This window comes from Enterobacter cloacae complex sp. P47BA, from assembly GCF_014930485.1.
Classification (GTDB): domain Bacteria; phylum Pseudomonadota; class Gammaproteobacteria; order Enterobacterales; family Enterobacteriaceae; genus Enterobacter; species Enterobacter bugandensis.
This window is the reverse complement of sequence record NZ_JADBRF010000026.1, coordinates 1-53,447: the sequence shown is the minus strand read 5'-3', so window position 1 is coordinate 53,447 and position 53,447 is coordinate 1. Positions and strand designations below refer to the sequence as shown.

General features: G+C 56.7%; 47 protein-coding genes and 1 tRNA gene. 22 read left to right on the top strand and 26 right to left on the bottom strand.

Annotated features, from left to right (window positions below):
* Together IM299_RS23015 and IM299_RS21195 are read left to right on the top strand one after the other, a co-directional pair.
* The coding region (locus IM299_RS23015; RefSeq protein WP_227013206.1) for a hypothetical protein at nt 1-207 on the top strand (207 nt) is incomplete at its 5' end.
* A 74-nt stretch (nt 208-281) separates the two neighbouring features.
* On the top strand, nt 282-1,538 hold the full coding sequence (locus IM299_RS21195) for a nucleoside permease (protein WP_193358063.1): 1,257 nt from the start codon (nt 282-284) through the stop codon (nt 1,536-1,538).
* 90 nt (nt 1,539-1,628) lie between these two features.
* On the opposite strand, the gene citG is transcribed toward IM299_RS21195, so the two are convergent.
* The 8 genes from citG to IM299_RS21155 are packed head-to-tail and all read right to left on the bottom strand — an operon-like array spanning nt 1,629 to nt 8,937.
* Nucleotides 1,629-2,432, bottom strand: a complete 804-nt coding sequence (citG, locus tag IM299_RS21190) for a triphosphoribosyl-dephospho-CoA synthase CitG (protein WP_193358062.1) — start codon at nt 2,430-2,432, stop codon at nt 1,629-1,631.
* Complete coding sequence (gene citX / locus IM299_RS21185) at nt 2,410-2,949, bottom strand: citrate lyase holo-[acyl-carrier protein] synthase (protein WP_193358061.1); 540 nt, start codon at nt 2,947-2,949, stop codon at nt 2,410-2,412. The genes citG and citX overlap by 23 nt, the downstream gene beginning before the upstream one ends.
* Nucleotides 2,946-4,469: a citrate lyase subunit alpha gene (gene citF, locus IM299_RS21180; protein WP_193358064.1), complete on the bottom strand. Its 1,524-nt coding sequence runs from the start codon at nt 4,467-4,469 to the stop codon at nt 2,946-2,948. Before citF ends, citX begins: the two co-directional genes overlap by 4 nt.
* Before the next feature lie 10 nt (nt 4,470-4,479).
* The gene (citE, locus tag IM299_RS21175; RefSeq protein ID WP_041908314.1) at nt 4,480-5,355 is read right to left on the bottom strand and encodes a citrate (pro-3S)-lyase subunit beta; all 876 of its coding nucleotides are present in this window, start codon (nt 5,353-5,355) and stop codon (nt 4,480-4,482) included.
* The gene (gene citD, locus IM299_RS21170; protein WP_193358060.1) at nt 5,352-5,645 is read right to left on the bottom strand and encodes a citrate lyase acyl carrier protein; all 294 of its coding nucleotides are present in this window, start codon (nt 5,643-5,645) and stop codon (nt 5,352-5,354) included. Before citD ends, citE begins: the two co-directional genes overlap by 4 nt.
* A 16-nt stretch (nt 5,646-5,661) precedes the next feature.
* Entirely contained in the window at nt 5,662-6,684 is a 1,023-nt protein-coding gene (citC, locus tag IM299_RS21165) for a [citrate (pro-3S)-lyase] ligase (RefSeq protein ID WP_193358059.1), read from the bottom strand.
* Nucleotides 6,685-6,694: 10 nt separating this feature from the next.
* Nucleotides 6,695-7,558 (bottom strand): fumarylacetoacetate hydrolase family protein, encoded by an 864-nt coding sequence (locus tag IM299_RS21160; RefSeq protein ID WP_048957278.1) that lies wholly within the window; start codon nt 7,556-7,558, stop codon nt 6,695-6,697.
* Between the two features lie 17 nt (nt 7,559-7,575).
* Nucleotides 7,576-8,937 (bottom strand): 2-hydroxycarboxylate transporter family protein, encoded by a 1,362-nt coding sequence (locus tag IM299_RS21155; protein WP_045630637.1) that lies wholly within the window; start codon nt 8,935-8,937, stop codon nt 7,576-7,578.
* 345 nt (nt 8,938-9,282) lie between these two features.
* Here IM299_RS21155 and IM299_RS21150 point away from each other — a divergent pair, with 345 nt between their 5' ends.
* Both IM299_RS21150 and IM299_RS21145 read left to right on the top strand, forming a co-directional pair.
* Nucleotides 9,283-10,908: a sensor histidine kinase gene (locus IM299_RS21150; RefSeq protein ID WP_193358058.1), complete on the top strand. Its 1,626-nt coding sequence runs from the start codon at nt 9,283-9,285 to the stop codon at nt 10,906-10,908.
* Entirely contained in the window at nt 10,898-11,590 is a 693-nt protein-coding gene (locus IM299_RS21145; RefSeq protein ID WP_047364560.1) for a response regulator, read from the top strand. The genes IM299_RS21150 and IM299_RS21145 overlap by 11 nt, the downstream gene beginning before the upstream one ends.
* 44 nt (nt 11,591-11,634) lie before the next feature.
* On the opposite strand, the gene IM299_RS21140 is transcribed toward IM299_RS21145, so the two are convergent.
* The gene (locus tag IM299_RS21140; RefSeq protein ID WP_193358057.1) at nt 11,635-13,773 is read right to left on the bottom strand and encodes an ornithine decarboxylase; all 2,139 of its coding nucleotides are present in this window, start codon (nt 13,771-13,773) and stop codon (nt 11,635-11,637) included.
* Nucleotides 13,774-13,954: 181 nt separating this feature from the next.
* Between IM299_RS21140 and IM299_RS21135 the strand changes: the two genes are divergently transcribed.
* The 3 genes from IM299_RS21135 (at nt 13,955) to IM299_RS21125 (ending at nt 16,178) form a co-directional block, all read left to right on the top strand.
* Nucleotides 13,955-14,668, top strand: a complete 714-nt coding sequence (locus IM299_RS21135; RefSeq protein ID WP_028014391.1) for a DUF554 domain-containing protein — start codon at nt 13,955-13,957, stop codon at nt 14,666-14,668.
* Between the two features lie 95 nt (nt 14,669-14,763).
* Nucleotides 14,764-14,839 (top strand) — tRNA-Phe (locus tag IM299_RS21130).
* Nucleotides 14,840-15,359: 520 nt separating this feature from the next.
* Nucleotides 15,360-16,178, top strand: a complete 819-nt coding sequence (locus IM299_RS21125) for a DUF4225 domain-containing protein (protein WP_193358056.1) — start codon at nt 15,360-15,362, stop codon at nt 16,176-16,178.
* Here IM299_RS21125 and IM299_RS21120 read toward each other — a convergent pair.
* The 3 genes from IM299_RS21120 to IM299_RS21110 all read right to left on the bottom strand — a co-directional run bounded on the left by IM299_RS21120 (nt 16,156) and on the right by IM299_RS21110 (nt 19,300).
* Nucleotides 16,156-16,482: a hypothetical protein gene (locus IM299_RS21120; RefSeq protein ID WP_045630641.1), complete on the bottom strand. Its 327-nt coding sequence runs from the start codon at nt 16,480-16,482 to the stop codon at nt 16,156-16,158. The genes IM299_RS21125 and IM299_RS21120 overlap by 23 nt on opposite strands.
* A 401-nt stretch (nt 16,483-16,883) precedes the next feature.
* The gene (locus tag IM299_RS21115) at nt 16,884-18,671 is read right to left on the bottom strand and encodes a hybrid sensor histidine kinase/response regulator (RefSeq protein ID WP_193358055.1); all 1,788 of its coding nucleotides are present in this window, start codon (nt 18,669-18,671) and stop codon (nt 16,884-16,886) included.
* Nucleotides 18,668-19,300, bottom strand: a complete 633-nt coding sequence (locus tag IM299_RS21110) for a response regulator transcription factor (RefSeq protein WP_048957273.1) — start codon at nt 19,298-19,300, stop codon at nt 18,668-18,670. Before IM299_RS21110 ends, IM299_RS21115 begins: the two co-directional genes overlap by 4 nt.
* A 175-nt stretch (nt 19,301-19,475) precedes the next feature.
* Here IM299_RS21110 and IM299_RS21105 point away from each other — a divergent pair, with 175 nt between their 5' ends.
* Both IM299_RS21105 and IM299_RS21100 read left to right on the top strand, forming a co-directional pair.
* On the top strand, nt 19,476-19,790 hold the full coding sequence (locus IM299_RS21105; protein WP_028014394.1) for a lipoprotein: 315 nt from the start codon (nt 19,476-19,478) through the stop codon (nt 19,788-19,790).
* Nucleotides 19,791-19,904: 114 nt separating this feature from the next.
* Complete coding sequence (locus IM299_RS21100) at nt 19,905-22,937, top strand: autotransporter domain-containing protein (protein WP_049004522.1); 3,033 nt, start codon at nt 19,905-19,907, stop codon at nt 22,935-22,937.
* Nucleotides 22,938-22,998: 61 nt separating this feature from the next.
* Here IM299_RS21100 and IM299_RS21095 read toward each other — a convergent pair whose 3' ends face one another.
* Nucleotides 22,999-23,526: a helix-turn-helix domain-containing protein gene (locus IM299_RS21095; protein WP_048957271.1), complete on the bottom strand. Its 528-nt coding sequence runs from the start codon at nt 23,524-23,526 to the stop codon at nt 22,999-23,001.
* A gap of 673 nt (nt 23,527-24,199) precedes the next feature.
* Here IM299_RS21095 and pgaA point away from each other — a divergent pair.
* From pgaA to pgaD, 4 genes are read left to right on the top strand one after another with little or no spacing between them, the layout of a single operon-like run.
* Nucleotides 24,200-26,638, top strand: coding sequence for a poly-beta-1,6 N-acetyl-D-glucosamine export porin PgaA (pgaA, locus tag IM299_RS21090; RefSeq protein WP_193358054.1), 2,439 nt, complete (start codon nt 24,200-24,202; stop codon nt 26,636-26,638).
* Between the two features lie 8 nt (nt 26,639-26,646).
* Nucleotides 26,647-28,584 (top strand): poly-beta-1,6-N-acetyl-D-glucosamine N-deacetylase PgaB, encoded by a 1,938-nt coding sequence (pgaB, locus tag IM299_RS21085; protein WP_193358053.1) that lies wholly within the window; start codon nt 26,647-26,649, stop codon nt 28,582-28,584.
* On the top strand, nt 28,577-29,908 hold the full coding sequence (gene pgaC / locus IM299_RS21080; RefSeq protein WP_028014399.1) for a poly-beta-1,6-N-acetyl-D-glucosamine synthase: 1,332 nt from the start codon (nt 28,577-28,579) through the stop codon (nt 29,906-29,908). Before pgaB ends, pgaC begins: the two co-directional genes overlap by 8 nt.
* Nucleotides 29,905-30,339 (top strand): poly-beta-1,6-N-acetyl-D-glucosamine biosynthesis protein PgaD, encoded by a 435-nt coding sequence (pgaD, locus tag IM299_RS21075; protein WP_045260787.1) that lies wholly within the window; start codon nt 29,905-29,907, stop codon nt 30,337-30,339. Before pgaC ends, pgaD begins: the two co-directional genes overlap by 4 nt.
* 54 nt (nt 30,340-30,393) lie before the next feature.
* Here the strand turns inward: pgaD and gss are convergent, their stop codons facing one another.
* From gss to IM299_RS21045, 6 genes are all read right to left on the bottom strand, one after another.
* A complete protein-coding gene (gss, locus tag IM299_RS21070; RefSeq protein ID WP_193358052.1) occupies nt 30,394-32,256 on the bottom strand; it encodes a bifunctional glutathionylspermidine amidase/synthase in 1,863 nt (620 codons plus the stop codon).
* Nucleotides 32,257-32,372: 116 nt separating this feature from the next.
* Entirely contained in the window at nt 32,373-33,344 is a 972-nt protein-coding gene (locus tag IM299_RS21065) for an ABC transporter ATP-binding protein (RefSeq protein WP_193358051.1), read from the bottom strand.
* Nucleotides 33,341-34,315, bottom strand: a complete 975-nt coding sequence (locus tag IM299_RS21060) for an ABC transporter ATP-binding protein (protein ID WP_028014403.1) — start codon at nt 34,313-34,315, stop codon at nt 33,341-33,343. Before IM299_RS21060 ends, IM299_RS21065 begins: the two co-directional genes overlap by 4 nt.
* Nucleotides 34,308-35,153, bottom strand: coding sequence for an ABC transporter permease (locus IM299_RS21055; protein ID WP_023294546.1), 846 nt, complete (start codon nt 35,151-35,153; stop codon nt 34,308-34,310). The genes IM299_RS21060 and IM299_RS21055 overlap by 8 nt, the downstream gene beginning before the upstream one ends.
* A gap of 5 nt (nt 35,154-35,158) precedes the next feature.
* Nucleotides 35,159-36,112, bottom strand: a complete 954-nt coding sequence (locus IM299_RS21050) for an ABC transporter permease (RefSeq protein WP_028014405.1) — start codon at nt 36,110-36,112, stop codon at nt 35,159-35,161.
* A gap of 44 nt (nt 36,113-36,156) precedes the next feature.
* Complete coding sequence (locus IM299_RS21045; protein WP_193358050.1) at nt 36,157-37,746, bottom strand: ABC transporter substrate-binding protein; 1,590 nt, start codon at nt 37,744-37,746, stop codon at nt 36,157-36,159.
* A gap of 245 nt (nt 37,747-37,991) precedes the next feature.
* On the opposite strand from IM299_RS21045, the gene yghU reads away from it, so the two are divergent.
* Nucleotides 37,992-38,858, top strand: coding sequence for a glutathione-dependent disulfide-bond oxidoreductase (yghU, locus tag IM299_RS21040; RefSeq protein ID WP_028014407.1), 867 nt, complete (start codon nt 37,992-37,994; stop codon nt 38,856-38,858).
* 158 nt (nt 38,859-39,016) lie between these two features.
* A complete protein-coding gene (locus tag IM299_RS21035; protein WP_193358049.1) occupies nt 39,017-39,349 on the top strand; it encodes a glycine zipper domain-containing protein in 333 nt (110 codons plus the stop codon).
* Between the two features lie 49 nt (nt 39,350-39,398).
* Here the strand turns inward: IM299_RS21035 and IM299_RS21030 are convergent, their stop codons facing one another.
* A complete protein-coding gene (locus IM299_RS21030) occupies nt 39,399-40,946 on the bottom strand; it encodes a methyl-accepting chemotaxis protein (RefSeq protein ID WP_048957265.1) in 1,548 nt (515 codons plus the stop codon).
* Between the two features lie 220 nt (nt 40,947-41,166).
* On the opposite strand from IM299_RS21030, the gene IM299_RS21025 reads away from it, so the two are divergent.
* Entirely contained in the window at nt 41,167-42,207 is a 1,041-nt protein-coding gene (locus IM299_RS21025; RefSeq protein WP_193358048.1) for an aldo/keto reductase, read from the top strand.
* A 76-nt stretch (nt 42,208-42,283) separates the two neighbouring features.
* On the opposite strand, the gene IM299_RS21020 is transcribed toward IM299_RS21025, so the two are convergent.
* Nucleotides 42,284-42,772, bottom strand: coding sequence for a TIGR00645 family protein (locus IM299_RS21020; protein WP_003862473.1), 489 nt, complete (start codon nt 42,770-42,772; stop codon nt 42,284-42,286).
* 81 nt (nt 42,773-42,853) lie between these two features.
* On the bottom strand, nt 42,854-43,357 hold the full coding sequence (locus IM299_RS21015; RefSeq protein ID WP_041908140.1) for an ESA_00282 family adhesion-associated protein: 504 nt from the start codon (nt 43,355-43,357) through the stop codon (nt 42,854-42,856).
* Nucleotides 43,358-43,460: 103 nt separating this feature from the next.
* Between IM299_RS21015 and IM299_RS21010 the strand changes: the two genes are divergently transcribed.
* Nucleotides 43,461-43,865, top strand: coding sequence for a hypothetical protein (locus IM299_RS21010; protein WP_041908138.1), 405 nt, complete (start codon nt 43,461-43,463; stop codon nt 43,863-43,865).
* Between the two features lies 1 nt (nt 43,866).
* Nucleotides 43,867-44,316, top strand: a complete 450-nt coding sequence (locus IM299_RS21005) for a hypothetical protein (protein WP_041908137.1) — start codon at nt 43,867-43,869, stop codon at nt 44,314-44,316.
* A gap of 42 nt (nt 44,317-44,358) precedes the next feature.
* Here the strand turns inward: IM299_RS21005 and exbD are convergent, their stop codons facing one another.
* Both exbD and exbB read right to left on the bottom strand, forming a co-directional pair.
* Nucleotides 44,359-44,784: a TonB system transport protein ExbD gene (gene exbD / locus IM299_RS21000; protein ID WP_032643392.1), complete on the bottom strand. Its 426-nt coding sequence runs from the start codon at nt 44,782-44,784 to the stop codon at nt 44,359-44,361.
* Nucleotides 44,785-44,788: 4 nt separating this feature from the next.
* Entirely contained in the window at nt 44,789-45,520 is a 732-nt protein-coding gene (exbB, locus tag IM299_RS20995; protein ID WP_028014417.1) for a tol-pal system-associated acyl-CoA thioesterase, read from the bottom strand.
* 251 nt (nt 45,521-45,771) lie between these two features.
* Between exbB and metC the strand changes: the two genes are divergently transcribed.
* Nucleotides 45,772-46,959: a cystathionine beta-lyase gene (gene metC, locus IM299_RS20990; protein WP_193358047.1), complete on the top strand. Its 1,188-nt coding sequence runs from the start codon at nt 45,772-45,774 to the stop codon at nt 46,957-46,959.
* 143 nt (nt 46,960-47,102) lie between these two features.
* Nucleotides 47,103-47,762 carry a DedA family general envelope maintenance protein YghB gene (gene yghB, locus IM299_RS20985; RefSeq protein ID WP_028014419.1) on the top strand — a complete coding sequence of 220 codons (660 nt, stop codon included), beginning with the start codon at nt 47,103-47,105 and terminating at the stop codon, nt 47,760-47,762.
* A gap of 45 nt (nt 47,763-47,807) precedes the next feature.
* On the opposite strand, the gene IM299_RS20980 is transcribed toward yghB, so the two are convergent.
* Nucleotides 47,808-48,707 (bottom strand): AraC family transcriptional regulator, encoded by a 900-nt coding sequence (locus tag IM299_RS20980; protein ID WP_041908133.1) that lies wholly within the window; start codon nt 48,705-48,707, stop codon nt 47,808-47,810.
* A gap of 195 nt (nt 48,708-48,902) precedes the next feature.
* Here IM299_RS20980 and yqhD point away from each other — a divergent pair, with 195 nt between their 5' ends.
* On the top strand, nt 48,903-50,066 hold the full coding sequence (yqhD, locus tag IM299_RS20975) for an alcohol dehydrogenase (protein ID WP_193358046.1): 1,164 nt from the start codon (nt 48,903-48,905) through the stop codon (nt 50,064-50,066).
* 105 nt (nt 50,067-50,171) lie between these two features.
* The gene (gene dkgA / locus IM299_RS20970; protein WP_021242117.1) at nt 50,172-50,999 is read left to right on the top strand and encodes a 2,5-didehydrogluconate reductase DkgA; all 828 of its coding nucleotides are present in this window, start codon (nt 50,172-50,174) and stop codon (nt 50,997-50,999) included.
* Between the two features lie 91 nt (nt 51,000-51,090).
* Here the strand turns inward: dkgA and IM299_RS20965 are convergent, their stop codons facing one another.
* Complete coding sequence (locus tag IM299_RS20965) at nt 51,091-53,265, bottom strand: YgiQ family radical SAM protein (protein WP_048957261.1); 2,175 nt, start codon at nt 53,263-53,265, stop codon at nt 51,091-51,093.
* Nucleotides 53,266-53,447: the final 182 nt, after the last annotated feature.

Here is a 53,447-nt window from a genome sequence, read left to right as displayed (position 1 = left end):
TTAGCGCAACCAGTAGATCACACTTCATCGTGCTTTTCATTTTTCTGGGGAACCCTCAGCCCTGTGGGAGAGGGTCAGGGTGAGGGCATCAGGCCGCACCTATCCTCCACCCATACGAAAATGTTATTTGCATCACAATCCAAACTGCAAATTAATGTGGATTGCATTTTTTTGCGGGAGGTAACAAAACATATCGTTGCCAACTGATAGAATTGCATCAAATAACAACCCTGAATGTTCCTATAACAACATATCTCCCGCTCACTTGTGAGGAAAGTAACATGAACCTTAAGCTGCAGCTTAAAATCTTGTCGTTTCTGCAGTTCTGCCTGTGGGGTAGCTGGCTGACTACACTCGGCTCCTATATGTTTGTGACGCTCAAGTTTGATGGTGCGTCAATCGGTGCCGTCTACAGCTCGCTGGGTATTGCGGCTGTTTTCATGCCAACGCTGCTCGGTATCGTGGCGGATAAATGGTTAAGTGCGAAATGGCTGTATATGCTTTGCCATCTGGTGGGTGCGGGGACGCTGTTTATGGCGGCCGAAGTGACCACGCCGGGGGCGATGTTTATGGTGATCCTGCTTAACTCGCTGGCGTATATGCCAACGCTTGGGTTGATCAACTCCATCTCCTACTACCGCCTGAAATCTGCCGGCCTGGATATCGTCACCGACTTCCCGCCAATCCGTATCTGGGGCACCATCGGCTTTATCATGGCGATGTGGGGCGTGAGCTTCGCGGGCTTCGAGCTGAGCCACATGCAGCTGTATATTGGTGCTGCGCTCTCCGTACTGCTGGCGCTGTTCACCCTGACGCTGCCAACCATTCCGATATCTAACCAGCAGAAAAACCAGAGCTGGAGCACCATGCTTGGCCTGGACGCCTTCGCGCTGTTCAAAAACAAGCGCATGGCGATCTTCTTTATCTTCTCCATGCTGCTGGGCGCGGAGCTGCAAATCACCAACATGTTCGGCAACACCTTCCTGCACAGCTTCGATAACGATCCGCTGTTTGCCGGGAGCTTTATCGTTGAGCACGCGTCGGTGATGATGTCCATCTCGCAGATCTCCGAGACGCTGTTCATCCTGACCATCCCGTTCTTCCTGAGCCGCTACGGCATCAAAAACGTCATGCTGATCAGTATCGCCGCGTGGATGCTGCGCTTCGGCCTGTTCGCCTACGGCGACCCGAGCGCGTTCGGCACCGTGCTGCTGGTGCTGTCGATGATTGTTTACGGCTGCGCCTTCGACTTCTTCAACATTTCAGGTTCGGTGTTTGTGGAAAAAGAGGTGAAGCCTGAAATCCGCGCCAGCGCGCAGGGCATGTTCCTGATGATGACCAACGGCTTCGGCTGTATTCTGGGCGGCGTGGTGAGCGGTAAAGTGGTTGAGATGTACACCACCAACGGTATCACCGACTGGCAGCCCGTGTGGCTGATCTTCGCGGCGTATTCGCTGGTGCTGTTCTTCGCGTTCCTCGCGCTGTTCAAGTACAAGCACGTTCGCACAGCGCACGGTACACAGCCCATTGCGCATTAATCCTTGATGTCTTTTGCCCGGTGGCGGCTTCGCCTTACCGGGCCTACAAAAGCACGGAGAGTAGGTCGGGTAAGCGTTAGCGCCACCCGGCTATTTTATTGCAGAGAGCACCCACCCCACCGACAGCAAATCCGCGCTGCCGCCCGGACTCAGGTTTCGTTCAATCAGTGCCTTATCCATCTTAAGCAACGCCTCGCGATCCCAGCCGTTAGCCAGCAGTTCCCGCGCATAGCTCTGAACGTAGCGCAGCCCCTGAATGCCGCCACGTGACACGAGATTACTGTCCTGATTGACCGCCATCAGGCGCAACAGCAGGTCGTGAAGCGACTGTCCGTTCCACTGCCCCAGCGCCTTACGCACCGTCGCAAAGCCGCTCTCCGCCTCGCCTCGCGCCCCGGTTAAGCCGTACTGCTGAAACTGCCGCTCGCCCGCCGTCGCCTGCCCGCTGCGCGCGATCAGCTCCCGCGACACCAGCCCGCTACAGATGTTACTCACCTCACAACAGAGGCTGCTGGCGGAGATATTTTTCACACGCCCGGCAGCGAAGCACAGCAGGCCGAGAGCAAAAATCCCACCCTTATGCGTGTTCACGCCGTTCGTCGCGGCGTACATCGCCTGCTCGCAGGCCAGCCCCATCGGGCGGAGAAGCCGCAGCTGTGCGTCAGCGGGTTTATCCGCATGCACGTTACCGAGTTCAGCAAAGCGCGAAAACCACGGCGTGATTGCCGCGATGCTACGGACAAACAGCGCGTGGTCCATATCGCGATGGGAACCGTTGTTAAGCTTGTCCACCAGCCCAGGCTTGGGCGTCAGCTCCAGCTCCTGCCACAGCGCCGCTTCGGCAAGCCCGGGCACGTCAACCGGGCGCGGTTTAGTCGCGAGCAAACCAGTCATCGATCGTCTTCTCCACGCGGGAAACAACCTGCTCAACGGGATGGCGCCGCGAACGGGAGCAGGCATGCGCGGGCTCGTCGCAGATCAGACAGCGCCGGAGATTCTCTCTCAGCGACTGACGCCCGACGTGGCCGTGCTGAGGGCAGATCACGTCCAGATCCCACAGCCTGCCGAGCGGGTGCGTCTGCTCCAGTTCCGCGCAGTGCGCTTTGATTTCCGCCGCCGGATGGGCGACGCACCATAAAGCTTCCGGTCCGGTGGGCAGCCACAGCACCTGGCGGTCCAGCACCTGCCAGCGGTTCTCCCACAGCAGCTGGTCGCACATCTGGAGCGCCACGCCCATGGTGTTGCGATAGCGCAGGCTGTCCTTGATTTCCCCTGGCGTGACCAGCGTGAGGGAGATCACCGGCTGTTTATAGTGCTCAAGCATGTCAGCCTGACGGGCTGCGCGACGCTCTTTCGCCGCCAGCAGTTCTTCCAGGCTGACACCCGCCCGCACGGGTGTCGCTAAAATCATACTGACTCCTTCACCTGTCGTACGGTGTCGATCACGCTGCCGTCGCGGTAGCGGATCACCCCGACGATTTTGTCGGTAAATTCAATCGGTTTCGGTACGCCGGTCAGGGAAATCGCCCGCTCATAGAGCGCGCTGATGTCCACTACCTTCAACCCGGCCTCCAGCAGCCGCTCGCGGATCTCCGGGCGCGCCGGGTTGACCGCGATGCCGTGATCGGTAACCAGCACGTCGATGCTTTCGCCCGGCGTGAGGCGCGTGGTCACCCGCTTCACGACGGTGGGGATGCGGCTGCGCAGCAGCGGCGCGACCACGATGGTCAGGTTGGCTGCCGCCGCCACGTCGCAGTGCCCGCCGGATGCGCCACGCATCACGCCGTCGGAGCCGGTGATGACGTTGACGTTGAAATCAACGTCAATTTCCAGGGCGCTGAGGATCACCACGTCGAGCTGGTCGCAGCTTGCCGCCTTGCTGCCGGGGTTGGCGTAGACGTTGGTGGAGATCTCTACGTGGTTCGGGTTGCGCGCCAGCGAAGCCGCCGCCTGGCCGTCAAAGCACTGGGTGTCGAGCAGCTTTTCGATAAGCCCCTTCTCGTGCAGATCTACCAGGCTGCCGGTGATACCGCCGAGCGCAAAGCGCGCCTTTACGCCGCTGCGCTCCATCTTCTCTTCCATAAAGCGGGTGCAGGCGGTGGCCGCCGCGCCGGAGCCGGTCTGCATCGAGAAGCCCGGCTTGAAGTAGCCGGAGTGTTCAATCACGTCCGCCGCATAGCGGGCGATCATCAGCTCGCGCGGGTTGCTGGTGACGCGCGCCGCGCCGACGCTGATTTTTGCCGGGTCGCCCACGCTCTCCACCTGCACGATGTAATCCACCTGGTCCTGTACCAGGCTGGCGGGCATATTCGGGAACGGCACCAGCTCTTCGGTCAGCAGCACCACCTTGCGGGCAAAGTGCGCGTCCACCATCGCGTAGCCGAGCGAGCCGCAGCACGATTTACCGTGCGTGCCGTTAGCGTTGCCAAACGCATCGCTGCACGGCACGCCGAGAAACGCCACGTCGATATTCAGCTCGCCGTCCTGGAGCAGCTTCACTCGCCCACCGTGGGAGTGAATGTGTACCGGCTCGTCCATCAGCCCGTGGGAGATGGCGTCCGCCAGCCTGCCGCGCATGCCCGAGGTGTAAATCCGGGTGATGACGCCGCTTTCAATATGCTCTATTAGCGCATCGTTGCAGGTCATCAGCGAGCTGGAGGCCAGCGTCAGGTTTTTGAAGCCCATCCGCGCCAGCAGCGCCACGACGGTGTTAATCACCCGGTCGCCTTCGCGAAACGCATGGTGGAAGGAGATGGTCATCCCGTCCCGCAGGCCACTGCGCGCTACGGCTTCTTCAAGGGAGGCACAGAGCTTGCGGTTGTGCTTCGCGTCACTGTCCGCCAGCCAGGGCGTCGCGCTGTGGGCGGTATCAAAGGGCTTCAGGTCCCGCAGATGGGGGAAGTTTACGTGGAGAAGTTCTGTCTGATTCATCATCTCATCCTTACCGACGCACGCCGGAAGCCGCCGCGCGCTCCAGCACCACCTGCGCGTGGTTAATAATTGGTGCATCCACCATTTTGCCGTTGAGCGACACCACGCCCAGGCCGTTACGCTCGCCCTCTTCTGCCGCTTCAATCACCCTTTTGGCGTGATCCACCTCTTCCTGCGTCGGGGCGTAGGCGTTGTGCAGCAGGTCAATCTGGCGCGGGTTAATCAGCGATTTGCCGTTAAAGCCCATCTTGCGGATCAGATCGACCTCGCGGAGGAACCCGGCCTCGTCGTTAACGTCTGACCACACCACATCGAAGGCGTCGATGCCCGCGGCGCGAGCGGCGTGCAGCACGGCGCAGCGGGCATAGAACAGCTCGGTGCCGTCGCCGCGCTCGGTCTGCATGTCCATCACGTAGTCAAAGGCGGCCAGCGCGATGCCGATGAGGCGCGGGGAGCTGCGGGCAATCGCCACGGCATTGATGACGCCAATGGCCGACTCAATCGCCGCCATCACGCGGGTGGAGCCGACCTCGCGGCCGCACTCGCGTTCAATGCGCTCAAGATGGCCTTCCAGCTCGTAGACGTCGTCCGGGGTGTCGGTTTTTGGCAGGCGGATCACGTCCACACCCGCGCGCACGGCGGCTTCCAGATCCAGCAGGCCAAACGGGGTGCTGAGCGGGTTAATGCGCACCACGGTTTCGATATCCTGATACATCGGGTGCTGTAGCGCGTGGAATACCAGCAGGCGCGCGGTGTCCTTCTCACGCAGGGCGACGGCGTCCTCAAGGTCAAACATGATGGAGTCGGGGCGGTAGATAAACGCGGTGGAAAGCATGGCGGCGTTGGCGCCCGGCAGGAACAGCATACTGCGGCGGAGTTTACTCATTTCAGCGCCTCCCAGTTGATGGCCTGTTCATCGGCGGCACGCATCAGCGCGCTTTGCAGGCGGGCGCGAATAACACAGTCCAGCGCCCCTTTGTCTTCAATAATGATGAGCCCCTGGCGCACGTTCATGGCGCGCAGCGTGTCGTTGACCACCTGACGAATTTGCTCGCCAAACTGCTTAATCACTACACTGTGGATGACAATCTCCAGCTCGCCGTGAGCGGGGGCGATTTTCACCATCAGGTCGCTGGACTCCTGCGTTCCGGCCAGCGCCTCCCTTACAATATTCATGATAATTTCCTGATAGTTATGCGACTTCCGCACTCGCACGATAGTGTGTTTCGAGATGCGCGAAGGTGGAGTCCGGGACGATCTCCCGGATCCGGGAAAACTGCTGTGTCTTGAGTAAACGGCGCACTTCGGACGCCGAAATGGCGTTGCCGGTGGCCTTGATGCGCGGCATTTCCACCACCTCGATATGCGAGGCCAGCAGGTCATGCAGCGTCTGGTTGTACTGGCGGGTGATGTCGCAAAAAGGCTCCGAGCCGATGAAGCGGTGCGTGATGCCGAGCGCCGGGGCGATGAAGTCCCGGAAGATCAGCACGTCGATCTCGCTCCACGCCTGCTGCACTTTTCCGGTCTCCTTCAGGAAGTAGGCCGGGAAGGTGGCGCGGGAGATGATGTACTGCGAGCCTTCATGCACCACCACGTTCGGCAGATGGGCTACGCCCGCGCGCACCATCTCGAGACGCGCGCTGAACGGGAAGAACGAGGCGTCTTCACGCACCACGAACAGATGCAGGGCGTCACACCGCGCCGCCGCCTGCTCTACCAGATGGCGGTGGCCGAGGGTGAACGGATTGGCGTTCATCACTATCGCGCCAGTTTTCTCCCCGCCCTTTCGCATCCGGCTTAAGGTACGGCAGTAGCGCGCGATCCCCTGCGGGGTGTTCTCCATCAGCACCGCGTTGTTCCCGCTCTGGGCAATTGGCCAGAAGCCGCTGCGGGCAAAGCGCTCCCTGTTGCACGGACGGGTGCAGAGGAAGAGGTGAAAATGGCCGCGCTCCAGCGCCGCATTTTCCACCTCTGCCAGCAGCCGCGCGCTGAGGTTTTCCCCACGAAGCTGCTCGTTGACCGCCACGCATTTGATGACGTTGCCGGCAAGTCCTGCGCAACCCACCAGCTGCGCGCCGGACCAGGCTTCGACAAACAGCGTGATGTCGTTGTCCAGGCCAAGGCCGCTGTCTGCCAGCAGGTAGCGGATCTGGCTTAAGCGTTCCGGGTGTTTCGCCACCAGCGTCTGGCGAAAATCGATGGGTTGACTGTTCATGCCGCCTTTCTCAGTGTGCCGCCGCAAGCCCGACGGCTGGCGCTTCAACAATCACGTTGCTCAGATGACCGATATGCTCGATCTCCACTTCAATGCGATCCCCCTCTTTCATAAACAGCGGCGGGTTACGCTTTTTACCCACGCCGCCCGGGGAGCCGGTGATGATCACGTCGCCCGGGCTTAAGCGGGTAAAGGTGCTGATGTACTCGATGAGCTCCGCGACCTTGTGGATCATGCTGCTGGTGTTGTCCTCCTGCACCATGCGGCCGTTAAGCCAGGTGCGGATCGCCAGGCTGTGCGGGTCCGGGATCTCATCCGCCGTCGCCATCCAGGGGCCAAACGCCCCGGTCTGACGCCAGTTTTTACCGGCGGTGAACCAGGTGTGCTGCCAGTCGCGGGCGGAGCCGTCCATGTAGCAGCTGTAGCCCGCCACGTGGCGCAGGGCGTCATCGCGGCTGATGTTCTCCCCACCCTTACCGATGATCACCGCCAGCTCGCCTTCGTAGTCGAATTCGCTGGAGTGGCGCGGCTTCAGCACCGGCTCGTTGTGGCCGGTCTGTGAGTCCGGGAAGCGGACAAACAGCGTTGGGGCCGGGTTGTGCTGGTCAAACTCCTTGCGCTTGTCGGCGTAGTTCATGCCCACGCAGAGGATTTTTTCCGGCTGCACGATCACAGGTAAGAAGGTGATGGCGCTCAGCGGTACATCCACCGCGTCGTTCAGGTAACGGGTGGCCTGCGCCAGACCGTTGCCCTGCAGCAGCGCCTTGAGGTCGCTGTAACGGTCGCCCAGGCGGCGGCCTAAATCAATCACGCCCTCGGCCTGGACGATGCCGTAGCTGCGTTTTCCCTGGTATAAAAAGCTTGCGAGTTTCATTGTTTTTTCCTGAATACTTAGACGAGGAAGTTGCCCAGAATCAGCAGTGAGACAGAGACGTTAATCGCGCCGCCGATACGGGTAGCAATCTGGGCGAACGGCATCAGGCTCATGCGGTTGCCTGCGGTCAGTATCGCCACGTCGCCGGTACCGCCCTGTCCGCTCTGACAGCAGGAGACGATGGCGACATCAATCGGGTGCATACCAATCTTTTTACCGACGAAGAACCCGGTCGCCACCAGCGCGGAGACGGTGCTGATAATCACCAGCAGGTTGGTCAGCGTGAAGGCGGCCACCAGTTCATGCCACGGGGTAATGGCCACGCCAACGGCGAAGAGGATCGGGTAGGTCACGGAGGTCTGGAAGAATTTGTACACCACCTGCGAGCCCTCCAGCAGGCGCGGAGAGGCGCCGTTGCAGAGCTTCACCAGCACCGCCATAAACAGCATGCCGACCGGCGCAGGGAGGCCAATCAGCTTGTGGCCGAGCATGCCGAGCATATAGAGCAGTACCGCCAGCAGCGCGCCGGAGGCGATAGTCGTCACGTCTGCTTTACCGGAAAACGCAGGCTGAGAGACGGTGGCATCGGCATTCGCGCGGTTAGGCATCAGCTGGCCTTCACCGGTCAGGTGCGGGTAGCGTTTACCGAGCTGGTTCAGGCAGCCGGAGATGATGATTGCCGTCAGCCCGCCGAGCATGACCATCGGCAGCACGCGGCCGAGCGCTACACCCTGGTCCATATGCAGCAGGGTGGCATAGCCGATGGAAAGCGGAATCGCCCCTTCCCCGACGCCGCCCGCCATGATCGGCAGAATGATAAAGAAGAAGATCTGGAACGGCTCGAGGCCCAGCGCCAGCCCCACGCCCATGCCAACAATCATGCCGACGATTTCACCGCACAGCATCGGGAAGAAGATGCGCAGGAAGCCCTGAATCAGCACCGTGCGGTTCATGCTCATGATGCTGCCGACGATAATGCAGCAGATATAGAGGTAGAGAATGTTGGTGGATTTGTAGAATTTAGTCGTGGATTCCACCACCACGTCCGGCAGCAAACCGTAGTAGACCAGTGCGGAAGGGATAAAGGTGGCGCAAATCGCCGCCGCACCAAGCTTGCCGACAATCGGCAGGCGTTTGCCGAACTCACCGCAGGCAAAGCCGAAGAAGGCCAGCGTCGCCACCATCACCACGATATCGCTCGGCAGCTTTCCGCCCAGGCAATCAATCGCAATCAGCGCGCCCGCCAGAACGAACAGCGGCAGAGGAATAATCCCGATTTTCCAGGTATCCATAATATGCCACCACCGCTCCTTGAGGGATGGCCGCTGAATTTCAATCGGGTCGTGGGTAACAGAGAAAGAATCGTCAGTTGTGCTCATAATAAGCCCCTTAGTTATTTTGTGCGTTCAGCTTAGAGTCACAAAGGCCTACTTTATGTGAGGAATGGCATATTAAAAGCGAAGTTTTAATGGCAGCTATGGTTTTTATGGTTTCTTTTATTTAATGTGATTTATGCCTTATTTATTATCGTGGTTTTTATGGTTTCTTTTCTGAATTGAACGCCCAAATAACATTTAACGTAGCAGCATGAAGATCATAAGCCTTCTGGATAAATCATTTACAGGCCTTGCTGTGCAAGGGATCACAAGTTTCCCGCAAAGCGGACGTCCGCATGAAAAAAGATGATATATTGACGATCTTTGCCGCTACTTTGCGTGATAGTTATGAAAGTCTCTTTCCAGATTAAGCTGTTTATTTCGCTGGTTGTCTTTTTCTCAGTACTTTTTGTGCTGCTGGGCGGATATTATTATGCCGATGTCGGAAAACAGCTTTATCAGGAAATGAGTGCGCGCGCTAAAATACAGGCAGAAGAGATTGCGCTTATTCCGTCATTGCGTACTGAAGTTGAACAAAAAGATATCAACGCCATTCATGATTTTATGCAGAAAATGGCCGCGCACAGCGACGCCAGCTTTATTGTCATTGGCGATAATACGGGACGGCATCTTTTTCACTCCGTCTTTGCCGACAGGGTGGGCACGACGCTGGTCGGCGGCGACAATGAAGCCGTATTGCAGGGGAAAAGCACGACAACCATACGAAAAGGCGGGTTGGGCATTTCACTGCGCAGTAAAGCGCCCATTTTCAACGACGCCGGGCAGGTGGTCGGCATTGTTTCAGTTGGCTATCTCACCAGCTACCTGGACACCATTACCGTCAGTAAAGTGGTCAATATCCTGATTGCCGCCATGCTGCTGCTGATCGCCCTCTTTGTCTTCTCCTGGTTCTTTACCCGTAGTATTAAGAAGCAGATCTTCTCCCTGGAGCCACGAGAGATCGGCCTGCTGGTGCGCCAGCAAAAGGCGATGATGGAGTCCATCTACGAAGGCGTGATCGCCATTGATAACGAACGGCGCATAGAGGTGATCAACCAGGCGGCGCGCAAGCTGCTGGGCCTGAGCCAGCCGGCCCGGGAACTGCGCGGGCAGCTGATAAGCCAGGTGATCGATCCGGTCCCGTTCTTCGACACGAAGACGATGCTGGCGAAAGATACCCATGACGAGATTTGCCGCTTTAACGATCTCACGGTGATTGCCAGCCGGGTACACATCATGCTTGAGGGGTCGCTGCAGGGCTGGGTGATCACCTTCCGCGATCGCAACGAGATCGACTCTCTCAGCAGCCAGCTCAGCCAGGTAAAACGCTACGTCGATAACCTGCGCATTATGCGTCATGAGCAGCTGAACCGGATGACCACCCTCTCCGGCCTGCTGCATATGGGCCGCTATGAAGAGGCCATTCGCTACATTCAGGCGCAGTCGGAGCATGCTCAGGAGCTGCTGGACTTTATCTCCTCCCGCTTTAGTTCCCCGACACTTTGCGGGCTGCTGCTGGGAAAAGCCGCCCGCGCGCGTGAGAAAGGCGTCGAGCTGAGTTTCGACCCGGCCTGTCGGCTGGACAAACCGTTCCTGCCGCTGGGAGAGCAAGAGCTGATTTCGATTATTGGCAACCTGCTGGATAACGCCATCGAAGCGACGCAGCGATCGCCGCTCCCGCATGCGCCGGTGGAAGTGCTGATAAAACTCAGCGAGCAGGAGCTGATTATTGAAGTGGCCGACCAGGGCATTGGCATTACCCCGGCGATCCGTGACCGGATATTTGAACGCGGCATCACCACCAAAACGCGGGGCGATCACGGGATTGGCCTGTATCTGATTGAAAGCTACGTCACGCAGGCTGGCGGCACAATAGAAGTTGCCGATAACATGCCGCACGGGACCATTTTCTCACTGTTTATCCCGGCCTCGGGAACCGTCCGGCAACTGGAAGATACCGACTATGCAACATGAACTTATCGACGTACTGATTGTTGAAGACGAGAACGAACTGGCACAGCTGCACGCGGAGCTTATCGGTAAACATCCGCGCCTGAGGCTGGTGGGGATTGCCGCGTCGTTGGCCGACGCGCAGGTTCAGCTTGAGAGTAAACAGCCGCAGTTGATGCTGCTGGATAACTACCTGCCGGACGGCAAAGGCATCACCCTTATCAGCAACCCGATGCTGGCCCGCGCCAACTGCTCGGTGATTTTCATCACCGCCGCCAGCGATATGGACACCTGTAGCCAGGCGATTCGCAACGGCGCGTTTGACTATATCCTTAAGCCGGTCTCCTGGAAGCGGCTCAGCCAGTCGCTGGAGCGTTTTGTGCAGTTTGCCGAGCAGCAGCGCGTCTGGAAGATTGTTGACCAGCAGAACGTGGATTCACTCTATCAGTTACAGGCGAAAAACTATCGTCTGGACAACGGCAGTAAGGGAATAGAGGAGAACACGCTGGCGCGGGTGCAAACGCTGTTTAACAGCAAGGCGGCGCACTGCTTTACGGTGGATGAGGTGGTGAGCGAGACGGGACTGAGTAAAACCACCACCCGACGCTATCTGGAACACTGCGTGGAGGTGGGTTTTCTGACGGTGGAGATGCTGTACGGGAAAATTGGGCATCCGAGGAGGATGTACCGCCGCGCAGAAGCCTGACGAAGTATTATAGGCCCGGTAAGCTTGCGCCACCGGGCCTACGTTCAGACATTCAATACGTACCCATACAGCCGCTTAATCCCGTCCGCATCCTTCTCGCTGTAAACGCCCTGCAACTCCGGCGAGAAGCCCGGCAGCATATTAATGCCCTCTTCCAGCGCCAGGAAGTAACGCTGTACCGCCCCGCCCCAGACTTCTCCCGGCACCACGCAAAGCACGCCTGGCGGGTACGGCAGCGCGCCTTCGGCGGCAATGCGCCCTTCAGCGTCACGAATACGCACCAGCTCCACGTTCCCGCGAATGTACTCCTGGTTGGCATCCTGCGGGTTCATCACTACGGCGGGCAGGCTCTCCTGGCGGAACATCGCCTTCTGTAGATCCTTCACGTTAAAGCTGACGTAGAGATCGTGCATCTCCTGGCACAGTTGACGGATCGTGTAGTCGCGGTAACGCACCGGGTATTTTTGGTAGATGGTCGGCAGCACGTCAGCGAGCGGCGTGTCGTCTTCAATATGCTGCTCAAACTGCCCCAGCATCGCCACCAGCTGCGCCAGCTTCTCGCTGCTTTCGGCAGGCGTCAGCAGGAACAGGATCGAGTTGAGGTCGCACTTCTCCGGCACGATGCCGTTTTCGCGCAGGTAGTGGGCGAGAATGGTCGCCGGAATGCCGAAATCGGTATAGTGACCTGTTTCTGCATCAATGCCCGGCGTGGTCAGCAGCAGCTTGCACGGGTCGACGAAATACTGCTCGCTCGCATAGCCCTCAAACCCGTGCCATTTGGCCCCCGGCTCGAAGCTAAAGAAGCGACGCTCGATCGCGATGACCTGCGTGGGGTGATCCTGCCATGGCCGCCCCGCCACTACCGGCGGGATAAACGGTTTGATCATATGGCAGTTGGCGATGATGGCCTTGCGCGCCTCAATGCCCAGCTCAACGCACTCCGCCCACAGCCTGCGCCCGCTCTCGCCCTCGTGAATTTTGGCGTTCACGTCCAGCGCCGCAAATAGCGGATAAAACGGGCTGGTGGAGGCGTGCAGCATAAACGCGTTGTTCAGCCGCTTGTGCGGACAGAAGCGCGCCTGACCGCGGATGTGGTTATCCTTTTTATGGATCTGCGACGTTTGCGAGAACCCGGCCTGCTGCTTGTGCACCGACTGGGTCACGAAAATACCCGGATCGTTCTCGTTAAGCTCCAGCAAGAGCGGAGACGTTTCCGCCATCATCGGAATAAACTGCTCGTAGCCCACCCACGCGGAGTCAAAAAGGATGTAGTCACACAGATGGCCGATCTTGTCGATCACCTGGCGGGCGTTGTAGATCGTCCCGTCGTAGGTGCCCAGCTGAATGATCGCCAGGCGGAACGGGCGAGCCTCCTCGGCCTTTTCCGGCGCCGCTTCGCGGATCAGATCCCGCAGATACGCGTCATCAAAGCAGTGCTCGTCGATCCCGCCGATAAAGCCAAACGGATTGCGCGCCGCCTCAAGATACACCGGCGTGGCGCCCGCCTGGATCAGTGCGCCGTGGTGATTAGATTTATGGTTGTTGCGGTCGAACAGCACCAGGTCGCCGCGGGTCAGCAGCGCGTTGGTCACCACCTTGTTGGCCGCCGACGTGCCGTTCAGCACAAAGTAGGTTTTGTCCGCGTTGAATACTTTCGCCGCGAACTTTTGCGCGTGCTTGGCGGAGCCTTCGTGGATCAGCAGATCGCCCAGCTTAACGTCGGCGTTGCACATGTCGGCGCGAAACACGTTCTCACCGAAGAAATCATAGAACTGTCGCCCTGCCGGGTGTTTTTTGAAAAAAGCCCCGTGCTGGTGGCCTGGACAGGCGAAGGTGCTGTTGCCCATCTCTACATACTGGCTCAGGGTATCGAAAAAAGGCGGCAGCAATTCCTCTTCGTAACGGCAGGCGGCGCTCTCAAGTTCCAGAAACTCCTGAGCTTTACCCGAGATAATCGCCGTGACGCCATCAGGCATCTCTCCAGGCTCTTGCGAGAACATAAACACCGGTAGCTGAAAGCCCGTACGCTTCAGCAACGCGAGAATGCCGCTGTAGCTTTCAACAACGGTAATGACGACTGCCGCCACATCGGTGAAATCGGTGTTATCCAGCGTCACCTTTTCACGGTGCGTAGAAACTTTGGATACCAGCTCATGGCTGACGGCAATTTTCATGGTTTTCATAAGCGCAAATACCCTCACCGAGCGGTGAGACAGGGAGGAGAAAATTCGCGCAATCATGTCACTTTTTATTTTCACGTGCAAGAAGGAATCAGTATGCACGAAACCACCCAAAGCTAAGGCTCGCGCAGCCCTGACGTGCCATAATAATGCAATATCAATGAGTAAATAACAGGAGTTAACTGTGGTTATCGGGCCATTTATTAACGCCGGAGCCGTATTGCTGGGCGGCGTACTGGGCGCAGTGTTGAGTCAGCGGCTGCCGGAGCGTATCCGTTCATCCATGCCCTCTATATTCGGCCTGGCATCTTTAGGCATCGGCATCCTTTTAGTGATCAAATGCGCCAACCTGCCCGTCATGGTGCTGGCTACACTGCTCGGCGCACTGATTGGCGAATTTTGCTATCTGGAAAAAGGCATCAATAGCGCGGTGGGCAAAGCCAAAAACCTGATTGCCCGACCGGGCAAGGCGAAACACGGCACGCACGAGTCGTTTATTCAGAACTACGTCGCCATCATTATTCTGTTTTGCGCAAGCGGCACCGGGATTTTCGGCTCGATGCAGGAAGGGATGACGGGCGACCCAAGCATATTGATTGCAAAAGCGTTTCTCGATTTCTTCACCGCCACCATTTTCGCCACCACGCTCGGCGTTGCCGTTGCGGCGATTTGCGTGCCGATGCTGCTTATCCAGCTGGCACTGGCTACCTGCGCCACGTTAATTCTCCCGCTCACCACGCCGGCGATGATGGCAGACTTTACCGCCGTCGGCGGCCTGCTGCTACTGGCTACCGGGCTGCGCATCTGTGGAATCAAGATGTTTGCCGTGGTGAACATGCTGCCCGCATTACTGCTCGCCATGCCGCTCTCTGCGCTCTGGACGCACTTTTTCGCTTAAGATTGCGGCGAAATGGCGAGAGATTGCGCAGTCTGTAACGAAAACAACATTTTTCGTTGACGGCAACGGGCAGATCGGGTTTAATGCGCCCCGTTGCCCGGATAGCTCAGTCGGTAGAGCAGGGGATTGAAAATCCCCGTGTCCTTGGTTCGATTCCGAGTCCGGGCACCACTTATTTATAACCCTCGCTTCGGCGGGGGTTTTTGCTTTCTGAGTCAGCAACTCGTTGTTTGAACAGATAGTTACACCCTTATCTCTCCTCCGGCCCCGCTTCCCGGTGGTACAACTGGCGTGTTTACCGCCTTTACCGCCACACAGAAGCAGAAAAACCTGACCTTCACCGATCTATTTGAGCATTACAAATGCACATATCAACTGGACAGAGCCCGACAGAGCGGCATCACGTATCCGTGATTACACCCCATCGGCTAACTGTTTTATTAGAATGATTGGTGGTAAATCCATCCGGGACATCCTGAAAAGTGACCTGTCGGCGTTCCGTACACTGCTGGAACAGTCCCAGGCTAACCGCAGTAAAGTAGGCCGAGGAACGAAGCTGTAAAAAGCGACTTCTACTTCAGACACCGTAACCACATTGCTACTATATTGTGTGTGCGTTGGCACGCATGGCTGTCAGGGGGGCGTTTATCAGTCTAAGCAGAGGCCGGTAAAGCAATTGAGAGGAACTACAATGGATGCAGCATTACTTAACATGATGCGTTCAGGTGGAAGAAATAAAGCCTGGGCGGAAACGATGGTGAATATGGAAGCCAGGAAACTGGTAAATACAGCCAACACTCTGTCGGCTTTTCATCTCAGCGATAGTTTGACTCGAATGAAGTTTGTTCAGGAAATTCGGGACCTCATAGAACATCAGTTTACGTTAGCTCGTCGGGCTAAATCAGATGAAGAATGCATGGAATGCGTTAAAATTCTCAGAGAAGAAAACAGTAACCTGCTGGAACAAGCGCGTTTATTAAGAACGAAGGCAGCGAAGCTTTACGCTAAAGTCGAGTTTATCCGAGAGAATAACAAAATTGTTGGGTATGTGATCTCGGCTGTTAGTGTTGTCCTGGCCGGTGCTGAAATAGCCGCAGGATTTACCCTCATAGGCACTATGACCCCTCTCGGAGTTCTTGCTGGTGCGATTCTGGTTACTGACGGGGCAAACAGCATCAGTAAAGAAGTGGCTCGCTACGCAACTAACAACACTACCAGTGAAGGGCTGGTCGCGAATGCCGCGATGTCTACAGCTGAGTTTATGGGCTTTAGTCGTGAGAATGGGTTAGGTGTCTACAAATCAATTTCACTGGCCGCTAATGCGTACACCATTTTTGGCTTGTTACAGCGACCTGGTACCTGGCGACTGTTTCGTTATCTCCCTGCTGACTATTACCGAAAGGTGAGCACACTGAGCCGCCCGCAGCTTACAATGAAAATAGCGGGTTATGGCCTGAAAGCTAAGATTATTTTTGATCTGTTGTCCGTCAGCGACCCGTCCCAGAATTAGTCAGCATTTTACGATAACGCCAGGATTTATAGCCAAGTTTTGCTGGCGTTATATACCAGATGAAAGGTAGTACAATCAATAACGTGAGTGCAAGTGTCAGGCTTGTATCCTTGGATGCAAGTAAAAGAGTTAAAGCCAGTATGATGAAGGCAATAATAGTTATCCACTTCATAGCCTTAAAACGATTGGCCAGATCATGAGTTACGCTATCAAACGAACCACCGTAATTTTCAATATTGTTTTTTAGCTTTTGAATATCTCGTTTGCTAAAACCTGATTTTAAAAGTGCCTCTTCGCTGGTCATTCTGTTATCCGTCCCATAACTCATTGAAACCTGTGACGAAGTTTAACTTAATTTGGCGGATAAATCGCTACCTGACGATATTCATCAAATTAATATATATCAACGAGTTGAAGATATCTTAGAGTATACTCTCGAAAACTGACATTATTGCCCACTGCGGAACTTCGCTGGTAGCAACTCTAATGACTCCTTCGGGGCCGTTTCCAACATCTCCCGCCCTGCCCTGTAGAAGCAACATGCAGATCACCACAGGAGGCTGAATCATGCACGATGAAATCATTAATCAGGCCCGCGAAATCCTCCCTCAGCGGCTCAACCATACCGACACATTGGCATCACAGCAGGACACCGCGAACTATCTGGCCCTACAGTGAAGCGCAATGCTGCTATTATCTATTCCCCTATCCACGACACCCGGACCACTGCGTCAGTAGCGCATGCAGTTTAGCCGGCTCCAGAGGCTTACGCAGCACCAGATACCCTTCCTGCTCCGCCTCCAGCAGAACAGGCGAATTAAATTCGCCGCTGACCATCGCGCCGCTCATGTCCGGCAGACGTTCAAAAAGCGCTTTCAGGATGTCGAAGCCGCTTTCGCCGGATCGCAGGCGCTGGTCGCACAGCACGGCGAACGGGGTGAAGCCGTCGTCGATGATGGCGAACGCTTCTTCAGCGGAGGCCGCGCAGCGCACGTTGATTCCCCATACGCTCATCAGGCTCTCCCAGGCTGACGTCACCAGCGGGTCGTCATCGACGACCAGGCAAGAACCGCGCAGCGGCGCATAGCGTACCGGCGCAGAGACGTTGTTATCGGCGGGCGGGGTGTCCGTCGCGATCTCTTCGCCAGCATATTGAGTGAAGCGCATCCAGAAGCGTGAGCCTTTACCTTCTATGGATTGCATCCCGTACTTCACCTTCATCAGCCTGGCACAGCGGGCAACCACGGCGAGGCCCAGCCCGTGTCCGGCGCTGTCGATCTTCCAGGCCAGTTCGGGGCGGTAGTAAGGGGAGAAGATTTTACCTTTCTCGTCATCAGCGATACCGACACCCGTGTCCCACACCTCCACCAGGCACTCGTCACCGCGCGGTCGGATGGCAACCAGCACGCCGCCCTGCTGCGTGTAGCGAAGGGCGTTTTGAATCAGGTTAATCAGCGATTGTCGCACCAGCAGCGGGTCGCCCATCACGTGGATGCGGCGTTTGGGTCGACGGGTGGACAGCCTAAGTGCACGGCTATTAGCCTCTTCGCGAAACAGCGTGATCACCGAGTCGAGCAGAGCGCCGATATCCACTTTGGTAGGGGCTGTGAGCACTTTCCCGGATTCAATCTTGCTGAGGTCAAGCAGAGAATTGAACATCAAATGCACCGAGCGAACGCTCTGCTGAAGGTCAAGCAGCTGGGGCGTCAGGCTGTCGTCCCGATTTCGGTGGATAATCGCTTCGATCAGAAAGCCCATGGCGTGTACCGGCTGACGCAGGTCGTGGCTGGCTGTCGTCAGGAACTGATTTTTATCCAGCAGCGCCTGCTCCGCTTCCTCTTTGGCCTGACGAAACTGTTCTGCCAGGCGTGAGCTTTTTTCCTCAAGCAGCGCTTGCTGAATAAAGTACGCGTGCGACGTTAATGCATGGCGGTAAATGGCGAAGCCGTACAGCAGGTTCAGCATCAGCACAATGAATATCAGCTCGTCCAGCCGCCAGATGATGCCGATATTCAATACTCCCCAGGAGGCGAAGAAAAAGCACGTAAAAGTGCTGATGACTGGCGTCAGATGCGTCGCATTGGCGGCGACGATGGCGGCAATACTGATATTAAGGAGCAGGAAAAAGTCAAAGTTCTGCGTCTGCGGAGTAATTAAATAGAGAGATGAAATCCCCAGCCCGTGAATAAAAGCGATCTTATTTATGCACGGAAGCCAGCGGCGCAGGACGTCCTCTTCATCATGCTCTTTCACTTCGCGCTGGTAGCGTCGGTGCAATATGCGGATTGCCACGGCACATAGCAGGTAAATAATTATCCAGATAATGGTTGGGCCAAGTTCATCGCCCAGCAAATAGATCCAGATGGCAAAAGGAATACCGACAAATGGCACCGCGCTAAAGCTGAACACCAGCCGCAAAAAAGTGTTGTTTAGCAAACGGATCTGCGCGGGAGATGAGATACCATCTTTCTGTAAGCTCTGGAAAAACCTCATTCTGATGATTCCCGCTTGCCATGCAGAAGCGTGATGGCTTCGACCCGGCTGTTAACGCCTATCTTTTTCAATATATTGCTGATGTGTTCTTTGACCGTGGGCTCAGAAATTGAAAGCTGCGCGGCGATTCGTTTATTTGGCAGGCCGCGCATAATCATATTCAAAACGTCTATTTGTCGCGGCGTTAAGTTAAATTTACTTAACTTCTCATTATTCGATTCAACGGGAAAATCGTTTCTCTCAGGAAACCAGGTCAGATTATCAAGGAGTGCACAAACGGCCCGTGAGAACATTTCAGGCGGTTCGCTTTTCAATACAAATCCGTGTCCCCCGGCGGCGTGAACTTTCTGCCAGATGTCATTATTGTCGTCCCCGCTGACCACCAGGAACCGTACCTGTGGGTAATGTTGTTTTACTTCTTTGAGTAATTTCAGTGCCGTTCCGGACGAAAGCCAAAAATCGATGACCAGCAAACGCGGCGGGCCATTATCCCTAATTTGACGGTAGCAATCTTCCTCATTCGTCACCACGCTCGCCTGCTTAAAATGGCAATGTGAAATCAGAAAATTAGCGATGCCGCTTGCTACCAATGGATGGTCATCAACGACCAACGCATAATTCTGCCCCAAAGGATCCTCCTTTTACCTTCGCATATCTGAGTGTACAGATGAATTATTATCTACCCACCCTACTTTAGGAGGGTTTTTTCGATTAGGAAAGGGAAATATATTATTCGCTGATTTGGGTAATTGAAAACATAAATACAATCAGTGAAATTAACTGATTGGATATCAAGGATAATTTATGAAAAAACCACTCATCTTTTTAAGCGTTACGTTGATGCTCGCCGGTTGTTCCACGCTAAAAACCGATCAGGCTATTCCACTCCTGCAGGCGGAGACCGCTAAAATGCTGGGGCTGGGCTCATCGGATGAAATAACCGTGACCAATGTTAATGGCGCCCAGCCGGACGCACTGGGAGGGCAAAAACTGTCTTATCGCGCTACGACGGAAAAAGGGCGTATTTTCGATTGCTCATCAATGATGATGCCGGGGATTTTAGGATCCGCCCCGACGCTCAGCGCACCAACCTGTACCCCTGTTGTCACGCATAAATAATTAACGGCAAATGAAAAGGCGTACATAAATAACGCCTTTTATATTTTCTGACGTATCTGAGTTTTCATAAAAACGATTTTCCAGACATCACGCTAATGAGTACGGAGATAGCCCGTGAATAACTCTACATCGCATGCTTTAGCGGTTAAGACGCCGCTTTCCAGACTTTACCTCGCTCTATTTTCCGCGCCACTGTTACTGCTTTCACCTGCCGATTTCGCGCGCGCAGCCGATGCCATTTTTGATGGCGAGGCGCGTATAACCGAAACGCTGGGTTACACCGGAGATGTTTACGTTGGACGTAATCAACCCGGAAACCTGCTGATCGATAATGGCAAAATCACCGCCTATAACATCAACATCGGTCGGCTGTTCGACGGCCAAATTTATGAAAGCGTGGTCACGGTCCGTGGGCCAAACGCTGAGCTTAACGCAGTGAACGATCAGTACGTCCTGCGCGGCGACCTGAATCTTGGCCTCGGCACCCTGCGAGTCGAAGAAGGCGCGCTGGCCAGCGCAAAAGAAATTGTTGTCGGCACCACCCGCGGCTACGACAGCCACCTTATCGCCACTGGCGCCGGCTCTCGCGTGACCAGTAATTTTCTCAGCGTAGGTACCGATCTGGGGGCACGCTCCACACTGGCGATTGAAGACGGCGCGGCGCTCAGCACCGCCTACGATGCGCGCATCGGCAACGGTACCGGGCCGGGTGAAACCGACACGCTAAGCCCGAAAGCCACCGTCACGGGGAGCGGCTCACAGTGGAACGTTGGCCGTACGTTGACGCTATATGGCGACCTGGACGTGCTGAACGGCGGTGCGGTTAACGTTGGCGGCGTGCAGGTGGCGGGCGTCTCCGGGGCAGGTAAAACCGCCGAGCTGGTTATTGCGGGCAAAGACTCGCGCTTTACCAGCGGCAGCAGCGTGAGCGTGGGCGATTATGGCAATGGCGTGCTGTCGGTGATTGACGGCGGTTCATTTTCCGCTGGCAGCAATACGCTGATTGTGGGGACCTCGGGTTCCGGCTCGAACCGGGGTGCGCTCATTGTCGGCAGCCGCGGCAATATGGACACCGGAACGGGTTTAACTGAGCCAACGCTTGGCACAGCGGGCGGCGCGGGTACTCTTGATGCGAATACGGCAATCAGCCTGCGCGGCGGGCTGTTCGGCAGCTATGTCTACTTCAACCATACCGACGAAAATTACGTCTTTAGCAACAAGATGAGTGGCGAAGGTGAAGTGATCAATACTTCCGGGCAGACAACGCTGAATGGCGATCTTTCAGCCCTTCAGGCGAACGTGACCGCGCGCGGTGGCAAAGTCATTATCGCCAGCAACATCAACACCCAGCCAGAAGACGATATTTTTGATATTCAGACTCTTAGCGCCGAGAACGGCGGGACGCTGATCCTCAACGCGACGGCGGGATCCGACGTTAGCGACGGGCTGGGCTACAGCAGCGCCGCCTCAATCAAGGCCGGCGGAACGCTGGGAGGGAACGGCACGCTGGGCCAGACCGAGATCCTTTCCGGCGGGCATATCTCGCCAGGGGATGGCGATATCGGCACGCTGACGCTGAAACGTTATCTGAATTTTGTGGGTGACTCTTTCTATGACGTCGATATCGCCGGTGATGGCCGCAGCGACCAGCTGCTGGTCGCAGGCAAAACGACCATCAGCGATCGGGCTCAGGTACAGGTCACCGCGCTGGATCCGCAAACCAGCTACAAAACGGGCCAAAGCTATCGCATTTTAACCTCCGACGGGGGAATTGACGGTCAGTTCGCGGGGGCGGTGTCCAAATCCGCCTTCCTGGACGTGGCGCTCAACCAGAGCACCAACGCCGTCGATCTGACCATCGCGCAGAAAGAGACCGGCGGCGAGAATCCGGGAGGCGAAAACCCGGGAGGTGAAAATCCAGGAGGAGGAAACCCGGGAGGTGAAAATCCAGGAGGAGGAAACCCAGGCGGTGAGAACCCGGGCGGAGAAAACCCTGGCAGTGAGAATCCGGGCAGCGGCAAGCCGGGGATTTTCCAGACCGTCGCCAAAAGCAGCAACCAGTGGAATACCGCCGGCGCGCTCTCCACCCTGACGCAAAGCGGCCCGTCGCTGGCGCTGTATAACTCGCTGCTGGTACTCAGCGCGCCGGAAGCGCGCGAGGCGTTCAACCAGCTGTCCGGTGAAGTTTATCCGTCAATGCAGTCCAACCTGATCGCCGGCAGCACGCAGGTGTTTAACGTCTTAAACCAGCGTATGCAGCGCGCGTTTGATAACGACAGCCTGCCGATACCACCGTTAGCGATGTCGCTGGTGCAGCAGCCGGAGCCGCAAAACAATGGCGTCTGGGGCCAGACCTTCAGCTCCTGGAGCCGAAACGACGGCGACGGTAACGTGGGCAAGCTGGACGGCAACACCACCGGCTTCCTGCTGGGGGCAGATCGCAAGCTGGCGGATCATAACGTGCGTGTCGGTGGCTACTTCGGCTACAGCCGCGGTGATTACGACGTCGACAGCCGTCGTTCCTCAACGGATACCGATAACTACCACCTTGGCCTGTATGCGGCGGGTCAACAGGATGCGTTCTCCCTTCGCGGCGCGCTGGGTTACACCTGGCACAAGATCGAAGGCGAGCGCAGCGTTGATTTCAGCGGCTTCTCGGATCGGCTGAAGTCGGATTACGACGCCAACTCGCTGCTGGCATTCACCGAAGCGGGCTACCGCTTCGGCCAGCCTGATATGAATATCGAGCCGTTCGTCAATTTATCGTACATTCGACTGCATACCGACAGCTTCAGGGAAGACGGCGGTGCCGCCGCGCTGAGCGTAAGTAACGAAACGATGAACACCTTCTACTCCACCCTCGGGGTGCGCGGTGTGACCGAGCTGCCGAAGAACGTGAACCTCTACGGTTCGTTGGGCTGGCAGCACGCCTATGGCGATAAGAATACCTCTTCGCGCATGGCGTTTGCGGGCAGCGACGCGTTCATTACTCAGGGGCAGGCCGTGGATGAGGACGTGATGGTGGGTGATATCGGCGTGAGCGTACAGCTGTCGCGTGCTGCGACGCTGGATGTGGGTTATCAGGGGCAATATGGTGCGGATACCCGCGTCAACTCGGTTAACGCTAATCTGCGCTGGTCGTTCTGAATTATTTCCAGTAAAAGAACCCGCCCTTGTGGCGGGTTTTTGCTTTTAGGCTCTCAGGAATTCAGGGATCGTTCCCAACCGCGTCCAGCAGTTTGTTTTTAAAGATAAACAAACACGCCTCGTTGAAGTTCTCCGCCCCCAGGCGTTCCGACAGCGCTGTCCGCTTGCGATAGAGGCTCTTCACCGACGTGTTCAGCTCATCGGCAATCGCTTCCATCGACATCCCTGCCCTCAACAACCGCAGCATGATCGCTTCGTGCGTGCCAAGCCGTAAGTTAAGCAGCCATTTGGTGGTCAGACGCCTGCCCTTCATATTGAGCATCAGGTTAAATAACGATGCCATATCCGGCGCCGTAAGCGACGTGTTCATAAACAACTTCATACTGAGTAGATTCTCCTCGCGATGTCGCATATCCAGCATAACGCAGCAGATCGTTTTTTTTGTTCTGGCCGGATGGCGTATCAGGTAATCATATAAACGGAGCGGAGAACGGCTATCAATCAACACAGAATATTCATCTGCACCGTTATCAAATATGTTTCTGTCAATCGAGTCGAGCAGGATAATATCCGGGAAAAATAGCCTCATCCCCCTGACAAGATAGCGATCCTGGGTCACTAACACTATTGAAGTTGCCACTAACCATCCCTTTTAGATTAAAGCAAGAGCGCACCTTCAGAAAGAAGGCCGCCTTCGTTTTATAGCGCTGTAATATTAACGACAATATGTATTCTGGCGTTGAACATCCCTCAATACAGACATTGATGAGTAAGACTTCCTGTAGACTTTCATTCAATGGCTGGCGTTAATTATAAATAAAAAACAATCGCAGAAAAGTCACTTCGCTGAACATTAAGACTTTTTGTCATGAAACTTCCCAAACATGCACCAGAAAGTACTTTAATTGCTACAATAAAACCTCGCCAGGAATATAAACAAACTCAAAAAGACATAAATAAAACACATTAATATCAAATAGTTACAAATACATATTCAATTCAAAATAATCACAAAAGACATCTCATTCCAGAATTATCCCAAAACTACCCCTCTGCTTTTCACCATATTTATCCGGCAACATATCAGGTGTACATTACCTTCCACCCAGTTCCCAAAGAGGAGGTTCCATAATTACCTTAAAGTAAGTACCCCATAACGTAACTGCATTCAGATTTAATGTTCTCATTTATGGCCTTTAACGCAGAGTTAAAAGGCGGCCGTGTTATGCAATGGATTCATGATAAACAAATGGCAAATAGATATGGAAAGATCGCTTCGCTTCAATACGTTATTCTTTTATCGCGCCCCAGGATTATTGTTTCTGCTATTTCTGTTTCCTGTTCTCGTTCAGGCAACGGAATCCGTTTATGAGCAACAGATTCAACAGGCACGTAACGGTAATTACACGCCGTTTCTCAATTATCTTCAGCGGTATCAGCAACAGCATGCTCTGACGCCCGAGCAAGTGGCGGACTGGTTACAGGTGGCTGCGTGGGCAGGTCGTAATGACGAGGTGATTCAGCTCTGGCAGCGCTATGGCATTTATATGCCGCTGCCCGCTCGCGGCGTTGCGGCTGTCGCGCAGGCCAGAAGAGATCAAAAAGCGTGGCAGCCTGCCTTATCACTGTGGAAAGAGGCGCGTAACCTTGCGCCACATAATGACGATTATCGTATCGGCTATATCAAAACCCTGGCCGATGCCCGCATGGATACGCTCGCTCTGCAGGAAGCCCGCCAGCTGGTGACGGAGGATCCCTCTCCGGCGCATCTTCAGACGCTTTCGTACGTCTGGTTACGCCAGGGAAAAAGCTGGGATCGGCTTTTAGCGGACACGCGCGCGCTGACCCTTGCGCCGGAGAATAACGCGCTCCTTAGCGAGTTGATTGACGCGCTAACGGATAACCGGGTGAGTACTCCCGCGCTGATGCTGTCACAAAGGGTAACGCTGACCCCCGCGCAGCGCCGCCGTCTGGAGCTTAATGCCGCCGCAGAATGGGTTCGCCTTGCCGACGTGCCTGGCAGAACGGAAAAGGAGCGCCTGCAGCTGGCGCAAACGGCACTGAATCGTTACGACGCCCTGCTCTCACGCTGGCAACACGAACCGCAGGCAGCGGAAGACATCATCCTCGCCCGTATCGACAGGCTGGGTGCGCTGTACGCGCATGGCGATTACCCGCAGGTCATCCGTGAATATCAGGCGCTGACGGAGGCGCAGCATCCGGTGCCGGGCTGGGCCATCGGCTGGGCGATCTCCGCGTATCTGCAGGAGAAAAACGCCACTGCCGCCTTCTCGCTGCTGCAACGCTATCCGCAATACGCCGCCGATCCGCAGGACGAGGAGCATGCGCTTTTCTACGCCTGGCTGGACACGGGGCAGTATCAAGCCGCTCGCCAGTACGTAGAGCGCCAGACCCGCAGCGTTCCGTGGACCCGCTACGATTTCGGCTCGCCCACTCCGCAGCCCAACGATCGGTGGCTTACCGGGCAGTCGCTCAAATTTAACTATTTGCTCTCAACCAACGCCCTGCCGGATGCGGATAAGCTGGCGCACCGTCTGGCCACAACGGCGCCGGGCAATCAGGGGCTGCAGATTGACTATGCCACCCTGCTTCAGGCGCGGGGCCAGCCGCGCGCGGCCGAGCAAGCGTTGAAAAGGGCGGAGGCGCTGGAGCCATCTAATCTGGAGCTGGAACAGCAGCAGGCTTACGTCGCCATGGATCTGCAGGAGTGGCGCCAGATGGATTTACTGGCCGACGACGTGCTTGCCCGTGCGCCCGTTGCTCGCAGCGCCAGGCGTCTGGACAGGCTCAGAACGGTGCATCACATGTCCGAGCTGCGCCTTAACGCAAGCAAGGGCTTGCACTCCGATAACCCCATCAGCGGGACGCACGACCTGAACGGGGATGCCACGCTCTATGGTCCACCGGTAGCGGATAGCTGGCGGCTGTTTGCGGGTACCCGCTATGCGCAGGGTAATTTCGATGAAGGCAAAGGCACCAGCCGTCACCTCCTGGGCGGCATCGAGTGGCGTCCTCGCGACCTTCAGCTCGAAGCCGAGGTATCCAGCAACCGCTATCACGGTGAAAACAAGCCGGGTGCTCGCCTCTCAACTACGTACTTTTTCAATGATAACTGGCAGGTCAGCGGCAGCCTTGAACGCTTATCCCGCACCGCGCCGCTACGGGCATTACGCAACGGGATTAGCGCCAACCGGGGTGAAGGCGGGATCCGCTGGTATCAAAACGAGCGCCGTGAGTACCAGTTCAGCGCCGCCGTCAGCCGCTTCTCAGACCATAATCGCCGACAGGAATACACCCTTACGGGTAAGGAGCGTCTCTGGCAGACCCCGACCCTGACGCTGGATCTTGAACCGGGGATCGCCGCCAGTAAAAACAGCCTGCGGGACACGCTCTATTACAACCCGGCGCGGGATCTGTCCGTGACGGCCGCCCTGTCCGTGGACCATGAGATGTACCGCCATTACGACACCCTCTGGAGCCAGCAGTTGGTGGCGGGAGGCGGCAGCTACTGGCAGAAAAACCAGTCCGTTGGCGCCATCGCCCTGCTGGGCTACGGGCAACGCGTCCAGTGGAATAACGTCATTGATACCGGCGTGATGCTGAACTGGGATAAACGCCCTTACGACGGCAAACGCGAGAGCAACCTCTCCGTCACGCTTGATGCGACTTTACGCTTTTAAGGATGAATATGCTGAACACACGTTTTTCCGTGAGCCTGATCCTCATCGGCTGGCTCTGCCTCAGCGCGAGCGTCTGGGCGCAGGCGATCTCGTTCGTTGCGCCCAGCGAGCGGCCGCAGCCGGAGGCGAGCAAACCCTGGCCGCAGAACCAGTTTCTGGTGCTGGCCTACCACGACGTCGAAGACGATGCCGCCGATCAGCGCTACCTCTCCGTGCGCACCAGCGCGCTAAACGAGCAGATTAGCTGGCTTCTGCACAACGGCTATCACGCCATCAGCGTGCAGGACATTCTGGACGCGCATGACGGCAAAAAATCGCTGCCGCCGAAAGCCGTTCTGCTTAGCTTTGACGACGGCTACAGCAGCTTCTACACCCGCGTCTGGCCGCTGCTTAAGGCCTGGAACGTGCCTGCGCTCTGGGCGCCGGTGGGCAGTTGGGTGGATACGCCAGCAAACCAGAAGGTGAACTTTGGCGGCCTGATGACGCCCCGGGATCGCTTCGCGACGTGGGACATGGTGCGCGAGCTCAGTCGGTCTCCGCTGGTTGAGATCGGATCGCATACCTGGGCCTCGCATTACGGCATCGTCGCCAACCCGCAGGGCAGCCGCGAACCGGCCATCGCCAACCGCTTTTATGATAAAGCGACGGGGCGCTATGAAACTGACCAGCAGTTCAGCCAGCGGATCGGCGATGACGTCCGCAAGGTGACGGAGAAAATCGCGCAGGTGGCGGGCAAAGCGCCGCGCGCCTGGGTCTGGCCTTACGGTGCCGCCAGCGGTACGTCGCTCGCCATCGCCAGGCAGCAGGGCTATCGGCTGGCCTTTACCCTGGAGGACGGGCTGGGTGACGTGCGCAATCTCGGTAGCATTCCCCGTTTGCTGATCGCCGGCAACCCCTCGCTCAAAGCGTTTGCGAGTTCGGTCAGCCGGGTTCAGGAGCACGATCCCGTGCGCGTGATGCACGTCGATCTCGACTACGTTTACGATCCCGATCCGGCTCAGCAGACCCAAAACATCAACAGGCTGATCCAGCGGGTCTACGACATGAAAATCAGCCACGTCTTCCTGCAGGCGTTTGCCGACCCGCAGGGCGACGGCAGGATCAGGGCGCTCTATTTCCCCAACCGCCGGCTTCCGGTCCGGGCCGATCTCTTTAACTTCGTATCCTGGCAGCTGCAAACCCGCGCGGGGGTGAAGGTCTACGCGTGGATGCCGGTGCTCTCGTTCGATCTCGATCCTGCCCTGCCGCGCGTGCAGCGCCGGGACGATCGAACCGGCCAGCTGCGCGAGGCCAATGAGCCCTACATCAGGCTTTCACCGTGGGACCCGCAGGTTCGCCTGCAGGTGACGGAAATCTATGAAGATCTGGCCCGCCATGCCAGCTTCAACGGGATCCTGTTCCATGACGATGCGGTACTGACGGACGTTGACGCTGCCGGGCAGGACACGACGCGCCAGAAAAGCCGGAGGCTTATCGGATTTACCCGCGCTCTGAGCCAGGCGGTGAAGCACATCCGCGGCCCGCAGATAAAAACCGCGCGCAATATGTTCGTCCTTCCCATTCTGCAGCCCGAAAGCGAAGCGTGGTTTGCGCAGAATCTCGATGATTTTCTGGCGGCCTATGACTGGACGGTGCCCATGGCAATGCCGCTGATGGAGTCCGTTCCGGCGAACGAGAGCAATGCCTGGCTGACGCGTTTGATCAAGGCCGTCGCCGCGCGGCCCGGCGCGCTGGATAAAACCATTTTCGAGCTGCAGGCCAGAGACTGGGAGCAGAAGCCGCAGCGCGCCGTCTCCGACAGTCAGCTTGCGGCGTGGATGCGCGTCCTCCAGCTGAACGGCATCAAAAACTACGGCTACTACCCTGACGATTTCATCAATAACCAGCCTGATATCTCGCGCATCAGGCCCGTCTTTTCTTCCTACTGGTACCCTGACAATGACTGATCGCATAATCGCCTTTTCAATTTTGTGTCTGGTATTCGGGCTGCCGTTAGGGGTAGCCGCCCTCTTTACCGGCGAGCTGATTCTGGATTTTGTCTTCTTCTGGCCGCTGTTTATGTCCGTGCTCTGGGTCACCGGCGGCCTCTATTTCTGGTTTCAGCTTGAACGCCGCTGGTCGTGGGATAAAGACACGCCCGCCCCGACGCTCGCCGGCGAGCCGCTCATCTCAATTCTGATCCCCTGCTTCAATGAGGAAAGAAACGCCAGAGAGACCATCAGCGCCGCGCTGGCTCAGCGGTACGAGAATATTGAAGTGATCGCCATCAACGACGGCTCGTCTGATAACACCGCGCAGGTGCTGCAGCAGCTGGCGCTGGAGCAGCCGCGCCTGCGGGTGATTAACCTCGCGGAGAACCAGGGAAAAGCGGTGGCGCTCAAAGCCGGGGCGGCGGCGGCCCGGGGCGATCTGCTGGTCTGCATTGACGGCGACGCCCTGCTCGACCGCGACACCGCGGCCTATCTGGTCGCGCCGCTGATTCAGTATCCCCACGTCGGGGCGGTTACCGGGAACCCGCGCATTCGCACGCGCTCCACGCTGATTGGCCGCATTCAGGTTGGCGAGTTTTCGTCCATCATTGGGCTCATCAAGCGGACGCAGCGGATCTATGGCCGGGTCTTTACCGTCTCCGGCGTCATCGCCGCCTTTCGCCGACAGGCGCTGGCGGACGTCGGGTACTGGAGCCCGGACATGATCACCGAAGACATCGACATCAGCTGGAAGCTCCAGCTGCGCCACTGGGATATCTTTTTCGAGCCGCGGGCGCTGTGCTGGATCCTGATGCCGGAGACGCTGAAGGGCCTGTGGAAGCAGCGTCTGCGCTGGGCACAGGGCGGCGCGGAGGTATTTCTGGTGAACCTGCGCAAGATGGTGCGCTGGGAGCATCACCGCATGTGGCCCCTGTTTCTGGAGTACGCACTGTCAACGCTGTGGGCCTTCGCGTATGCGATAACGGTGCTGCTGTACATCATCAGCCACGTCGCGCCCATTCCCGCCAGGCTGACCGTTGAAACCCTGTTTCCCCCGGCGTTTACCGGGCTGCTGCTGGGCGTGATGTGCCTGCTGCAGTTCCTGGTCAGCTTGTACATCGAGCGGCGCTATGAGCGCAAGGTGGCCAGCTCGCTTTTCTGGGTGATTTGGTTCCCGATGGTCTACTGGATGATTGGTCTGTTCACCACCCTCGTCGCATTTCCAAAAGTCATGCTTAAACGTCAGCGCGCCCGCGCGCGCTGGATCAGTCCGGACAGGGGAAAAGGAAGCCTTCAATGAATGAAAATACCTTAATTTTGACTGAACATCGGTTGCTGCCACGACTTTTTGATGCCGCGTTAACCGTGGTGGCGTGGGGCGGGTTTCTGTTCTTCCTGTATGCCAGGCTGTGGATGCAGTTAACCGAGGAGAGCGACCACCGCTGGAGCGTGATTATTGCCTCCTTTAATACGGTGTTGATCTATTTGCTGTTCGCCGCGCTCAACGGCTGGCTGCTGATTTTGTGGTATCAGTACAACCGCCGCCGCGCGAACGTAAGACGACGTCAGCCGGGCTTGTTGCATCATGACGAACTTGCCCGCAGCTTTAACGTCTCACCGCAGCTCATCTCGGAGATGAGCCAGCATAACCTGCTGACGGTTTATCATGACCAGATTGGACGCATCATCGAATTGAAAACCAGCGCGCAGCAGGACGAGGAAGCGCAGTAACAAAAAGCCCCCACAGAGAATACCCTGCGGGGGCTTTTTTAGCGCAGATGCACGTTACTTATCCTTCAGTACAATCAGCGGCTCGATATCGCTCTCTTTTTTCACCACCAGCGAGTCATCACCGCGCAGGCAGGTCCCGCCGTAGTTTCCGCCCACGGTAAAGGTACAGACCTGAATGTACTTGCCGTCCACGTTTGGCAGGCACCACAGCTGCTGGTAGATATTTTTGCGGTCAACAAACTTGCCGCTGGATTTATCCAGCAGTTCGTCCTGGGCGCTGATGAGATCGATATTGCTGCCGCAGCGTCCGGCAATCGGCTTGACGGCGTATCCGGTCTGCTTCAGCAGGTCGTTCACCTCAAAATCGGTGTCGAGCAGGTAACGGTGGTTCGGGAACAGTTGCCACAGTACCGGAAGAATCGCCTTGTTGCCGGGAATAACGGTCCACAGCGGTTCAAAGACCAGCACTTCCGGTCGCAGCAGAACATCAATCAGGCGTACCTCGCCCTCAGGATGCCCGGTGCGGATCGGCACGGCGGCGTATTCGGTTTCGCTGACCTCGCGGATCTGCTCTATCGCCGTCTCCCACGCCCAGGTTTTCCACACGCAGTTGACGTGACGACCTTCGTCGTCAATCAGCTGTCCGGCGCCATCCCAGCTCAGCGCCTCCAGCCCGTGCAGGATTTTGGTCTCGAACCCGGCCTGCATCAGCGAGCGCTGGATAAAGAGCGCGTGGTAGTCCTCCTCGACATCGTTGTCCTGCATGATGTGAACGAACGGCCGCGCGTGGCTGTGCTTCCATGCGCCGGTCAGCTCTTCAAGCAGCCCTTCTGCCGGGTTATGCCCGCTGCCGCGATAGCCGTTTTTCACCCACTCTTCGAGAATGAGCCCGCCTTCAGTGTGGCAGGACGCGGAGTCGGCGTTGTATTCGTAAACCTTAATGCCGCGCTCATCCATGCAGAAATCCATACGACCGGTGATCATATGGTGGCGACGCCATTGCCAGGAGAGGCGCAGGCGCGGCCAGAGGATTTTCGGGATGTCGAAAAGCGCCAGCAGATTGTCGTCTTTCAGCACCTTGTCCGTCGCGTGCAGGTACATCAGGTGCAGTTCGTTGGTGGCCTTGATCAGCTCCTGCTCGGCGCTTTCGGTAATGGTGAAGTACTGGCAGGGATCTTTGTTGATCACATGGCCGTTCGCTCGGATATACGCCTGCTGCAGCGCGTCATTTTCGTTCAGCCATTTTCCGTCGAACTGACGTTTGTTTTTCAGCCGCGCGCCGCTGATTTTCAGCAATTCTCCGTCCGGTTCAGGCTGGGGAATGCTGTGCTCCGTGTCGTCCGTCTGGATCATCCAGCCGAGAATTTCGGTATCGCTGAAGGTGTCATGAAGGGTATAGCAGCCATTCTCCACGCTCAGACGCAGTTCGCGCGTCCACTGCTGTCCGAGCGGCAGCGGGGAGTGAATCACGTTCTGCTCCGCAATACGCACCTTATCGTCGAGAAGCTGGGTGATCACCGCCACGTGGCCGGTCTCGTGAAACTCGCCGCCTTTTTGCCAGATCAGCAGCGCCCCGGCGCGCGGTGCGCGCTTCGAGCCGTTGGCAAAAGCCTGAAGGGGCAGAATGTTATCGTTCACCACCTGGCGCAAAAAGCGCAGGGAGAAGATCTCCCACGCCATGCCGACGTCGGTAAACACGAAGCCATAGTTGAGGAACAGGAAACGGCGGGCAAACTCAACGCACTGCCACTTGTGGCCCATGTATTCGTTGCCGATATAGCTGCGAAAGTCCGCGTCTTCCGGGTAGTTACGCGGATCCAGACTGCCGTAATTTGATGAGTAAATCGCCACGCCACCCGGCGCATAGCCTAACAACGTCCCGAATGGCGCATCACTGCTTAACTTTCCTTTACGCATGTATCCAACCTAAAACAGGCAGGCGGCAATTTTTTATGGGTTGTCGTCGTCTGCACGTTGTAATTAACCTGACAGAGGAGCGTTTATCATACACCTGCGCGACGCGTGAATAACATTTAAAACAACCAGCATGCCGCGAAATGCCCTGGCGCAATCTCCTGCATCGCAGGCTCCTGCGTCTGACAAACCGGCATGGCGTGCGGGCAGCGGCTGCAGAACTTACAGCCCGGCAGCGCGGACGTGGGGCCTGGAATGTCGCCGCGCAGGGTGGCGTCTTCGAGATTGCGGATGCGCGGATCGGGCTGGGGAACCGCCGCCAGCAGCGCGCGGGTGTAAGGGTGTGCCGGGCGCTGATACAGTTCATTCGCCGGGGCCACCTCTACCAGTTTGCCGAGATACATCACCCCAATGCGGCTGGAGATATGGCGCACCATGGAGAGATCGTGGGCGATAAACAGATAGGTTAGCCCCAACTCCTGCTGCAGGTCCTGCAAAATATTCACCACCTGCGCCTGCACCGATACGTCCAGCGCCGAGAGCGGCTCATCGCACAGCACAAATTCAGGATGCACGGACAACGCGCGGGCAATACTGATGCGCTGACGCTGCCCGCCGCTGAACTCATGCGGGAACCGTTCAAGGTGTTCGTGCTTCAGCCCCACTTTGTAGAGCAGCGTTTCCGTACGTTCTCGCTGTTCTTCGCGGCTGTAGCCGTGGATCTGCATCGGTTCGGCCACCAGCTGTCGCACCGTCATACCGGGGTTGAGCGAGGAGTAAGGATCCTGAAAAATTGCCTGCATCCGCTTACGCAGCGGCTTGAGCTCTCTTTCGCGGGCGTGGGCGATTGCCTGTCCGGCAAAGTGGATCTCGCCAGAGGTAATATCGAAAAGGCGCAGTATGGCGCGCCCCAGGGTGGATTTTCCGCAGCCGGACTCCCCCACCAGGCCAAACGTCTCGCCGGGCTGGATATCAAAGCTCACGCCATCAACCGCCTTCCCGGCCACGCCTTTACGCAGCAAACCGCCGTTGAGCGGATAATGCTTGCGCAGATCGCGCACGCTCACTAATGGCGCCTGTTGTTCACTCATGCCTGAATCTCCTCGGCCCATAGCCAGCAGGCGGCGCGATGGCCCTCTCCGGCGGTGTAAAATACGGGTTGCCGTTCACACTGGGGCATGCGCTTCGGGCAGCGTTCCGCAAATGGACAGCCCGGCGGCGGGTTAAGCAGGCCAGGCGGCGAACCTTCAATGGGCGATAAACGTTGATTCACCTCATCCGGGCGCGGCAGCGAGGCCAGCAGACCCTGGGTGTAAGGATGCGCAGGGCGATAAAAAATGTCCTCCACGCTCCCCTCCTCCATCACCAGGCCGCCGTACATCACCACCACGCGGCTGCAGACCTGCGCCACCACGCCGAGATCGTGGGTGATCAGCAAAATCGCGGTCCGGGTCTGCTGTTGCAGACTTTTCAGCAGGCGCAGGATCTGCGCCTGAATGGTCACGTCCAGCGCGGTGGTCGGCTCATCGGCAATAAGAAGCTTCGGATTGCAGGAGAGCGCAATAGCGATCATCACCCGCTGGCGCATCCCGCCGCTGAACTCGTGGGGATACTGGTCGTATCGGCGTTCCGCTTCAGCAATGCCCACCTGATCCAGCATGGCTATTGCTGCCGCTTTGGCCGCTTTTTTCGACAGTTTTTTATTTCGCACCAGGATCTCAGACATCTGCTTGCCGATAGTGAGCACCGGGTTCAGGGCGGTCATCGGATCCTGAAAAATCATCGCGATCTCGTTGCCGCGAATGGCACGCATCTGCGCGGGCGTTTTCTGCGCCAGGTCCTCATTCTGGAAGCGAATGCTGCCGCCGGTTATCCGTCCGTTGCTCCCCAGAAGCTGGATAATCGACTTACAGGTGACGCTTTTCCCGCAGCCCGACTCGCCGACGATACCGACGAGTTCCCCCGGCTGAACCTGAAAGCTCACGCCACGCACCGCGTGAACCTCGCCCTCGCGGGTGCGGAACGTGGTTTGCAGGTTCTCAAGCGCTAATAAGTTACTCATCGCGATTTGCTCCCGGCTCAAAGGCGGTACGGAACACATCGCCCAGCACGTTAAAGCTGAACACCGTCAGCAGGATCAGAATGCCGGGGAACATCGCCAGCCACGACGCTTCGCCAATATAAGACTGGGCGTTGTTAAGCATGCTTCCCCATGATGCCGCCGGTGCCTGCACGCCCAGCCCTAAGAAGCTGAGCGTTGACTCCATCAGAATGGCCGAGGCGATATTCAGCGTGGCCGCCACGATAATGGTCGGCAGCACGCCGGGAATAATGTGGCGCACGATAATACGCAGCGGATGCTCCCCCGACGCGCGGGCATAAAGCACGTACTCGCGCTCTTTCACCGACAGGGTTTCAGCACGCACCAGACGTGACATGTTCATCCACGTCAGCAGGCTGATAATCAGAATGATGTTATCCACGCCCGGCTTGAGGTAAGCATTCACCACCAGCAGCAGGAAGAAGGCCGGAATGGCCATCAGGATATCCACGGCGCGCATCATCAGGTTATCCAGCCAGCCGCCAAAATAGCCGCTCACCGTTCCCACCACCGTGCCGATAAGCGTGGAAAAGAGCATGGCGAGAAAACCGACCATCAGGGAGATCTGGCCGCCGTACAGCGCGCGGGTAAAGTAGTCGCGTCCGTACTCGTCGGTGCCGAACCAGTGTGCGGCATCCGGCGGCAGCGTGCGTGCGCCGAGCGCCATCCGGTCCGGATCGTACGGACTTAACCCCGCACAGAGCGCGGCGACAACGAAAATAAAAAGCACAAACAGGGAGAACTGCGCCGGACGGTTACGGCGCAGCTGGTGACGAACCTGCTGCCAGCGTCTGCTCATCCGGGTTACCTCAGCGTACGAATGCGGGGATCGGCGAAGCGATAAAGCACGTCGGCGATCAGGTTACCGACGATCAGCATTATCGACGAGAGCATGATGATCGCCATAATCAGCGGGTAGTCCAGCGAGGCGATCGACTGGATCCCGAGCAGCCCCATCCCCGGCCAGGAGAAGACGCTTTCCGTCACATAGGCCCCCACAATCAGCTCACCGAACGACAATCCGAACAGGGTGATCACCGGCAGCAGCACGTTTTTCAGCACGTGGCGGAACAGAATGCTGGAACGCGTGGCGCCGTATGCCAGCTGGGTCTGCACGTAGTCGGCCGAGAGCTGCGAGATGGTGTTGGAGCGGATGTAGCGTACGTAGCTGGAAAGATTATAAAACGTGAGAGCAATACACGGCAGCACGCCGTGGCGCAGCAGATCCAGCGCATTATCTTCCATGCCGATGGTGCGCATCCCCATGCTGGGGAACCAGTTAAGCTGCACGGCAAAAACGGTGATGAGCAAAATGCCGAACCAGAAAATCGGTACCGAGATGCCGATATAGGCAAACAGGTTCAACAGGTGATCCAGCCAGCGGTGCTTAAATGCCCCCGCCAGCAGCCCCAGCGGGATCGCCAGCACGATAGCCATCAGCAGCGACGCCCCCATCAGCCCCAGCGTGGCCGGAATGCGTTCGCCGATCATCTCCAGCACCGGGCGGTGGTAAATCAACGAATAGCCGAGATCGCCCTGCAGGACGCTTTTCAGCCACAAGACGTACTGCGTGACCAGCGGCTTATCCAGCCCCAGGCTCTGGCGAATTCGCTCAATATCTTCCGGCGCCATACGCGGCGTGATGTACGCGGCCACGGGGTCGCCGGGCGCGAGCTTGACCAGCAAAAACGCCACCAGCGAAATAAAGAAAAGCATCGGCAGCAGCTGCAGCAGCCGACGCGTGAGGAGTGTGTTCACGACGTGCCCTTAAAAGGCCCCGATCTTACGACCGGGGCAACAGCCTATTTTTGATAAATTTTTGACAGATCCTGGAACAGATAAACCGGCTTCGGCTCCGCTTCCTTCGTGCCGCCGAAGCGTTTATCCACGGCGACGGTCGCATTGGTGTAGGCGATCGGGTAGTAGGTCATCTCGTTCGCCACGGTCTGCTGAATTTGCTTGTAGATATCGGCACGTTTCGCGGCGTCGGTTTCCACGGCACCTTTATCCCACAGGGCATCAAACTGCGGATTTTTGTAGTGCGCGTAGTTATAGGCTTCGTTGCTCATGAACAGCGATTTGTAACCGTCCGGCTCTGAGCCCATGATGTAGCCGCCCAGGTTCAGCTCCCACGCGGTGTTGTTCATATCGAGGCTGCGCTGAGACATAGCGTTGGAGTCCAGCGGCATCAGCTCCACGTTCACCCCAATGCCCTTCAGCGCCTGCTGAATGTAGAGCGCCATGCTCTCCTGGGTTTTGTTGGTGTTCACATACGCCAGGCGTAGCTTGAGATTATCCGGCGCGCCGGACGTCTTCAGCAGGTCTTTGGCTTTTTGCAGATCGAATTTGTACTGTTCAACGTCATCCGTCTTGTAAAGCGTATCTGGCGTCAGGAACGAGGTTGCCGGTTTAGCGTAGTCCAGCGAGGTAAACGCGGTCTGGGTTAGCTCGTCTTTGTTGATGGCGTACGCGATGGCCTGACGCAGCGCTTTGCTCTTCATCACCGCCACGTTCTGGTTGAACGTCATATAGGCCAGACGGCCTTCCGGATAGACCACGAAGTCAAATTTCCCGGTATTTTTCAGGCGGTTCACATCCTGCGGGTCAACCATCTTGAGGTTGATTTCACCGTTTTGCAGCGCCAGGTTGGCGGCGTTGCTGTCTTTGGCGAAACGGTAGGTGACGGAATCGAGCTTCGGTTTGCCGTTCCAGTAATCGTCAAAGCGCGTAAGGGCGTAATACTGACCGGCGCGATACTCTTTAAATTTGAACGGCCCGGAACCGACCGGCGCATCGTTTTTGGTGCTCTTTTCCAGGTCGCCTTCACCGGCGAACACGTGCTGCGGGATCGGGTAGATCTGCACCAGGGTGCCGGTAAAGGCCGCGCTGACCTGCGGTAAGGTGAACTTAACGGTGCGCTCATCAACCTTGCTCACTTCAACAGGCTTGCCGCCGTAGGTAAACATGCTGCGGAAGAAGCTGTGCTGTTTGGCATCCAGCAGCTTATTGAAGGTGAAGACCACGTCGTCCGCCGTCAGCGGCTGGCCGTCCTGCCATTTTAGGTTGGGTTTTAGCGTCAGGGTATAGCTCAGGTTGTCGGCAGAAGGCGTCAGGCTTTCCGCCAGGCCCCACTCAATGTTGCCGTTATTAAAGCTGTACAGCGGGGCATAAAGCGCCTGCATGATGGTTAACGTTGTGCGGTCGCTGGCGTAGAGCGGATTAACGGCTAACGGGTCGCCGGAGGTAATCCCGATAATGAGCGAACCGCCCTCTTTTGGCGCGTCGCTTTTTGCCGCCGCGGCCGAATTTGCCTCTTTATTTTTCGCATCATCACAGCCCGCCAGGCCTAACGCGAGCGAAACGACCACTGCCGATAACAGAAGCTTGCGCATCTCACTAACTCCTTGCCTTATAAAGTGTTTATTACTGCATCTTTTATTTATGTTGAAGCATCATATTCAGCTTTAGCGGTTTACGCATTAATTATGAAAATGCGATTTTCGATTAAGCTTATGCCGGATTTGATATATATAAGCAGCAGAAGGAATAGCGGTTAATTGCTTGCGCTCACAACGTTAAACGCTTCACAAATCTCCTGCTACACTGCCTCAACACATCACTAAAAAGGCAGGCCAACATGTCAGACAACACGTATCAGCCACCAAAAGTATGGGAATGGAAAAAGAACGGCGGCGGCGCGTTCGCCAACATCAACCGTCCAATTTCCGGCGCAACGCATGAGAAGGATTTGCCCGTAGGCTCTCACCCGCTGCAGCTCTACTCGCTGGGCACACCGAACGGCCAGAAGGTGACGATCATGCTCGAAGAGCTGCTGGCGCTGGGCGTGACGGGCGCGGAATACGATGCGTGGTTGATCCGCATCGGCGAGGGCGATCAGTTCTCCAGCGGGTTTGTCGACGTGAACCCGAACTCGAAAATCCCGGCGCTGCGTGACCACTCTACAAACCCGCCAACGCGCGTCTTTGAATCCGGCAATATCCTGCTTTACCTGGCAGAGAAATTCGGCCACTTCCTGCCGAAAGATCCGGCGGGACGCACCGAGACGCTGAACTGGCTGTTCTGGCTCCAGGGTGCGGCACCGTTCCTCGGCGGCGGCTTTGGCCACTTCTACAACTATGCGCCGGTAAAAATCGAGTACGCGATTGACCGCTTCACCATGGAAGCTAAGCGCCTGTTCGACGTGCTGGATAAACAGCTGGCGCGCGGTCGCTACGTGGCGGGTGAGGAGTACACCATCGCGGATATGGCGATTTGGCCTTGGTTCGGCTGCGTGGCACTGGGCAGCGTCTATAACGCCGCCGAATTCCTGGATGCAGAGAAGTACACCAACGTCCAGCGCTGGGCGAAGGACGTGGCGAACCGCCATGCGGTTAAGCGCGGTCGCATCGTTAACCGCACCAGCGGCGAGCTGAACGAGCAGCTCCACGAACGCCACGCGGCGAGCGACTTCGATACCAATACGGAAGACAAGCGTCAGGCGTAACGTTCCGCCGGGCGGCTCCCCGCCCGGCAGCCGCGATCCTTGCCCAGGGCATGATTAGCCTAAAGGTTGAGTGGCTATTGCTGGCACTATCTGGACGTTTTTCTCACCTCAGAATGAGAAACGCCGTATCAACTGACAGCAGTCACAAAGGATCTGTTATGAGACTTATTAAAACAACGCTGGCTATCAGCGCCCTCATTTTTTCCACCTCTGGAATGGCCATCGACAAAACCGCCGCCGGCGCGGTAGCAGGTGCTGCTATTGGCGCAGCCACGGGCAAAGATCTGAAATCAACCGTGGGTGGTGCCGTGGTTGGCGCAGGCACGGGTGCAATGTTCAAAAACGGCGAAAAAGGCAAAGACGCACGTAAGGGCGGTGCCGTGGGTGCCGTCGTTGGCGCGGGCGCGGCTGCGGTGACGGGCAATAGCGTGCTGAAAGGCGCGGCAGTGGGTGCCGGCACGGGCGCGCTGATTGGTGAAGCGACGCACTAACAGCATCGGGAAAAGAAAGAAGTAAGGCCGCATCAGGCGGCCTGTTGTGTTATGCCGTCAGGCGGAACTTCTGCACCGAGCGTTGAAGCTCTTCGGTCTGGCGTTCCAGCGCCGCGGCTGCCGCGGAAACCTCTTCGACCAGCGAGGCGTTCTGCTGGGTGACGCCGTCCATCTGCGTAATGGCAATCCCGACCTGCGAAATGCCCTTACTTTGCTCCTCAGAAGCCGACGCGATTTGCTTCATAATGGTCGTCACCTCCGTCACGTCGCGCAAAATCGCATCCATGGTGGTGCCGGTGTCGCTCACCAGCTGCGCACCCTGCTCTACGCGGGTCACGGAATCGGTAATCAGACCCTCAATTTCTTTTGCCGCATTGGCGCTGCGGCTTGCCAGGTTGCGGACTTCACCCGCCACCACGGCGAATCCACGCCCCTGCTCGCCCGCGCGCGCCGCTTCTACGGCCGCATTGAGCGCCAGAATATTGGTCTGGAAGGCAATGCTGTTGATGACGTTGGTGATTTCAGCAATTTTCTTCGAGCTTTCCGAAATACCGCTCATGGTGGTGACCACCTCTTCCACCAGCGAGCCGCCGCGGCTGGCGGTGGTTGAGGCCACATCGGCAAGCTGGCTGGCCTGACGCGCACTTTCGGCGTTCAGCTTCACGGTAGCGGTCAGCTGTTCCATGCTGGCCGCCGTCTCTTCCAGCGCGGCAGCCTGCTCTTCGGTACGGGAAGAGAGATCGTTGTTGCCGCTGGAGATCTCCGTCGCACCGCGCCAGATATTCTCACTGCCGGAGCGAATGGTGCTGACCGCTTCACGCAGGCTGTCCTGCATGGCGCTCAGCAGCGGCACCAGCTGTCCCACGCAGTTGCGGCCGAAAGGCGCAATGGGCTGGCTGAGATCGCCCTGGGCAATCTGGCGAAACTGCTGGCGAATGCGCTCCAGCGGTTTGACCAGCATCGCCACCAGGTAGCGGTCGGTAAAGAGCAGGATCAGCAGGCCGATAATGGTGGCGACGATAATAACCGTGCGGGTCATGCTGGTCAGGCCGTCGACCACCATGCGGGTGCTGTCGAGCGTCTTCGCGGCGGCATTATTAAACTTCTCGGCGGCGGCACCGAACGCACGGCTTAGCGGCGGCGTAACGTTGTTGGCCTGCTGGCGGTAGCCGTCCAGGGTCGCCTGCTTCGCCTGCTCCATTTGCGGCGTCACGCCCTGTTCAAGCAGCGCCTGCCAGGTACCGATCACCTGCGCAGAGACCTGCTCATCCATTGGGCCAGGCGAGATCGCCTTCATTTCGGCCAGTTTCTTACCCATGTTGTCCAGCGCCTGTTGGGCAGAGGACAAATCCGGCGTGCCGCCAGCGGCTTTGACCTCCATGGCGCGGCTCAGACGGGTCACAAAGCGGAAATACTGATCGTTGCCCTGGCTGAGCACCATCATCTGTTTGACCAGCTGGCGATCGACTTCATTGCCGTCTGATACCCGTGACAGGGACCAGGTGCTGTACAGCCCGACGCCCGCCCACATTAAACAAAAAATCCCGAGGATCGTCAGCATGACGAAACGGATCGTGAAATTACGGAGCATATTCATAAGTCTTCCTTGCCGTGAGGGTGAATTCGCCCAGAGGCGAGTGCTACTCTCGTTATCGGCAGGGTGCAGGGAAATTATAACCTTTTGTGATTATTTTTAGTTAGCGTGGCTTCACAGGTCGCACAGCCACCGTTAACCCTTATCTTCGCACGACATGATGTGATAAGTTCAGAATGAAAACGACGTTTCAAAAAAATCATCTATAAGAAAAGGAGACATCATGTCCTGGTACCCTGAAGCTACCCGCTACGAGAATATGCAGTACCGCTACTGTGGCAAGAGCGGCCTGCGCCTGCCCGCGCTGTCGCTGGGCCTGTGGCATAGCTTCGGCCACGTTCAGCCCCTTGATTCCCAGCGCGCGCTGCTGCGTAAAGCCTTCGACCTCGGTATTACCCATTTCGATCTTGCCAACAACTACGGCCCGCCTGCGGGAAGTGCGGAAGAGAACTTTGGCCGCCTGCTGCGTGAGGACTTTGCCCGGTATCGCGACGAGCTGATTATCTCCACTAAAGCCGGTTACGACATGTGGCCAGGCCCGTACGGTTCAGGCGGCTCACGCAAGTATCTGCTCGCCAGTCTCGACCAGAGCCTGAAACGTATGGGCGTCGAATACGTGGATATTTTCTATTCCCACCGCGTGGATGAAAATACGCCAATGGAAGAGACGGCCTCCGCGCTGGCTCATGCTGTTCAGAGTGGGAAAGCACTGTACGTGGGCATTTCCTCCTACTCTACCGAGCGCACACAAAAAATGGCCGCGCTGCTGCACGAGTGGAAGATCCCGCTGCTGATCCACCAGCCGTCCTATAACCTGCTTAACCGCTGGGTCGATAAGACCTGCTTGCTGGATACGCTGGAAGCAAACGGCACGGGGTGTATTGCCTTTACCCCGCTGGCGCAGGGTCTGCTGACCGGAAAATACCTGAACGGTATTCCGGAAGGTTCTCGCATGCAGCGCGAGGGGAACAAAGTGCGCGGCCTGACGCAGAAAATGCTGACGGAAGCTAATCTGAACAGTCTTCGTCTGCTTAATGAGATGGCGCAGGCGCGCGGGCAGACGATGGCGCAGATGGCGTTGAGCTGGCTGCTGAAAGATGCTCGCGTGACGTCAGTACTGATTGGCGCGAGCCGCCCGGAACAGCTGGAGGAGAACGTTCAGGCGCTGGGTAATCTGCGCTTTACGAAAGATGAACTGACGCGGATTGACCAGCACGTGGCGGACGGGGAACTGAATTTGTGGCAGGCGTCGTCGGATAAATAGTGTGGTTCGATGCTTTCTCCCCTCACCCTAACCCTCTCCCCGGGAGAGGGTTAGGGTGAGGGGAGAAATGTGTACCTTATTTCTTACTGATCTTATCCAGATACCCCATCACAAACGCCGACAGCACAAACGTCAGGTGGATAATCACATACCACATCAGCTTATTATCCGGGACGTTTTTCGCGTCCATAAACACGCGTAACAGGTGGATAGAGGAGATTGCCACTATAGATGCCGCAACTTTATTCTTCAGCGACGAGGCGTCCATTTTCCCCAGCCAGCTGAGCTTTTCTTTATGCTCGGCGATATCAAGCTGAGAGACGAAGTTCTCATAACCGGAGAACATCACCATCACCAGTAAGCCGCCCACCAGCGTCATATCCACCAGCGACAGCAGAACCAGAATTAAATCGGCTTCCGCCACGGAGAAAATGTTAGGCAATACGTGGAAAATCTCCTGGAAGAACTTGATCGTCAGGGCGACCAGCGCCAGGGAAAGACCGAAATAGACGGGGGCGAGCAGCCAGCGAGAGGCATACATTGCGTTTTCAAAGAAGCGTTCCATAAAATCCTGTCTGCAAACGAAACCAGCGCTCAGTATATCTCAACGGCGCTGACTGTTTGCAAGAACTAACCAGTACGCCACTCAGACGTCGTCCGGGTTAACCTCAGGACGCGCATACTCCGGCCAGACCAGCACCACCAGCTCCGGGTAGGCTTCCAGGCTAAACTCACGAAAACACTGGCGAAGGTTTAATACGTCCAGGTCTGAATACGAAACCTTCTCACCGTTAAGACAGCGCTTTTTGATGTTGTCGTAATATTTATAAACCGCTGAATTCAGATCGCTACAGCGACGCTGCGCCTCAAACAGACCGGGCGTGTCATTAATTTCCGACATTTTCATGCGCTTAATTGTCGCGTGTAAGAAGTCGATATATTCATGATTCACCCGCCAGTACCAGACAGGCGTAACGGAGTTCATCAAAACAGAGAAATGATCTTCTCCTTCCTCTTTTGTCATCAGTTCAGGTTGTGGCGGTTCACTGGTGTCTTTCGACACTTTCGTTTTATTGAACTCCTGCATCAATAAAAGCACACCAGCGGTCAGTAATAGTAATGTGATGACCGTAAAAAAGATGCTGTTCATGGGTTGGCTCCATTTTTTTTGATTTTAAAATTGCCTCATGATATTGTCAACGAATCTCACGCCTTTACCAACCCCACCCTGTTGAAATTAAAGGAAATTAAAAATGCTGCCCGACTATCTCGTCCCGGCTAAGTACCACATTACGCCTGTGGAACAGCAACCGACGGAAGAAGAAAAAAAGGCCAGTTTCACTCAGGGGAAAAGAAAGCTCTCTGATTTCGAGCCTGATATATTAATTGGCGTTTCTCACACTGGCAAATCCCGTAATATGCTGCTGGAAGAGCACGATCGCCATATAAAAGACCGCCTATTTCGTGCTATAAAAATTGAAGCCTTCGTCCATCTGCTGAATGACCTGCAGGCAGAAGGCGAAATAGATGCTCAGAAACTAAGTCAAATAATGGCTGAAAAAACGAAAGAAATAAATGAGGCCGGCAATGAAATTTGGCTTAATCTAATTACGCGAGAAAAAAACAACCCTATTTTTTATACCCTGGGGGAAGATTAACGTGAAAGAAGTTAAAGACAATAACGTTTATTTGACTTTAGATGATAAAAAAAGTGATGAATTTATCTTAAAGCAAAATATCGAGGCGCTAAGAAATGCAAAAAATGCCGAGATGACGCGTATTACACAAGACCTGGTATCGATCCCGGCAACGCTGGTGCGTCTGAAATGGCAGAATCGCCGCGAGATTTATCCGTTACAGGTTAAAGAAGAAATTTACGGCGCCGTGATGAACGCCATCATCGAACAGCTTCCAGAACTGAAAGAGAAACTGCTGGGACGTCTTGAGGCCAACTACCAGTATCTGCTTGCCAGAGAAGTCGCCACCCTGCGCCTGACGCGCAAACTGTCAGCCGGTGAGTACCGTACGTCAAACGTCACCTGCGTTGCGCTCGATGAGGACGCGCTGACCACCCCCTCTACCGCACCGACGGACAACAAAAACGCATAAACCGACAGGCATAAAAAAAGCCGGCTTTCGCCAGCTTCTTTATCACTTCGAGGCCGCTTTCTCTTCCCCGACCAGCCCAATCTTCAGATAACCCGCCTGATGCAGCGTGTCCATTACCTTCATCATGGTTTCGTAGTCGACGGTTTTGTCCGCCCGGAAGAAGACGGTGGTGTCCTTCTTGCCGCCGGTCAGCTGGTCCAGCGCCGGAATAACGGAGGCATCCGTCACAGGGTCGTTCCCGAGGAACATGGATTTATCCGCTTTCACCGACAAATAAATTGGCTTTTCCGGACGCGGCTGCGGCTGGCTGGAGGAGGCAGGCAGATTCACCTTCACGTCGACCGTCGCCAGGGGGGCTGCCACCATGAAGATAATCAGCAGCACCAGCATGACGTCGATAAACGGCGTCACGTTGATTTCGTGCATTTCGCCGTTATCGTCCAGATTTTCGTTTAGACGCATTGCCATACAATCAACCTACGCGCAGTTTAGACGCCGCATGCACCGGCTTCACGGCGCTGGCATTCAGGTCGAGATCGCGGCTTTGCAGCAGCAGAACCTGAGCGGCAACGTCGCCGAGCGTGGCTTTGTAGTTGCCGATCATACGCGCGAAAATATTGTAAATAACCACCGCCGGAATTGCCGCGACCAGACCGATTGCCGTCGCCAGCAGCGCTTCCGCGATACCCGGGGCAACTACCGCCAGGTTGGTGGTTTGGGTCTGGGCAATGCCGATAAAGCTGTTCATGATGCCCCAGACCGTACCGAAAAGACCGATGAACGGTGAAATCGCGCCGATGGTCGCCAGATACCCATTGCCGCGTCCCATGTGTCGGCCAACGGCCGCCACGCGACGCTCAAGACGGAAACCGGTACGCTCTTTAATGCCTTCGTTATCTTCACTGCCGGCGGAGAGTTCCAGCTCGTTCTGAGCTTCATTCACTAACAGGGTGGTCAGGCTTTTCGGGTGGAAGGATGAGGTCATCTCAGAAGCCTGATCCAGAGAGCGGGCTTCTGCCAGCTGCTGCTGTTCCCGCTTGAGGCGACGCTTCTGCGAAAGCAGCTCGGCGCTTTTGCTGAAGAAGATAGCCCAGGTGACAACGGACGCCAGAATCAGGCCGATCATCACAATCTTAACCACGATGTCAGCATGATGATACATGCCCCAAACGGAGAGATCCGTCTGCATCAAATTATTACCCACTCTGTATCTCCAGGACGCAAATCACAAAATCTGAACGTAATAATATCAAAAAGCCGTCGAATTGATAGTCGTTCTCATTAGTATTTACATGGTGCCGTAATTTTCGCTCAGTTTCCTTGCGCTTACGCAGTAAAAATTTCTTATGCGCTTTTTTGCTACTATTTTCTGCTTATTCGATAAGCATGCGGGTGCAGTTTTTTACAATCGTGGTAGTCTGGACGTCCAGACGTATAAAAACAGGGTTAGCGAACATGACGAAGAAGCATCTTGATACCACGCTGGTGCAGGCGGGACGCAGCAAGAAATACACTCAGGGATCGGTCAACAGCGTGATTCAACGCGCCTCCTCGCTGGTGTTTGATACCGTTGAGGAGAAAAAAATCGCCACGCGTAACCGCGCAAAAGGCGGGCTGTTCTACGGTCGCCGCGGCACGCTAACCCATTTTTCGCTGCAGGAAGCGATGTGCGAGCTGGAGGGGGGCGCAGGCTGCGCGTTGTTCCCGTGCGGTGCGGCGGCAGTCGCCAACACCATTCTGGCGTTTGTCGAACAGGGCGACCATATCCTGATGACCAACACCGCCTATGAACCCAGCCAGGATTTCTGCACCAAAATTCTCAGCAAGCTCGGCGTGACCACCAGCTGGTTTGACCCGCTGATTGGTGAAGGCATTGCTGAACTTATCCAGCCAAACACGCGCATTGTGTTCCTGGAATCTCCTGGCTCCATCACCATGGAAGTGCACGACGTTTCGGCTATTGTGAAGGCCGTGCGCAGCAAAGCGCCAGAGGCGATTATCATGATCGACAACACCTGGGCGGCAGGCGTGCTGTTTAAGGCGCTGGAATTCGATATTGATATCTCGATTCAGGCGGCAACAAAATACCTGATAGGACACTCTGACGGGATGATTGGCACCGCGGTTTCCAACGCGCGCTGCTGGGAGCAGCTGCGGGAAAATGCCTACCTGATGGGCCAGATGGTGGATGCAGACACGGCATACATGACCAGCCGGGGCATTCGTACGCTCGGTGTGCGTCTGCGTCAGCATCATGAAAGTAGCCTGAAAATCGCTGAATGGCTGGCGCAGCATCCGCAGGTTGAGCGCGTGAACCATCCGGCGCTGCCGGGTAGTAAAGGTCATGAGTTCTGGCAACGTGACTTTACGGGCAGCAGCGGGCTGTTCTCGTTTGTGCTTAAAAAACGGCTGAGTAATGACGAGCTGGCAAGCTATCTGGATAATTTTACACTCTTTAGCATGGCCTACTCCTGGGGCGGTTTTGAATCCCTGATCCTGCCGAATCAGCCGGAGCAGATCGCGGCCCTGCGCCCCGGCGGAGAAGTGGACTTCAGCGGCACCCTCATTAGATTGCATATCGGTTTAGAAAATGTGGACGATTTAATTGCGGATTTATCTGCAGGCTTTGAACGTATCGTGTAGATTGCGGGCTGAAAATGTACTCCCCGGACGCTTTTGTGAACACTGCATGCAGAAAAGTCTGCATGAGTTGCGCCTGCGATCAATCCCGACAGGTGAAATTGGGAGTACAATAGCGTTATCTCTGCTGTTCCACAGGAAAGTCCATGGCTGTTATTCAAGATATTATCGCGGCGCTCTGGCAACATGATTTTGCCGCTCTGGCGGATCCCCACGTTGTAGGCGTCGTCTATTTCGTGATGTTCGCGACGCTGTTTCTGGAAAATGGATTACTGCCAGCCTCGTTTTTACCCGGTGACAGTTTGCTTTTGCTTGCCGGGGCGTTGATCGGCAAAGGCGTCATGGACTTTACGCCAACGATGGTAATCCTTACCTCCGCCGCGAGCCTGGGCTGCTGGCTGAGCTATCTGCAGGGCCGCTGGCTGGGGAACACGCGCGTGGTGAAGGGCTGGCTGGCGCAGTTACCGCATAAATATCACCAGCGTGCGACCTGTATGTTTGACCGCCACGGCCTGCTGGCGCTGCTCGCCGGGCGTTTCCTGGCGTTTGTTCGCACCCTTCTGCCCACCATGGCGGGTATTTCCGGGCTGTCTAACCGCCGCTTCCAGTTCTTCAACTGGCTGAGCGCCCTGCTGTGGGTTGGCGTGGTCACCACCCTCGGCTACGCGCTGAACATGATCCCCTTTGTGAAGCACCATGAAGATCAGGTGATGACCTTCCTGATGATCCTGCCGATATTCCTGCTGGTTGCTGGGCTGGTGGGTACCATTGCGGTGGTGATTAAGAAAAAGTATTGCAGTGCATAAACAAAAGCCGGGTGGCGCTACCGCTTTCCCGGCCTACGTTTCCCCTCAGGCGCCCTGCATCGTTCTTATACGTGACGCATCCTCTCCCGGCGTGACGCCGAAATAGCGCTTAAACTCCCGACTGAACTGCGACGCACTTTCGTAGCCGACGCGCATGGCCGCCGCGCTGGCCTTCATGCCGTCGTGGATCATCAGCATCCGCGCCTTGTGCAAACGGTAGGTTTTAAGGTACTGCAGCGGCGAGGTGCTGGTCACCGACTTAAAGTTGTGGTGAAACGCCGAAACGCTCATGTTCGCTTCCGCCGCCAGCTGGTCAACGCTGAGGTTCTCCGTGTACTGGCTTTCAATACGCTTGAGCACGCGGCTGATCAGGCTGAAGTGGGTCTGTCGGCTCACCAGCGCAAGTAACGCCCCGCCGCCCGGCCCCAGCAGCACGTGATAAAGAATTTCGCGGATAATCTGCTTGCCGAGAATACGCGCGTCCAGCGGCCTTTCCATGACGTCCAGCAGGCGCTCAATGGCGCAGAGGATCTCTTCCGACAGCGTCGCCGAGTTAATCCCGCTGGAGGCCATCGACGGCTGGAAAAGCTCGTCTTCGCCAATCTCCATCAGCAGCTCCTGCAGCTGAAGAATATCGACGTTGACGCGAATACCCGCCAGCGGGACCGCTTCTGTCGCGAAGGTTTCACATTCGAAGGGTAAAGGTACCGTCAGGAGCAGATATTCATTGGTGTCGTAGCGGAACACCCGCTCGTTGATATAGCCAATCTTATGGCCTGAAAAGAGAAAAACGATGCCCGGCTGGTACATCACCGGCGTGCGCGTCCCGGGCTGCGTGCCGTAGAGCAGGCGAATGTCCGGCAGCAGGTCGCCAACATTATTTTCTTTATTTATCAGCCTTTTAATCTGCGAGGTAAGCTGAAGGCAGATCGCTTCACGGTTCATTTTACGTTACTCCGGGTACGGTTTCCGACCCTCACAGTCTGCGCATTTTTACGAAGTTTCTCCAGCGCTCTGTAGAAATGGGCAAGACATCGGCAGGAATGTGCATTGAGAGCCTGGCCCCGGACGGCCACAATGAGCAGCATCAGGTAGCCATCAGCGCCACCACGGTTTTTCACCCACTAAAGGGAACGAGCAATGAACAACTTTAATCTTCACACCCCAACCCGCATTCTGTTTGGTAAAGACGCTATCGCCGACCTGCGCGCGCAGATCCCTGCTGACGCCCGCGTGCTGATCACCTACGGTGGCGGCAGCGTGAAAAAAACCGGCGTGCTGGATCAAGTTTACAGCGCTCTGGACGGACTGGACGTGCGTGAGTTCGGCGGCATTGAGCCAAACCCGTCTTACGAAACGCTGATGAACGCGGTGAAAATCGCCCGCGAAGAAAACATCACCTTCCTGCTGGCGGTCGGCGGCGGCTCCGTGCTGGACGGCACTAAATTCATCGCGGCGGCAGCGCACTACGTTGATGGCATCGATCCGTGGCACATCCTGGAAACCCGCGGCAGCGACATCAAAAGTGCTATCCCGATGGGATCCGTATTGACCCTGCCAGCGACGGGTTCTGAATCCAACAAGGGCGCGGTGATCTCCCGTAAAACCACCGGCGACAAACAGGCCTTTATGAACGAACACGTTCAGCCTGTGTTTGCCATTCTGGACCCGGTGTACACCTACACCCTGCCTGCGCGTCAGGTAGCGAACGGCGTGGTCGACGCCTTTGTTCATACCGTCGAGCAGTACGTGACCTACCCTGTTAATGCCAAAATTCAGGATCGCTTCGCGGAAGGCATTCTGCTCACGCTGATTGAAGACGGCCCGAAAGCGCTGAAAGAGCCGGAAAACTACGACGTGCGTGCCAACGTCATGTGGGCCGCGACGCAGGCGCTGAACGGCCTGATCGGTGCTGGCGTGCCGCAGGACTGGGCAACCCACATGCTGGGCCACGAGCTGACGGCGATGCACGGTCTGGATCATGCCCAGACGCTGGCGGTCGTTCTGCCTGCCCTGTGGAATGAAAAACGGGATACCAAACGCGCCAAACTGCTGCAGTACGCCGAGCGCGTGTGGAACATCACCGAGGGTTCTGACGATGCGCGTATTGATGCCGCCATTGCAGCGACCCGTAACTTCTTTGAAAGCCTGGGCGTGCCAACGCGTCTGTCCGGCTACGGCCTGGACGGCAGCTCCATCCCTGCCCTGCTGGCAAAACTTGAAGAGCACGGCATGACCCAGTTGGGCGAGCATGGCGACATTACGCTGGACGTCAGCCGTCGAATCTACGAAGCGGCACGCTAAGCGTTTTTGGCATCCTGACTTTCGTTTTTTGACATTTCGTCCAGACTTAATGCACACCCCATCGCCGGAGTCCCCCTCCGGCGATGCGCACCTGAAGGAGGAAAAATGGCAAACCAAACCGTAATCAAGCTGCAGGACGGCAACGTGATGCCCCAGCTGGGGCTAGGTGTATGGAAAGCCGGTAACGACGAGGTCGTCTCCGCCATTCATAAAGCACTCGAAGTCGGCTATCGGTCGATTGATACCGCCGCCGCGTACAAAAACGAGGACGGCGTGGGGACCGCGCTGGCCAGCGCCGGCGTCCCTCGCGATGAGCTGTTCATCACCACTAAACTGTGGAACGACGATCAAAAGCGCCCCCGCGAAGCGTTGCAGGAGAGCCTGGAGAAACTCCAGCTTGATTTCGTCGATCTGTACCTGATGCACTGGCCGGTTCCGGCCATCGACCATTACGTTGACGCCTGGAAAGGGATGATTGAACTGCAGAAAGAGGGGCTGGTGAAAAGCATCGGCGTCTGTAACTTCCAGGTGCATCACCTGCAGCGCCTGATTGACGAAACGGGCGTCGCTCCGGTGATTAACCAGATCGAGCTGCACCCGCTGCTGCAGCAGCGCCAGCTTCACGCCTGGAACGCCACCCACAAGATCCAGACCGAGTCCTGGAGCCCGCTGGCGCAGGGCGGTGAAGGCGTGTTCGATCAGAAAATCATCCGCGACCTGGCGGATAAATACGGCAAAACCCCGGCGCAGATCGTCATTCGCTGGCATCTGGACAACGGCCTGGTGGTGATCCCGAAATCGGTCACGCCGTCGCGCATTGCCGAGAACTTCGACGTCTGGGATTTCCGACTGGACAAAGACGAGCTGGGTGAAATTGCGAAGCTGGATAAAGGTAAGCGGCTTGGGCCGGACCCGGATCAGTTTGGCGGTTAATCGCGTAAAAAAGCCGGGTGGCGGCTTCGCCTTACCCGGCCTACGCGCTGACCTGTAGGCCCGGTAAACGTAGCGCCACCGGGCAAAACGTTTAACCGCTCTTACGTTTTACATTCTTCTTCGTTCCCGCCCCACCGTTCGAACGCTGATGCACAATCGGCGTATGTTTGGTCAGCGCCGGGCGCGTATTGCGGTTCTGGCGACGCGCTTCGCGCATCTCATCCAGCGTAGGAGCCGGAACCAGGCAGTCGCGGCGCGAACCAATAAGGTGTTTTTTACCCATCTCTTCCAGCGCCTGGCGGATCAGCGGCCAGTTTTTCGGGTCGTGGTAACGCAGCAGCGCCTTATGCAGACGACGCTGTTTATCCCCTTTCGGCACCACCACCTCTTCACTCTTGTAGCCAATCTTACTCAGCGGGTTTTTGCCGGTGTAATACATGGTCGTCGAGTTGGCGAGCGGTGAAGGATAGAAGTTCTGCACCTGATCCAGACGGAAGCGACGCTGCTTCAGCCACAGCGCCAGGTTCACCATGTCTTCATCGCGCGTGCCAGGATGCGCGGAGATGAAGTACGGGATCAGATACTGCTCTTTGCCCGCCTGCTTCGAGTAGGTGTCGAACAGCTGCTTAAAGCGATCGTAGCTGCCCATGCCCGGCTTCATCATCTTCGACAGCGGGCCTTCTTCGGTGTGCTCCGGCGCAATCTTCAGATAACCGCCGACATGGTGCGTCGCCAGCTCTTTGATATAGCGAGGATCTTCCACGGCGATGTCGTAACGTACCCCGGAGGCGATGAGGATCTTTTTGATGCCCTTCAGGTCGCGCGCGCGGCGGTAGAGGTTGATCGTCGGCTCGTGGTTAGTATCCATGTGCTCGCAAATGCTCGGGTAGACGCAGGAGAGACGACGGCAGGTCTGCTCCGCGCGCGGCGACTTGCAGCGCAGCATATACATGTTCGCGGTTGGGCCGCCGAGATCGGAGATCACGCCGGTAAAGCCCGGCACCGAGTCGCGAATGGCTTCGATCTCATTGATGATCGAATCCTCAGAGCGGCTCTGGATAATACGGCCTTCGTGCTCGGTAATGGAGCAGAAGGAGCAGCCGCCGAAGCAGCCGCGCATGATGTTGATCGAGAAGCGGATCATCTCATACGCCGGGATACGGGCGTTACCGTACGCCGGGTGTGGCACGCGCTTGTACGGCAGCGCAAAGACGCTGTCCATCTCTTCGGTGGAGAGCGGGATCGCCGGCGGGTTGATCCAGATGAAGCGCTCGCCGTGCTTCTGCATTAGCGCGCGGGCGCAGCCCGGGTTGGTTTCATGGTGCAGAATACGGGACGCGTGCGCGTAGAGCACCTTGTCGGCTTTCACCTTCTCATAGGACGGCAGCAGCACGTAGGTCTTTTCCCACGGCTTCGGGCGCGGCGGCTGCACAACGATAGCCTTCGCTTCCGCTTTCTTCGGCTCAACCGGCTTGTTATCGGCACACGGCAGATCTTCACCGTACGGGTGCGGGATCGGGTCGATTTTGCCCGGCATATCAATAATGCGGGAATCCACCCCGCTCCAGCCCGGCAGCGCTTCTTTCACCATGATCGCAGTATTGCGCACGTCGCGGATGCTGCTTACCGGCTCGCCCTGCGACAGACGGTGCGCCACCTCCACCAGCGGACGCTCGCCGTTACCGTAAATCAGCATGTCGGCCTTGGAGTCCACCAGCACCGAGCGGCGCACGGTATCTGACCAGTAGTCGTAGTGCGCGGTGCGGCGCAGGCTCGCCTCGATGCCGCCGAGGATCACCGGCACGTCTTTCCAGGCTTCTTTGCAGCGCTGGGTATAAACCAGGGTCGCGCGGTCCGGACGTTTGCCCGCCACGTTATCCGGCGTGTAGGCGTCGTCATGGCGCAGCTTACGGTCGGCGGTATAGCGGTTGATCATCGAGTCCATGTTGCCGGCGGTCACGCCGAAGAACAGGTTTGGTTTTCCCAGACGCATGAAGTCGTCTTTGCTGTTCCAGTCGGGCTGGGAGATGATCCCCACGCGGAAGCCCTGCGCTTCGAGCATACGGCCACAGATGGCCATGCCGAAGCTCGGGTGGTCAACGTAGGCATCGCCCGTGACCAGAATGATATCGCAGCTGTCCCAGCCCAGTTGGTCCATCTCTTCCCGGGACATCGGCAGGAACGGCGCCGGTCCAAAGCAGGCCGCCCAGTACTGGGGCCAGGAGAAGAGGTCACGATCCGGCTGGATCAGGGAAATTGCGCTCATAGTGCTTCCGAAGAAAAAATAGACAAAAGGGCGGGGATTATACGCTGGAACATTGTGGGAAATGAAGGGGTATTATGCGGGCTGTTGCCCTCACCCCAACCCTCTCCCTGTACAGTCCGGGGACATGGTAGACAGGTGTTCGGGGACATGGTGAACACTTTTTAACATCCTTTACCCATGGT

Bases quoted from the DNA above. Each gene is read 5' to 3' on its own strand.
- IM299_RS21195 (WP_193358063.1), top strand. From the start codon at position 282: ATGAACCTTAAGCTGCAGCTTAAAATCTTGTCGTTTCTGCAGTTCTGC.
- citG (WP_193358062.1), bottom strand. From the start codon at position 2,432: ATGACTGGTTTGCTCGCGACTAAACCGCGCCCGGTTGACGTGCCCGGG.
- citX (WP_193358061.1), bottom strand. From the start codon at position 2,949: ATGATTTTAGCGACACCCGTGCGGGCGGGTGTCAGCCTGGAAGAACTG.
- citF (WP_193358064.1), bottom strand. From the start codon at position 4,469: ATGAATCAGACAGAACTTCTCCACGTAAACTTCCCCCATCTGCGGGAC.
- citE (WP_041908314.1), bottom strand. From the start codon at position 5,355: ATGAGTAAACTCCGCCGCAGTATGCTGTTCCTGCCGGGCGCCAACGCC.
- citD (WP_193358060.1), bottom strand. From the start codon at position 5,645: ATGAATATTGTAAGGGAGGCGCTGGCCGGAACGCAGGAGTCCAGCGAC.
- citC (WP_193358059.1), bottom strand. From the start codon at position 6,684: ATGAACAGTCAACCCATCGATTTTCGCCAGACGCTGGTGGCGAAACAC.
- IM299_RS21160 (WP_048957278.1), bottom strand. From the start codon at position 7,558: ATGAAACTCGCAAGCTTTTTATACCAGGGAAAACGCAGCTACGGCATC.
- IM299_RS21155 (WP_045630637.1), bottom strand. From the start codon at position 8,937: ATGAGCACAACTGACGATTCTTTCTCTGTTACCCACGACCCGATTGAA.
- IM299_RS21150 (WP_193358058.1), top strand. From the start codon at position 9,283: ATGAAAGTCTCTTTCCAGATTAAGCTGTTTATTTCGCTGGTTGTCTTT.
- IM299_RS21145 (WP_047364560.1), top strand. From the start codon at position 10,898: ATGCAACATGAACTTATCGACGTACTGATTGTTGAAGACGAGAACGAA.
- IM299_RS21140 (WP_193358057.1), bottom strand. From the start codon at position 13,773: ATGAAAACCATGAAAATTGCCGTCAGCCATGAGCTGGTATCCAAAGTT.
- IM299_RS21125 (WP_193358056.1), top strand. From the start codon at position 15,360: ATGGATGCAGCATTACTTAACATGATGCGTTCAGGTGGAAGAAATAAA.
- IM299_RS21120 (WP_045630641.1), bottom strand. From the start codon at position 16,482: ATGACCAGCGAAGAGGCACTTTTAAAATCAGGTTTTAGCAAACGAGAT.
- IM299_RS21115 (WP_193358055.1), bottom strand. From the start codon at position 18,671: ATGAGGTTTTTCCAGAGCTTACAGAAAGATGGTATCTCATCTCCCGCG.
- IM299_RS21105 (WP_028014394.1), top strand. From the start codon at position 19,476: ATGAAAAAACCACTCATCTTTTTAAGCGTTACGTTGATGCTCGCCGGT.
- IM299_RS21095 (WP_048957271.1), bottom strand. From the start codon at position 23,526: ATGAGGCTATTTTTCCCGGATATTATCCTGCTCGACTCGATTGACAGA.
- pgaA (WP_193358054.1), top strand. From the start codon at position 24,200: ATGGAAAGATCGCTTCGCTTCAATACGTTATTCTTTTATCGCGCCCCA.
- pgaB (WP_193358053.1), top strand. From the start codon at position 26,647: ATGCTGAACACACGTTTTTCCGTGAGCCTGATCCTCATCGGCTGGCTC.
- pgaC (WP_028014399.1), top strand. From the start codon at position 28,577: ATGACTGATCGCATAATCGCCTTTTCAATTTTGTGTCTGGTATTCGGG.
- pgaD (WP_045260787.1), top strand. From the start codon at position 29,905: ATGAATGAAAATACCTTAATTTTGACTGAACATCGGTTGCTGCCACGA.
- gss (WP_193358052.1), bottom strand. From the start codon at position 32,256: ATGCGTAAAGGAAAGTTAAGCAGTGATGCGCCATTCGGGACGTTGTTA.
- IM299_RS21065 (WP_193358051.1), bottom strand. From the start codon at position 33,344: ATGAGTGAACAACAGGCGCCATTAGTGAGCGTGCGCGATCTGCGCAAG.
- IM299_RS21060 (WP_028014403.1), bottom strand. From the start codon at position 34,315: ATGAGTAACTTATTAGCGCTTGAGAACCTGCAAACCACGTTCCGCACC.
- IM299_RS21055 (WP_023294546.1), bottom strand. From the start codon at position 35,153: ATGAGCAGACGCTGGCAGCAGGTTCGTCACCAGCTGCGCCGTAACCGT.
- IM299_RS21045 (WP_193358050.1), bottom strand. From the start codon at position 37,746: ATGCGCAAGCTTCTGTTATCGGCAGTGGTCGTTTCGCTCGCGTTAGGC.
- yghU (WP_028014407.1), top strand. From the start codon at position 37,992: ATGTCAGACAACACGTATCAGCCACCAAAAGTATGGGAATGGAAAAAG.
- IM299_RS21035 (WP_193358049.1), top strand. From the start codon at position 39,017: ATGAGACTTATTAAAACAACGCTGGCTATCAGCGCCCTCATTTTTTCC.
- IM299_RS21030 (WP_048957265.1), bottom strand. From the start codon at position 40,946: ATGAATATGCTCCGTAATTTCACGATCCGTTTCGTCATGCTGACGATC.
- IM299_RS21025 (WP_193358048.1), top strand. From the start codon at position 41,167: ATGTCCTGGTACCCTGAAGCTACCCGCTACGAGAATATGCAGTACCGC.
- IM299_RS21020 (WP_003862473.1), bottom strand. From the start codon at position 42,772: ATGGAACGCTTCTTTGAAAACGCAATGTATGCCTCTCGCTGGCTGCTC.
- IM299_RS21015 (WP_041908140.1), bottom strand. From the start codon at position 43,357: ATGAACAGCATCTTTTTTACGGTCATCACATTACTATTACTGACCGCT.
- IM299_RS21010 (WP_041908138.1), top strand. From the start codon at position 43,461: ATGCTGCCCGACTATCTCGTCCCGGCTAAGTACCACATTACGCCTGTG.
- exbD (WP_032643392.1), bottom strand. From the start codon at position 44,784: ATGGCAATGCGTCTAAACGAAAATCTGGACGATAACGGCGAAATGCAC.
- metC (WP_193358047.1), top strand. From the start codon at position 45,772: ATGACGAAGAAGCATCTTGATACCACGCTGGTGCAGGCGGGACGCAGC.
- yghB (WP_028014419.1), top strand. From the start codon at position 47,103: ATGGCTGTTATTCAAGATATTATCGCGGCGCTCTGGCAACATGATTTT.
- IM299_RS20980 (WP_041908133.1), bottom strand. From the start codon at position 48,707: ATGAACCGTGAAGCGATCTGCCTTCAGCTTACCTCGCAGATTAAAAGG.
- yqhD (WP_193358046.1), top strand. From the start codon at position 48,903: ATGAACAACTTTAATCTTCACACCCCAACCCGCATTCTGTTTGGTAAA.
- dkgA (WP_021242117.1), top strand. From the start codon at position 50,172: ATGGCAAACCAAACCGTAATCAAGCTGCAGGACGGCAACGTGATGCCC.
- IM299_RS20965 (WP_048957261.1), bottom strand. From the start codon at position 53,265: ATGAGCGCAATTTCCCTGATCCAGCCGGATCGTGACCTCTTCTCCTGG.